This is a genomic window from Salinisphaera sp. T31B1 (assembly GCF_040361275.1).
Taxonomy (GTDB): domain Bacteria; phylum Pseudomonadota; class Gammaproteobacteria; order Nevskiales; family Salinisphaeraceae; genus Salinisphaera.
Window position 1 is genome coordinate 690,713 of the sequence record NZ_APNH01000002.1, and the last position, 55,243, is coordinate 745,955.

Here is a 55,243-nt window from a genome sequence, read left to right on the forward strand (position 1 = left end):
ACAAAGCGATTGTCGGCATCCGGAACGACCGCGATATAACGTGCGTGATCATGATCGACGACCTGTACGCTTGACGGATACCCCGCCCGGCGGTCGGCGCCGTCGGTCAGTGCAGCCAGCCAGCGTGCGCCGCGCGAGCTCGCCGCGTTGTCCGCGTTTTGCGGGCGTGTGGCGCGGGTCGCTGGCGGCTGGTCATACACGCTTCGAACCTCGGCCGGCGATAAGGCTCGAGACGGGTCGATGGCGCTCAGCCGAGCAAGCTGGGTATCCACGGCCCGCATGCGCGCCGGCGTGGCCGGCGGCGCGGTCACGGCCTCGGCGATCGCAGCCGCCAGGTTTTCGCAATCGTCGTCGCACAACCGTTCGACCAGGCCGGTGGCATGGCGCTGATCGCCCCCGGTCAGTCCCCAGATGAGCGGACGATCGCGCGAGTCGAATTCGTCGATGCCGGCTTCCTGTTCGATCACCTGCGGGCCATTGAGACCCAGTCGCGCCTCGCGGGTGACGATCAGTTCCGAGCACAACCCGGCCGCGATCGACATCCCGCCGAAACAGCCGACCGGCCCGGTGATGACGCCCACCACCGGCACGAACTCGCGCAATGCCACGATGGCGGCATGAATCTCGGCGATAGCCGCCAGCCCGCAGTTGGCTTCCTGCAGCCGTACGCCACCGGTCTCCAGCAGCAAGACGGGCACCACCGGCTGACCGTCGCGAGCGTCGGCCAGCGCGGCTTCGAGCGCGCCGGCGATCTTGGCCCCACCCACTTCGCCCATGGAGCCGCCCTGGAAGGCCGGTTCGATCGCGGCGCACACGACGTCCACGCCGGCGATGGTTCCGCGGGCGATGACCACGCCGTCATCGGCCTGGGTGACGATGTCCTGCATCGCCAGCCAGGGCGAGCGCAGCCGCTCGAAGGGATCGAGCAGCTCGCGCATCGTTCCGCTATCGAGGACACGCGTCACGCGTGCACGGGCGCTCATCTCGACGAAGCTCTGTCTTTCCAGCAGCCCGGCACTGTTCATGACCGCTGTCCTCGGGCCGATTCCATGGCCTGGGCGATCCGCAGCCTGACCACGGCCGGCGTGGCGCCGAAGTCGTTGATCTCCAGGGCCACGGCCGGTTGAGTTTCGTCAGCAAAGATGCGACCCAGCACGGCGGTCCAGATATCGTTAACGCCGTCGACCGATGTCTGTACCACCACCGTCGACCGGCCCGCCCGGCCCGGCTCGAGCAGCACCTCAAGATCGCCGGAACCGACCACGCCGGCCAGCGCGCGCTGTCGCGCCGGTGCCCCGGCGGGATAATCAAGCGTAAGCGTTTGCATCTACAACCTCCTGTATCGCCGGGCGCCACCGCACACCGTGGCCGAACTGATCGCGGGCCGCCGTCTCCAGCGCATCGATGAATAATGTCGCAGCGAGCAGATCCGCACTGCCGCCCGGGGAACTGTGTGCTGCAATGAGCTCGGCTTCGAGACGTGCCAGCGTGCGTGCGCCGGCACGGGTACCGACACCGCCCGCTTCGAGAATGTCGCAGGCTCTGGACTGGACTCGCGCAAGTCCTGCCCGACCCGAGCGGCTCAACACGCAGGTATCGTCGACGATCGCCATCAATGCGATCAGGCTGTTCAGCCGTGCGACCCGTTCGCTCGCGCCGGCCGCTCGTGCGGCCCGCAGCACCGGCAAACCCGCGTGACTGATCTGCCAGAAACCGGCGGCGGCCTCGGCCCGTGCGCCGGCCACACCGTAACGCCGTATCGCTCGCTGACCGTTGGAGTCGCGATCGTCGGCCAGAGCCGGGTCGTCGATGGCGGCCATGACTGCCACCCAGTCCAGCAGGGCTGGCGCCTGCCAGCGGCCGGGCTCGGCGGCGGCCGCTGCCACCAGCAGGCCCAACGCCCAGATCGCCCCGCGATGGGTGTTGACGCCGGCGGTGGCGATCATCATCCGTGCTTCACTTTCGCGGCCGAGCACGCCGAGTTCGGCGCGCAGCCGCCCCAGATCACGCTCGCGAGTCGCTGCCACGGCGCAATCATGAAAGCCGACGGTCAACGCTTGGCCCGAGGCGACCATCAACGCGTGATTCATGTCGTGATGCGCGCCGCTGTCGCGGGTGTCCACCAGCCCGGGCTTGGGCGTGAGGTCGACCTCGGCCCGCAGTGCCTGCGTGGCAGTGCGTGCGAGCATCTGCGCCAGCGTCTCCGCGTGCAGTCCAGGCCCGGTTGCTCTGTCGGAGGGCATCATCACCAGCTCTTGAACCGCGGCGGCGGCTCGTAGAGCCCGCCCGACCAGTCGACGAGATCGGCGATGCTGGAGGCGGCCAGCTGTGCGCGTGTCGCCTCCGTGCGGGTCACGCCCAGATCCTCGGGCAGACATACCTTGCCCTGTTCGCGCAGCCTTGCAGTAGTGGCCGTATCGGCCGACAGGCCGAGCGGGGTGACACCGGCGACGGCCGCGATCATCGCGCGTCGTTCGTCGATCGAATCAGCCCGATAGAGATAGGCCAGACCCTCTTCGGTGAGCAGATGCGTGGTGTCGTCGCCGTAGACCATGACCGGCGCCAGCGCCAGCCCGGCTTTTTCGGCCACGGTCACCGCATCCAGACGGTCGACGAACGTCGGCTTGAGCCCCGCCTGGAACGTTTCGACCATCTGCACCACCAGCTTGCGGCCGCGCGCCAGCGGATCGCCGGCCGGAGCCAGATCGGCCCAGGCCGGAGTGGCATGCCGGCGGCCGCGTGCGTCCGAGCCGAGATTGGGCGCGCCGCCGAAGCCGGACACGCGCGACGTGGTCACCGTCGAGGAATTGCCGTCGGGATCGATCTGTAGCGTCGAGCCGATGAACATGTCGGCCGCGTACTGGCCGGCGAGCTGACAGAACGCCCGGTTGGAGCGCAGCGACCCGTCGTGGCCGGTAAAGAACACGTCGGGCCGTGCGGCGACATACTTTTCCATGCCCAGCTCGGTGCCGAAACAATGGACTGACTCCACCCAGCCGGATTCGATGGCCGGAATCAGGGTCGGATGCGGATTGAGCACCCAGTTGCGCGCGATCTTCCCGCGCAACCCCAGGGCTTCGCCATAGGTCGGCAGCAGCAGTTCGATGGCTGCGGTATTGAAGCCGATGCCATGGTTGAGCGAGGTCACGCCGTGCTCGGCGTAGATGCCCTTAAGCGCCATCATCGCCATGAAGATCTGTACCGGCGTGATATGACGCGGGTCGCGGGTGAACAACGGCTCGATGAAGAACGGCTTGTCCGCTTCGACCACGACATCCACCCACGAGGCCGGAATATCCACCCGGTCCAGGTCCGCGGGGTCGTCCACGATCTCGTTGACCTGGGCGATCACGATACCGTTGGAAAACGCGGTAGCTTCGGCCAGCGCCGGCGTGTCTTCGGTCGACGGCCCGGTATACAGGTTACCGGCCCGATCGGCCTTGAACGCCGCGGTCAGCAGCACGCGCGGAATCAGATCCACGAACAGGCGCGAATAGAGCTCGATATAGGTATGAATGGCACCGACCTCGATGGTGCCGTCCATCATCAGTTGGCCGATTCGATGGCTCTGCGTACCGGAAAACGCGAAATCCAGCTTGCGGGCGATGCCTTTCTCGAACACTGCCAGATGTTCCGGACGCCCGACGCTGGGCTGGATCATGTGCAGGTCATGGATACGCGCCGGATCCAGATCCGCGAGCGCGCCGGACAGGAAATCCGCCTGTTTCTGGTTATTGCCCTCGGCAATCACCCGGTCGTGCGAGCGGATCAGCGCATACAACGCTTCGCCGATATGCTCTCGGGCCAGCAGCTTGCCATCCAGTCGGTGGGCGATCGCGGCCATGCGTTCGGACTTGTCCTCGGACCGGGTGTTCCAGTTGCGTTCGGTCATGCTCTATCCTGGCTCGCACGCGGGAACAGCACGGTAAGATGCGCCCACGCGGGGTTCAATAAACCTGCGTCATGTGTAGTTAACGTCACGCTAATCGCCGCGGGAGCCGCCCGCCTCATCGTGACCCTTGCCGGGCCCGGACCATGAGCAGCGACGAAATCACCCTGCGCAAGCTCGAGATCTTTCTGGTATTCATGCGTGAGCGGAATCTCGCGCGCGCGGCCGAAGCGCTGTCGCTGTCGAATGTTTCGGTCCACAAGGCCATTCATTCGCTCGAATCCGCGGTGGGCTGTCCGTTGTTCGCCCATCGCAGCCGCTCGCTGGTGCCGCTGGCCTCGGCGTTCGTGCTCGAACGCGACGCGCGCGAGATCATCGACCGAATTCAGGCCAGCGTCGACGCCGCCCGGCAGGCGGCCGGCATCTCGCCGAGCATCTTCCGTATCGGCTCGCTGTATTCGCTCACCGTCGCGCTGGTCCCCGACATCATCAACTGTCTGAAGACGGCAGTGCCCGACTGCGATATCGAGCTCGTGCTGGGCTCCAACGCCGACCTTGAAACCAAACTGCACGCCGGCGATATCGACGCCGCCCTGTTCTGCGTGCACGAACTGCGTGCCAGCCGGCATCGTGTGGTGTTGCCGTTGTTCGACGACGAGATCCAGCTCGCCTGTGCACACGGCAGCCCGCGCCTGGGCCCGGCGTCGGCCGACGCCGATCTGCGTCACTACAACGGGCGACCGTTCGTGGTGCTCTCCCAGGATTTCTCGACCGGACGGGATGCCTATCGAATGTTCCAGGAAGCCGATATCACGCCGCGTGTGGCCTTGCGCGCCAACGACATCTTCACGCTGACCAGCTTGGTCAAGGGTGGCGTCGGACATGCGTTGCTGCCGGGCCGAATCGACAATATCTACCCGGGCCAGCTGGATTTCTTCCGCGTCGTATCCGCCCAGCGCGTGATTCAGACGATCGGCCTGTGTTACCTGAAATCGCGCGCCAGCGACGAGCGGGTCGTCGCCCTGGCCCGGGCGGCGACCGAAGTCACCGCCTGATCCGACGGCGCGCGCCTCAGCCACCGAGAAGCGCCCGCACGATGAGATAGAACAGAGACGGGCCGAGCAGACAGCCCAGACCGGTATAGAAGGTGGCCGTCATCGCGCCATAAGGCACAAGACGCGGATCGGTCGCCGCCAGGCCGCCGGCCACACCGCTGGTGGTCCCCATCATGCCGCCGAAGACCAGGGCCGCCGACGGATTGTTCAGCGAGATCGTACGCGCGATCGCGGGCGTGATGATCATCACCGAAATCGATTTCACCAGGCCGATGGCGATCGACAGCGCGATCAGATCCGAGCCGGCACCGATGGCGCTGCCCGTGACCGGGCCGACGATATACGTGGCCGCGCCCGCGCCGATGGTGGTCACCGCGACCGGGTCGGTATAGCCGAACAGGTACGCGACCACCCCGCCCAGCACGAACGGTACGCCAAGCCCTGCAAACAGGGCCACGACACCGTTCAAACCCGCTTTCCTGAGCTCGCCTACATCGACACCGAACGCGGTGGCCACAATGGCGAAATCGCGCAGCATCGACCCGCCCATCAACCCCAGACCGGAAAACAACGCAATATCGGCCAGGCCGTCTTCGCCGCCGGTGGTGAGACCGCCGATATACGACAACACCAGCCCGGCTGCGATCGCGATCGCCGAACCGTGGATACGACCGGCGGTGAGATGGGTCGAGACCAGGTTGCAGATCAGCATCAGCAGGCCGACGGCGGCGAACGCGGTGATCAGGCCGTTGCTGGTGAACACGTCAAGCAGTCGCTCACTCATCATGCGACTCCTTGTTCTGCGCCGATTCCAGCTCGTCGAGCGGGACCGCGTACTTGCCGGCGCCCAGGCGGGCGATGACCGGCACGAGTGCGAAGCTCACCGCCACTACAAGCAATCCGCCGACCACGGCGACCGGCCCGCCGGTGACCGCGCCGACCACATTCTGGCTGGCGGCCATCGCAACCACGATCGGAATATACAGCGAGCTCCAGAACTCCACGCCGCGGCGCGAGGACAGATCCAGACGCCCGTTCTGCTGCAGGCGATAGACCACGAACACCAGCAGCAGCATGGCCAGACCCACGCCGCCGACATTCGAATCGACGCCGATCGCGGCCCCGATCAGCTCGCCGATGACGTTACCGGCAAGCATGCATGCGGCCAGTAGTGCCACACCATAGATAATCATTGCAGAACTCCTCCGTCGATCGATTTTTCTGTTGGCCGGCAGTCTTGGGCGTGCCCGCACCCCCGATCAACGAAGCTCAAGTTAAGTTCGTTAGGCGCGCCGGCGCCGGGTAGTGCGCAACGTTGTTCAGCGCGGGGCCGCAGACGCAGGGCCCGTGGGGCTTCGCGCGCGGACGAAGCGGCAAAGCATCCATACGAGTATCGGCTGTCATCCCAACGCTGTCTCATACCAAAGTCGGATGATCCGGCGGCCTCCCGGCCGGCTCTTTGCCGGCCGGCCGCCCTCTCGTTCGAGGCAAACCTGGCACGCGATGTCCGCTCCACCCGCCGACGCACCCGGTCCTTCGCGACGAGCGCAGTGTTCGCCCAAAGCGGTGACTCGCCAGGCCCGGGAAGCGTCGTATCGCTTGGCGCATCGCGCCTGTATGCAGCGGACAGACGATCGCACCGCGATCTGTGAGGCTGCTTTGGGGCGACGTGCCGACGCACGCGGTACACGCGTCTGACGTCCTCTGGCGCACGCGCTCTACAGCCTGCCACCCCGGTGCCGGCAGCGGGGGATTACAAGAACGGCCGTTTGAAACTAGACCAACGTCTAGTCGTCTCGACTATTATTGTCCGACAATATGATCGTTCGGACGGCTAATGACGTTGAGCCGCCACCCCGGAGACCTGATATGCCGACCGATCAGAGCCCCGCCACCGAAAGGCGCGAGATCATTGCTGTGCGTTATGGCACGCGTGACACCCTGCGTAGTGAGATCTATTACAACTTCGAGGCCTTCGGCGAACCTGACGCCCCGGCCGTGATGGACTACTACTTCTGGGTGGTGCGCGACGCCCGGCAAACCTGGGTCATCGACACCGGCTTCAGTGCCGCGGCCGGCGCAGCGCGTGATCGCACCATGTTGGTCACTCCGGCCGATGCCCTGCGGCGACTGCAGATCGACCCGGCCACCGTCGGCCAGCTGGTCATCACCCACGCGCATTACGATCACACCGGCAATATCGATCTGTTTTCCAACGCCGAGATCGTGATGTCGCAGACCGAGTACGACTTCATCGCCGGGCCGTTCGCCGATCGCGGACCGCTGGCCGTGGCCATGGACGCCGACGACAATCGTCGGTTGCTGGCGCTCGCCGACGCAGGCCGAGTTAAACGCGTCGGCACAACGCACAGTCTCGCCCCGGGTCTGCAGCTACTGGAGATGCCCGGCCATACACCCGGCCAGCTGTCGCTGGTCGTAGCGCAGCCTGAAGGCCCGGTCGTGCTTTCCTCGGATGCCGTGCACTACTACGAGGAACTCGAATGCGACCGGCCATTCGCGGTGATGTCAGGTCTGCTTGACATGTATCGCAGCTTCGCCGCAATTCGCGAACTGCTCACCGCCCCGGGCGCGGTGCTGGTTCCGGGCCATGACCCCGAGGTGATGACGCGCTTTGCGCCGGTGGATCCGAGCGACCCGGGCTTCGCCGTATGTATTGCCTGATTCCGAGCAGGCCGGCGACGCACATGCGAATGCCCTCTGAGCGAAGCAGGGACGCCACCATCGCTGAAAGCGGTTGGTACATCGTGCAGGCCGCCGCTCGACGTTCGACTATCGACCGGCAAGCCGCGTCGGAGGCCAGCAAAAGCCAGCTCAGATTGATCGCCGTCCCAGGGATGGCGCACGTCGATGCATGAGGCTCGGTCATCGCGCCCTTCCACAAGACAGCGGCGCCAATGCGTGCTAGCAGGGGCAGCCCGCTGCTCGACCGCGCGCGGTTCAACCAACCCGGCCGCCACCGGCGAGACGACGATCGCCGGCCACACTGGGATCCGCATATCCTTCAGCGGCTCCAGGCACCCGAATATCGCGACCGGATCAACAACCATATGGTCGCGGCCATCGGCGATGTCTTCGGCGGCACCCAACTGTTCGATACCGATTCAACCACAACCCAGGAGAACGCATGAAGATCATTCACGGACGCGACGCCGAGGCCGCCTCTGAGAACCGTACGGCCACCTTCACCGGCACCGTGTGGGGCGACCCGGTCATGCCGAGCACCGATGGAGTCGCCATCAACAACGTATTCTTCGCCCCGGGCGCGCGCACGCACTGGCATACCCACGAACACGGCCAGATTCTGCAAGTCACCGCGGGCCGCGGACTGATCTGCACCGACGGCGGCACACCTGAAGAGATCCGCAGCGGGGACATCGTCTGGATACCGGCCAACGAACGCCATTGGCACGGCGCCACGCCAGGCAGCTATATGCTCCACACAGCGACATCGCTGGGTGAAACACGTTGGGAGCAGGCAGTCACCGACGGGCAGTACCAGCCATAATACGCGCCGGTCACGACCCATCCGCCGAAGGCGCTCTGGTTTTCTTCAGGCGCACGGCACTTGAGCGGCGCGCTCGCCACAGAACCGCCGCGACGAGAATAGACGCATCTATTTATAGTGAACGCCGATGTGACAGCCCTCGGTGCGTACGGGCCGTGCACTCGCCGCCAATCGAAAGCCGCTTCATCCCGTCGCGGCAGACAAAGCACTCATGGAGATCCAGGTAAGCCCCGTCACGCGCGCTGGCGCGTGACGGGGCCATTCCAACGCTCAGCCGCGCTCGCTGCCCAGTTGATCGAGATACCGGATAAAGGCGGTATGGTCGCTGCGTTCGGGCAGCGCCGATTCGGCTTCGCGCCACTCGCGGGCACATTCATCGAGCAGCGGCGCTTGCATGTCGATCGACTTCGCGAGATCGCGGGCGATGCCGATGTCCTTGGTCATCAGCGCAAGTGAAAAGCCGCTCGTGAAGGACTCCGGCAGCACGTACTGCGGAAACTTGTTCTCTGTGCTGTTGTTGCGGCCCGTCGACGCGTTGAGAATCTCGACCACGGTGGCCGGCTCGATACCGAACCGGGTTCCGATACGCAACGCTTCGCTGGCGGCCATCAGCCCGGCTGCCGAGACGAAGTTGTTGAGCGCCTTCATTGTATGCCCCGCGCCCAGCGGCCCGGCCCGCAGCAGCTTGTCGCCCATGGCGCGCAACACCGGCTCGACGGCGTCGACGGGCTCGTCGTCACCACCAATCAGTATCGCCAGCGTGCCGTTTTCGGCTTTTTTCACACCGCCAGATACCGGCGCGTCGACCAGGCGCAACTCGTAATCGCCGAGTGCCTCGGCCAGCTTGCGGGTCTCGACCGGATCGGACGAGCTCATGTCGATGATCGTGCCGCCGGCGGCCATGCCGGCAGCCAATCCCGGCGCGTCGCTCTCGCCCAGCACCACCCGGCCCACGATCCGGCTGTTGGGCAACATCAGGATGACGATTGTCGCCGCCCGACCGACTTCGCCGGGATGGCTCGCAGACTCGGCCCCCAACTCGTCGGCGAGTGCGCTGGCTGCCGACGCGTCGACGTCGTGCAAGACCAGCGGATACCCGGCGCCTGACAGCGCGCGCGCCATGGGTCGACCCATCTGGCCGAGGCCAATGAACCCGATCGTCGGCTTGGCGTCACTCATCGTCAGTCCCGGCGTCGACTTCGTCGAAGACCTGCTGGGCCAGCTTGAAGCTTTCCATCGCCGCCGGCACGCCGCAATAGATCGCGGTCTGCAGCAGGATCTCGCGGATCTCGTCCCGAGTGACCCCGTTATTGAGCGCGCCGCGCAGGTGCAGACGGGTTTCGTGCGGACGGTTGAGTGCGGTCAGCATGGCGATGTTGAGCATGCTGCGTGTCTTGCGCGGCAAGCCATCTCGACCCCATATGTTCCCCCAGCAGTATTCGGTCACCAGCTCCTGCATTGACTCGGTGAACTCGGTGGCGTTCGCCAACGCGGGATCGACATACTCCGCGCCGAGTACCTCGCGTCGAATGCCCAGGCCCTTATCGAAAAGTTCGCTGCTCATGATGACTCCTTTGGTTGATCTCTTAAGCCGTTGAGGACGGCGGATTCTGCTGCTCGAGCAGTGACAGCACGTTGGCTGCCGCATTCTCAATATGCGTTCGTGTGGCGCGGCAGGCCGCCTCGCCGTCGCGTTGCGAGATGGCCTTCGCCATCTCACGCAGTTCGGCTACGGTGTTCGCCGGCCGGCCGGACCGCCCCATCGACAGCGCACGTAAAAGACTGACCCGGTTGTTCAGGACGTCCAGAATTCCGCGCAATATCGTGTTCTCGTCGATATCCAGCAGGATGTGATAGAAGCGCTGCTTGATATCCAGCAGGTCGGCGCCCGAGAGTTTGTCCACCGAACAGGCCGAAAGCTCGTCGATGACGATCTGTAGCTCGGCAACGTCCTCGTCACTGGCCGAAGCCACGAAATGTTCGACGGCCTGTGCTTCGAGCACGCGACGCACCTCATAGATCTGGCGCGCGTCCTCGACGGCAACGGATGCCACTACCGCGCCACGGTGGGGCACGAGTTCCACCAGACCCTCGGCCTCGAGACGCCTCAATGCCTCGCGCAGCGAAGTACGACTGACGTCCATCGCACTACAGAGCTGTTGCTCGACCAGGCGCTGGCCCGGTTTGAGCCGGCCCGATACGATTTCGTCGCGGAGCACGTCCTGAACCTGGTGGCGTAACGACGCCGACTGACGCTTTATCTTCACGGCGATATTCCCCTCACGGCGTGGATGGGCCGATCGTCGGTCGATCGGGCAAGATCAGCTGTCGATTATCACAGAAGGCTCGGACGCCACGACGGCACGAGACAACACGCGTCGATGGAGCGCTGTTTAAGCAGCAATTATCCAGAAGACAGCTATCGTCTCATTGTCCGACAATATTTTCTACGACGTGTGTCCGGGCTGCAACTAGACGAAAGTCAAATCGGTGATCCGCGCTCGCGGCCTGTACCCCGAACAAGCCGGGTCGGCGCTCGGCTCGGACAACACCGAAGCGTCTGCTACGGATCGATACCCGGTCGTCAGGCATCGCAAGACAGACTCAGAGCCGCGATCAACCGGCCGAAGCGGCGTTCGGGCGCCCAGGGTTGTACGCTGTCGTAGCCAGGCAGCGACCAAGCCGTCTGCGCGTCGCCTGCTGCTGGCCGCTCGACCCGCTCGAGTCGAGTATCGGTCGACGCCGACGAGCCATGTGAGACGCGTAACCAGAGCAACGGGCTTCTCTTCAATGCCCTAGCCGATTTTCGCCAGCCTGCGAGCATTCGGATGCGGCGGCTCGAGCAGGCGCCGGCATCAACCGCAGCTGCGACGATCCCATATTTCTGCTGGCGTGCCCGAGACACAAAAAAGCCCGGCAGCGGAACGCTTGCCGGGCTTGATCATGGGTCGCACGGAACCCCGTTCTGGTGGAGCCGGGCGGAATCGAACCGCCGACCTTCGCATTGCGAACGCGACGCTCTCCCAACTGAGCTACGGCCCCAGATTCTTTGCTGCGCTCTTGCCGAGCGAGCGGCGTATCATATCAGGCTTATGTCGTTTGCCAACCCCCTCGACCGCCCCGCCGACGTGTCGTCGATAGCGCCGCCGCTGCACCTGCTCATCTTTGCAAAGGCGCCCCGCTACGGCTATTGCAAGACCCGCCTGGCGCGAAGGCTGGGCCATTGCCGAGCGACGCGAATCTATCGCGCATTGCTCGAACATGCCGTACTACACGCGCGACGGGCCCACCATGGTCCAGTGATTGTCGTGTGTGCGCCGGACACGCGTCACCCGTTCTTTCAACGCATGGCTCGGCGTCACGACGTTCGGCTCGTGCGCCAGCCGCGTGGCGATCTCGGGCGGCGGATGCACCGCGCTCTGGCGACGGCGACCACCGACGGCGCCCCGGCGATCCTCATGGGCAGCGATCAGCCTGTGCTCGAAGACGGCTGGCTGGCCGATGCACGCCGCAGCCTCGACGTCGAAGACGCTTGGTTGGCGCCTTGTACCGACGGCGGGTACTGGGCGATCGGTCTGCGGCGAGCCGCGGCCGGCGTTTTTCGCGGGCCACGCTGGAGCAGCGCCCGGGTGGCCCGCCATACGCGAACCCGGCTGCGCGCGCTCGCGGGCCCGTGGCATGAGTGGCATCCTCGCCGCGATATCGACGACGCACGTGACTGGCTGAGGCTCAGCGCACCCCGCCGGTCGGCGCTGTCCCGGCAGGCGACCATGCCGGGGATTCGCTTCGTACGGGCCTAGCCCGCGTTGTCTGCCGCGCCCGTATCGGCGCGCGCCTGACGGACGCTGCGCAGATACCGGTCCAACCAGCCGTTCAGATCCGCCCACATACGCCTGACTTCGGCAGCATCCGGCGCTTGACGGGCATCGTCGAGTTCGACCGTGATTACCGGAATACCCCGCATGTGCGAAGCAAAGTTGCCGAGCGAACCCGGATACACACCGAGCCGATGGAGGTCCAGGCGCCCAAGTTTCTGCGGCGGTGGAAAATTACCGTCGTAATCGAGCACGCCGTACGGCGCGTGAAGCGAGATGATCACGTTCGGCTGAAATGACTCGATCTCCTCGGCCAGCCAGCGGTTCTCCGGTTCGCTGCCTGCGCTTGCACCCGGGAACCGACGTTTTTCAAACCCCACCCGGCGCCAGTAGTCGCGTGACTCCCGTGCCCATCCATCGGTCGGCAGATTGCGGTTGAGATCGACGCCATTGGCGTTTACTCGGGTCGCCGGCTGATGCAAGGCGCCGTCCGGGTTGAGCGTGGGTACGACATGCCACTCGTAGGGCGTGCCGTTGTCGGCCATCAGCGCCATCCATTCGAATACGGTGGCGATCGAGCTGGGTTCGTCACCGTGGGTGGCGCTGATCAGCAGTACCCTGCCCTGCGGCACGCCACTGCTGGCCGGCATGTCCCGCACGACCATGGGCCGTCCGTCGACCGAACGATGACCGGTGTCACGAAACGCGCCATTCATGCAATCGTCCGATTCGACGCCCGCTACCTGTTCGGCCAGCTGACGACACCAGTGGGCCACGCGATCGCTCGGCGGCTGTGAGCTGGCCACGGCGGGCATGGAAACCAGGCCCAGGCCACCGGCCATTTGCATATCGGCCAGCGCCGGGGTCGCAGCCAAGGCGGTCATGTCGGCCTGTTCGTCGGGCGACGTTCTATTGTCCTGCCCGCCGGCGGCATCGGAAGAACCCGGAGAAGCTTCACCGGCCGCAGCGTTTGGCTGTTCGGCCGCTACGACGGTGTCCGGCGACGACGTGACGACGTCATCGGAGGTCGCCGGTCGTATGGAGTCGGCGCCGGTTGCAGCGGTTTGCGGGGCGGACTCGGCCTGAGGCGGCAGCGGCGCGCGTTGGCTATTCGACCAATGTGCGGTGAACAATACGGCCACGAGTGCGACCAGTACCATGCTACCGAGCCACGCGGCGACCAGAAGCCCGCGTCGAGGCCGGGCCTCGGCCAGAACCTGTGCCTTGAACGATCGATCAGTCATATCACTCAGCCATGCCGGCTCTGCGCGGTCGCGGTGTCCTCGGCCAATGCATCGGTAAGAAAATCGTAGGCATCGTCCACGGACTCGGCGATATAGAAAAGCTCGGCGTCATGGTCGCTGATCAGGCCGAGCTCGACGAATACGTCGAAGTTGATCAGCCGGCTCCAGAAGTCCTTACCGTAGAGCACCACCGGAATACGCGGCTGCTTGCCGGTCTGGATCAGGGTGAGCATTTCGAAGAGCTCGTCCATCGTCCCGAAACCGCCGGGGAAGATGATCAACGCCTCGGCGATATTCATGAACCAGAACTTGCGCATGAAGAAGTAGTGGAACTCGAAGTTCAGCGCGTCACTGATATAGGGGTTGCTGCCCTGTTCGTGCGGCAGTTCGATGTTGTAGCCCATCGACAGCTCGCGGTTGACATCGGCGGCGCCCCGGTTGGCCGCTTCCATGATGCCGGGGCCACCGCCGGTACAGATGTAGTAGTGCTCATCGTCGGCATGCGTGTCCATGGTCCATTGGGTCATGCGAGCGGCCAGCGAGCGCGCCTCGGCATAGAAGTCGACGGTATCGGAGACCGGGTCGTCGCCGTGCGGGCGCAGCCGCGCCGAGCCCCAGAAGATCAAGGCCCGGTGCACGTTGAGCCGGGCCAGCCGGGTGCGTGGTTCGATGTATTCCGACAGCAGGCGCAACGGCCGTGCGTCTTCGCCGAGCATGAACTCGGCGTTGTTGTAAGCCTTGGTCATTGAATCCTCTTGCTGGCCGAGCGTCCCGGCGATGTCGGGCGGCTGATTCCGACGCAGCAAGCCCCCAATCCCCGGTGCTCGGCGCGAAATCGTGTATTCCCGCGAGTATATCAGCGCATGTTTTTCTTAACGGCCCGGAGCGGCCTGTGTTTATCTTTCAAACGACTGTTGAATTGTCCCGAGCTGACACCTATAACTGATCACATCACGGATCGGTGGTTACCGGTCTGCATCATCGAACCGAAACAGGGGATCTATCCATGCGAATGGACAAACTCACCAGCAAACTTCAACAGGCGCTCGCCGACAGCCAGAGTCTGGCCGTCGGCCGAGACCATAACGAAATACAGCCACAGCATCTGCTGCTCGCCCTGCTCGATGCCGAAGGCGGCACCGTGCGCCCGCTGCTCGACGGGGCCGGCCTGAACGTACGCGAGATCCGTAACCAGGTGCTCAAGAGCCTGGACGAGCTGCCGACCGTCGGCCAGGCCACCGGCGAGGTCAACCCCAGCCAGGCATTGGTGCGGGTGTTGAACCTTTCGGACAAGCTCGCCCAGAAACGCGGCGATGCGTTCGTGTCCAGCGAACTGATCGTGCTGGCGATGCTTGAAGACAAGTCCGATGCGGGCAAGATCCTCAAGAACGCCGGCGCGACCCGGGACATGCTGCTCGAGCAGATCGATGCCATGCGTGGCGGCCAGAGCGTGCAGGACGCCAACGCCGAGGAGCAGCGCGGCGCGCTCGACAAGTACACCACCGACCTCACCGAGCGCGCCGAACAGGGCAAGCTCGACCCGGTGATCGGCCGTGACGAGGAGATTCGCCGCGTGATCCAGGTACTTTCGCGCCGGACCAAGAACAACCCGACCCTGGTCGGCGAACCCGGCGTGGGCAAGACCGCGATCGTGGAGGGCCTGGCCCAGCGCATCGTCAACGGCGAGGTGCCGGAATCGCTGCGCGACAAGCGCGTGCTGGTACTCGATCTGGCGGCCATGATCGCCGGGGCGAAGTACCGCGGCGAGTTCGAGGATCGCCTCAAGGGCGTGCTGGCCGACCTGGCCAAACAGGAAGGCCGGATCATCCTGTTCATCGACGAGATCCATACCCTGGTCGGCGCCGGCAAGGCCGAAGGCGCGATGGACGCCGGCAACATGCTCAAGCCGGCCCTGGCTAGAGGCGAGCTGCATTGCATCGGCGCGACCACGCTCAACGAGTATCGCGAGAACATCGAAAAGGATGCCGCGCTCGAGCGTCGCTTCCAGAAGGTGATGGTCGACGAACCGGACCTGGAGGACACCATCGCCATCCTGCGAGGCCTGAAGGAACGCTACGAGGTGCACCATGGTGTGGACATCACCGACGGCGCGATCATCGCGGCCGCCAAGTTGTCCCAGCGCTATATCACCGATCGCAAGCTGCCGGACAAGGCCATCGACCTGATCGATGAGGCCGCCTCGAAGATCCGGATCGAGATCGATTCCAAGCCGGAGGAGCTCGACCGCCTGGATCGCCGGCTGATCCAGCTCAAGATCGAAAAACAGGCCCTGTCCAAGGAGACCGACGAGGGCTCGAAGACGCGCTTGTCCCGCCTGGATGAGGAGATCGGCCAGCTCGAACGGGAGTACTCGGACCTGGAAGAGATCTGGAAGTCGGAGAAGGCCAGCGTGGCCGGTGCCGCCACCAAGCGCGAGGAACTCGACCAGGCCAAGCGTGATCTGGAAGCGGCCAAGCGGGCCGGCGACTACGAGCGTATGGCCCAGCTGCAGTACGGCCGGATTCCCGAGCTGGAACGCGAGCTGACCGAAGCCCAGGCGGCCGAGGCCAAACCCGAAGCCCATCAGCTGCTGCGCAACAACGTCACCGACGAGGAAGTCGCCGAGATCGTGTCGCGCTGGACCGGCATTCCGGTGTCGCGCATGCTCGAAGCCGAGCGCGACAAGCTGCTGCGCATGGAGGACTCGTTGCATGAACGCGTGATCGGCCAGAACGAGGCCGTCACCGCGGTCTCGGATGCCATTCGCCGCTCGCGCTCCGGTCTATCCGACCCGAATCGCCCGATCGGTTCGTTCTTGTTCCTGGGTCCGACCGGCGTGGGCAAGACCGAGCTGTGCAAGGCGATCGCGACGTTCCTGTTCGATACCGAAGCCGCGATGGTGCGCATCGACATGTCCGAGTTCATGGAAAAACACTCCGTGGCGCGGCTGATCGGTGCCCCGCCCGGCTATGTCGGCTACGAACAGGGCGGCTATCTGACCGAAGCCGTGCGCCGCAAGCCCTACTCCGTGATTCTGCTGGACGAGGTCGAAAAGGCGCACAGCGATGTGTTCAACATCCTGCTGCAGGTACTCGACGACGGCCGGCTGACCGACGGCCACGGCCGCACGGTGGATTTCCGCAACACCGTGATCGTGATGACGTCCAATCTCGGCAGCCAGCTCATACAGGAGCTCGCCGGCGAGGAGAACTACGAAACGATGAAGGAATCGGTCATGGAAGTGGTGGCCAGCCAGTTCCGGCCCGAGTTCATCAACCGGATCGACGAATCGGTGGTCTTCCACCCGCTCGCGCAGGCCCAGATTCGCCAGATTGCGCGTATCCAGATGCGGGAACTGGAAACACGGCTGGCCGAGCGCGAACTGACCCTGAATATCAGCGATGCCGCGATCGACAAGCTCGCCGAAGCCGGCTTCGACCCGGTCTACGGCGCACGGCCGCTCAAACGCTCGATCCAGACGCTGGTGGAAAATCCGCTCGCCAAACGTATTCTGGCCGGTGAATTCGTGGCCGGCGATACGGTCAACGTCGATCTCGGCGAGGATACCGCCCTGCACTTCGATAAGGCCGCGTGACCTTCGACGCCGCCGGCCATGACAAAGCCCGCCTCGGCGGGCTTTGTTGTTTCCTGGCCCGGCGACGATCGAGATTTTGGCGTGGCAACGGCCATGGTTACAGCCGCTGCTGTTGTTCGCCCAGGCGACGTCGACGGCGACGACCGGAGCCTGCGAGACCCCGATCCCGCGCTGGCAAGCCACGGCCGGGTCGCAACTGCCCGGCCTTGTGCACGGCTACAGCGACGCCAGTGTCTGACGCATTCGCTTGCGCATGGCCGTGTCCGGTAGCTTGCCGTAGCCGGCGTGCATGTTATCGGCCAGATGCTCGGGGTCGCTGGTTGCAGGAATTACGGCGGTGACTGCCTCTTCGGCGAGCACGTACTTGAGTGCGAACTGGCCCCAGGAAAAGCAATCGAATTCCTTGGCATAGTCGGGCAGGTCATGACCCTTGACCTGGCTGAAGAAGCGGCCGTCGTTGTAGGCGCGGTTGACGAGTACCGCGATGCCACGGTCGGCCGCCAGCGGCAGCAGGCGTTTTTCGGCGTCCGGCGTCATGATCGAATAGTTGAACTGTACGAAGTCCAGATCCTTGGTCGACATCTGGTGCTCGAGCTCTTCGAACGCGCTGGTCAGATAGTGCGTGATGCCGATGTACCGGACGTGGCCGTCCGTCTTCATCTGTTTCATCGTCTGCCATTGCGTCTCCAGATCGATGAAGTTATGAATCTGCATGAGATCGATCGGCGAGCCCAGCGCGCGCTCGGATTCGGCCATCTGATCGATCCCGGCCTGGCGGCCGTCGATATGGACCTTGGTCGCCATGAACAGCCGATCGCGCAGCCCGGTCTCGCGCGCGATGTTGCCGATATTGGTCTCGGCGTTGCCGTACGTCGGTGAGGTGTCGACCAGCGTGCCGCCCATGGCGACGAAGTGTTCCATCACCGTTCGCAGATCGGCGAGCGTGTCCTGGCTGCGCGTGGAGAAAGATCCGGAGGAGCCCATGCCGATGACCGGTACCGATTCGCCGCTCGAGGGAATCGCGCGTTGACGCATGGATTGTCTTGCCGCTTCGGGGTCGATCTCGGCGGCGCCGAGCGGCCACGGCAGCGCGGCCAGGCCCAGTCCGGCTGCGCCGTATTGCAGTACCCGGCGGCGACTGGCGTCATGATTCGAACGATCGCTATCTGTACTCATGATCGGTGGCTCTCCGGTTCGTGGGGATGACAAGAGTGGACGGTGTCGATAACGGTTTCGCGGCGCCGGCGCGCACGGCCCAGCGCGATACCCACGCCGGCCCATGCCAGTGCCAGCGGCATGGCGGCGAAGGCAAGCGCCGACAGACCCAGGCCCAGTGCGGCCAGCCCGCTGTACAGCCAGCCGCTGGCCGCGTCGCCGCCGCGATAGACCACGGTATCGATGAAATTCTTGGCCTTGTACTTGTCTTCGGGCGAGACGACGCCAAAGAGCATCTCGCGCGCCGGCTTGGTGATCGCATAGTTGCCGGCCCGGCGCACGACCTGAAACACGACCAGCACACCCAGCGTTGGCATCAGGCCCAGCATGCCGAAGCCGGCCGCCACAGCCAGCGGAATCAGCGCCAGCGCCAGCGGCAGGCCGAACCAGGCCACCAGCCGTGCGGTGGCGAAAAACTGCAGGGCAAGCGTGATGATATTGGTCGCCAGATCCATGCCGGCAAAGATCTGGGTACGGCGCGCGCTGTCCGCGAACGCCTGCTCGACGATGTGTGCCTGCTCGAAATACAGAAACGTCGACAGCGACGAATAGGCGATGATGAATACACAGATGCCCAGAAGATAGGGTGATCTGGCGACATGCAGCGCACCCGCCCAGACGCTTTCGCCCCGGCTGCGTGCCGACGGAGCGGCTCGGCTGGCTCGGGACGAACCCATGACCGCCAGCGCACTGCCGGTCGCAGCGATCAGGAACAGCGCCGACACCGGCAGCAGGTTGACCGGACCCAGACGATCGGCGAGCAGCGCGGTTAGGCCCGGCCCGGCAATCGCGCCCAGGCTGCCTCCGGCGGCAATCAAGCCGAACAGGCGCAGCGCCTGACGCGCATCGAAGACATCGTTCATCACGCTCCAGAACAGCGAGATGACGAACAGATTGAACACGCTGACCCAGACGAAGAATGCCCGCGCGGTCCAGACCGGCGCCCATTCGCTACGCATGAGCACAAAGAAGCCGAACAGATTGACGATGAAAAACCCGTAGCTGACGACCACCAGTCCGCGCCGCGAGTACCGTCGTACCGCCCAGCCAAATAACGGCACCACCGCCAGCATGAGCAGGAACGTTGCCGAGAACACCCACGCTAGCGCGTCGACGCCGCCCTGGATGCCCATCTCGTCGCGTACCGGCCGTAGAACATAGTAGCCAGCGAGCAGACAGAAGAAATACGAGAACGACCACGCGACCGGCCCGAACTCACCCGGTTCGAGCGCCAGAGCGCGCCGGACACGCCCAGGTTCAGCCACGTGGCCCGTCCAACCCGGTAACCTTGATTCTCAAGCACATGCCCACAGCATCCCTGATGTCACCTCATTGGTTAATACAGGATCTTTCATGCATTACGTGAAGGCCAACGGTGCCGAGATCCCCGCGCTCGGGTTCGGTACGTTCGAACTTGAATCGGCAGATGCCCAGGCCATGGTCAAGCATGCACTGGAGGTCGGGTACCGGCATATCGATACCGCGCAGATGTACAAGAACGAGGAAGCCGTGGGTCGCGGCATCGCCGCGTCGGGCTTGGCCCGAGCAGACATCTTTCTGACCACCAAGATCTGGACCGACCGCTTCAGCGACGGCGACCTCCAGGCCTCGGTCGAACAAAGCCTCGAGCGGCTGGGCACCGATTATGTCGATCTGATTCTGCTGCATTGGCCCAACCCGGATATTTCACTCAAGGAAACTCTGGACGCGCTCAACGAAGTGCAGGAACGGGGCCTGGCCCGCAATATCGGCATCAGCAACTTCACCCGAGCGCTCATCGACCAGGCGGTCGAGACGTCGGGCAACCCGCTGGTGACCAACCAGGTCGAATACCACCCGTATCTGAACCAGGCGCCGGTGATCGATGCCCTGTCGACCCATGGCATGGCGCTGACCGCCTATTGTCCGCTGGCGCGCGGCGAGGTCTTCAAGGATCCAACGCTTGAGCGTATCGGCAAGGCGCACGGCAAGAATCCCGGCCAGGTGGCGCTGCGCTGGCTGATTCAACAGGACAACGTCGTCGCCGTGCCGCGCTCGGCCAATCCGGATCACGTCGCATCGAACTTCGACATATTCGACTTCAATCTCACCGAAGAACAGATGCGCGAAATCGCGGCCCTGCATTCGGACGACGGCCGTATGATCAACCCGTCCTTCGCCCCCGATTGGGACAATGCCGCCTGATCGACAGCGGATGGCCGGCCAGACCACGCCCGACCCGGTTCGCTGCACCCGGCGTCGGGTGCGGTCTTTCTGTATCGACCGACGGCAAATTTCTCTGTCGGAAAGCCGGCGTGCCTGATCCTATTTATAGGATTAGATATATTTCGTATGCAATTGATATGAATAACTATTAATGGTTGGCGCCGATACGGCTTCGCGCCATTGCGACGGCGGCCATATCGGTGGTGCTGTTCTGTGCTACTGCTTCGGCGAAGAGCTGTGTCAGCGTGGTTTCTATCGCGGCGATACGTCTTGCCACGCGAGCGGCGTCGTAGCCGTTCGGGTCGAGTTCGTCGCTTACGTTGATCAGACCGCCCGCATTGATGACGAAGTCCGGCGCATAGACGATGCCCCGCTCGTTCAATCGTATGCCGTCCCGTTCCGTGGCGAGCTGGTTGTTTGCCGCGCCGGCCACCACGCGACAGCGCAATGCGGCGATGGTGCGCTGATCGAGAATCGCGCCAATGCCACAGGGTGAAATCACGTCCACCGCCTGGGTCAGGATCACATCGTTATCGACGACGCGCGCGCCAGCCTGTTCTGCGCGTGCGGCCGCATCGGCTCGAATATCCGACGCCAGAACCTCGGCACCACCCGCTAGGAGCCGTTCGATCACAGCCAGTCCAACGTGGCCACACCCCTGCACGGCCACCTTGAGTCCTCTCACGTCGTCGCCCATTCGTGCGGCCTGCAAGGCCGCGCGCATTCCTACGATCACGCCGTCCGCAGTATGCGGCGACGGGTCACCGGAGCCGCCATCGGCCAGCGAACGGCCCACCGCGTGAGGCGTGACCTCGTTGAGCCAGGCGATATCGGACTCGGTCATACCCATATCTTCGGTGGCCACATAGCGCCCGCCCAGACTATCCACGGCCCGGCCCAGCGCATGCATGCCCGCCCGCCGATCCGAGGGAAATGGACCGAGTACGACCGCCTTGGCTCCGCCGCAATTCAGACCGGCACAGGCCGCCTTGTAGCTCATCGCTTCGGACAGCCGCAGCACATCCGTCAAAGCAGCTGCTTCGTCGTCATAGTCACGAATGCGAACGCCACCGACGCCCGGGCCGAGCGCGTTCGAATGGACGGCGATAATGGCGCGCAAACCGGTCGCGCGATCGTAAAAATGACTAACCTGCGGGTGGCCCTGTTCGGCCATACGTGAAATCACCGTCACGGCATCGTGCTCCAATGTTGGGGACCGGCTTCGAGTGTGGCCGTTGGTCCGGGGGGTGTCGATGGCGAGACCGTTCCTGCGACAATGGGAGCCGGCGTAGTTGCGTCGGCGAGGACGGCCGGCAATACTGAGAAGATCAAAAAAAACAACGATGCGGGCCAGCCGGCGCCAGTACGCATCGTCAGGACGCGTTCGACGGTCGGGCCATTGGTCTCAGGACGCGCGCTGGGGGAACCATACGCCGCGTCGGGGCGTTTCATCGGGACAAGACTTATGCGGATAAGGGTGCTGTTTGCAGCCGTCGCCATCGCCGTCGCGGGCCATGCGTTCGCCCAGACACAGCCCGACGCCACGGCCGGTGTGGAGGTCGAGCTCAACAAGCTCGAAGCGGTCAATGGCGCCTGCCGGGCCTACCTGGTCACCCAGAACCTGACCGACGATCGGTTCGATGCTTTCCAGCTGGACGTCGTGATGTTCGACAACGACGGTATCGTTGCGCGCCGACTGGCGGTCCAGATCGGGCCGATGGCGCCTCAGAAGACCAGCCTCAAGGTCTTTGACATACCGAATCTCGCCTGCGGCGATATCGGCCAGCTGTTGCTCAACGACGTGCTCGAATGCCGGGACAGCAACGGGTCACGCGACGACTGTCTCTCGTTGGTCTCGGTATCCCAGCGCGGCAACACGCCGTTCATCAAATAAATCGGCATGATCATTCGCGATCCCACGATTGACGGCCGTTCGAGCCGCCGACCGACGCCACCCCGGAGCAATCCCTCGTGAACGCCTTCATCGACCAACTTGCAGGAATCGGCGATGCGCTGAGCAACATCGTGTTTCTCGGCGGCCCGGTGGTGCTGCTGCTGATCGTCATGTCGATCGTCGCGGCAGCGATCGTGATCGCCAAGGCAGTCCAGTTCCGACGAGTGCGGATCAATGACCGACGCACCGCGCGCAGCGCCCTGTCGATCTACCGTACCGGCAACGCCGGCGCTGCCATGACCATGGCACGCCGGTCGCCCAACCCGGCATCGCGTGTTCTTGCACGCGCGATCCAGCTCCGCGCACGCCACGACATACCCGAACCGGTGATGCGAGAAGAAATCTTGCAGTATGGCGGCGATATGCTCGAATCGCTGCGCAGCCATCTGCGTCCATTGGAGGTCATCGCCTCGCTCGCACCTCTGCTCGGCCTGTTCGGCACCGTCTTGGGCATGATCGAGGCGTTTCGGGATCTGGAAGCGGCCGGCAGCCAGGTCAACCCGGCACTGCTGTCCGGCGGCATCTGGCAGGCATTGCTGACCACCGCGATAGGTCTGGCCGTGGCCATGCCTACGATCGTGGCACTGAACTGGCTGGAACGCGCGATCGATCGCGCCGCCCACGAGATGGACAGCGTGGTCACTCGCGTATTCACGGCCGATCTTTCGCGCCAACCCGGTCAGACGCTGTCGGACGAAGACGATGAGCACGGCCACAGCACCCCGTTCATTTAGCCACGGCCCGGTCCGCCGGCGCCCCTTGGTCAGCCTTACGCCGCTGATCGATGTGGTGTTCATCCTGCTGCTGTTCTTCATGCTCGCCTCGAACTTCAGCGATGAGCACGCGATCGTGCTGGACGCGCCCACACAGGGCCAGGCGCGGCCGTCCATTCAGGGCGCTCTGCTGGTCGATGTTCGTCTCGACGGCGTGCGCTTCGCCGGCCAGTATGTCGGCCTTGAAGAACTGTCTCAGCGCGTCAAGATCGCACTCGCCGACGATGCCGGACAGCGCGTGCTCGTGCGCCCGGCGGCACGTGTGAGTCTGCAGGACACAGTCCGCATACTCGATGCGCTATCGGCCGCAGGCGTGGTCAATCTGTCGCTGATGGACAGCCAGGCGCGCAGCTGAGCCATGCGCTTCTCTCGCCGACATCGGGCCCGCGCAACCGGAGACGAGTCCGTTCTGCCGCTGACCAACGTGGTGTTCCTTCTGCTGATCTTCTTCATGCTCGCCGGGCGAATCACCGGGCCGCAGCCGTTCGAGATCAATCCGCCTCGCTCGGCCAGCGACGCCGCCGCCGACGCCGGCAGCATCGAGGTGCAGATCGCAGCTGGCGGTGCTCTGGCACTGGACGGCCGTCCGATCACGCTCGACGCGCTGGCCGAGGCCGTACGCCGCGAAATCGACACGCGCCCGGATGCACCGCTACGCCTCAAAGCCGACGGCACAGGCGAAGCCACACGCGTCGTGGCGGTGATGCAGGCGCTGCGCAAGGCCGGCGCGGATAAACTGCGCCTGATCACCGTCGCCGCTGCCAACCCATGAACATCACGCGCGGCCAATGGCTGCTGGCCTTCGGGGTCGCGGCCGTCGTCCATTTGGCCTTGCTTGCCCTGTTCCTCGTCGGCGACCGCCCGCCCGAATCATCGGCGGATGCGCCGTCCGGCGTGATGGTCTCACTGGATACGCTCGAGCCCGGTCTGCCCGCAGACAGCGCAATCGATAGCGCCCCCGTTGAAGCCGCCACGCCGGCTGAGATCGTACCCAGCGCGCCTACGCCCACCCCCAGCGAAAGCCCGATGAGTGCGGCCGAGTTACCAACACAGGTGCCCGAAGCGGCCACCGATATCGGCCCCGAGCCATCGGCCCAGCCGCCCACCGATGTGGCCGACCGTTCCGCAACCGAGGCCGAGCCCCGCGACAGCCCACCGGCAACCGGCGCCACGGCAACCCCGCGCGTCGCCGCCGCGGTCACGATTCGCCCGCAGGAGATCAGTGAAACGATCCGGCCGGCCGAACAGGTCACCGCGCGTACCGCCGACCCGAACGAATTCGGCGCCCCTGAGACCGCAAGCCAGGCACAGAACGGCGCTTACGGCGATAGCGAACAATCGACAGATGACTATATCGTCCAGCTTCGGGCCTGGTTATCGCGCCACAAGCAATATCCGATGGCCGCACGCAACCAGCAGATCGAAGGCACGGTGCGCGTCTATCTGGTGATCGACGCCAACGGCAATATTCTCAACCAGCGCATCGTGGAAAGCTCCGGCTCGCAAATGCTGGATAACGCCGCCCGACAGATGCTCGAACGCTCGGAGCCGTTGCCACGCATGCCGGCAACCATGCGTCGAAACCGGCTCGAACTGGTCGTTCCCGTGGTGTTCTCTCTGCGCTGATCCGCGCGACGGATCACCAGATCACGAGTTCGACACGGCGGTTCTTCGCCTGGCCGACATCGCTGTCGTTACTCGCTCGTGGCACGGTATAGCCGACGCCCCACGGTTTGAGCCGATCACGATCGATGCCGTGGCGGCTGACCAACGCATCGACGACTGCCGCCGCACGACGGCTCGACAGGTCGATGTTGTAGTCGAAGCTGCCGCGACTGTCGGTATGACCGACCACCAGCAGCCGCATTCGGGGCCGGTTGGCCAAAAGCTGGGCGATCTCATCGAGCGTTGGCTTGGACTCGGGCTTGATCTCCGCGCTGTCGGTATTGAAGAAGATGCCGTATAGAGCGACCCGACCTTCGTTGTCCAGATCGCGCGCCATCTGCTCCGCGTTGACTGAAATCGCCGAAATCTCGCGCGGTTTGACCCGAAGCGTATCCAATTGTGCCACCACGCCGCTCGGACTCGGCGCGATCTGCAGGCCGACGTATGTATCACCGGCCTGATCGATCCGCCGGGCCGACAGATAATGCTGTTCGGCCGTGGCGTTGCCAAACAGATCGGCGTGCGCTCGATAGCCAGGCGAGGCTCGCAAGAAAGTCGGACCGCACTCGGCGCCGGCGCAACGATAGAGCACATCGAAGCCGCCGGTGCCCAGCCGCTTGTCGTAGGCATCGACGACCGTCTCCAGACTGACCTGGGGATCGAAACGATACGTATGCCGGATCAGCGACCCCTCGACGGTTCGCGTTGCCGAGATGTTGCCGTTGATGCCACCGCGCTGGGCGATACGGTCGGTAATCAGCGGATAGGTCGTAAAATCCTCGGCCGCGCGATCGATGGGACGCGCACCATCGGGCGGCGCGACGGCCGCCCCACCGGTGGGCGCGCTCGCCGACGAATCCTGTGCATGCACCCCGCTCGCGGCCATGACCGCAAGACACAGCACGAACAGCCAGGCCAACCGACGACGAAGGGTGATCATGACGGAATACTAGCAGCCGCAGGCCGTGGCGAGCCAAGCCGATGCCGCGCCCGGATACCATGTTCCGGGCGCGTCCGCCGGTCAGCGTACCCGTTCGATCACGGTGGCAATGCCTTGGCCCATGCCGATGCACATCGTGGCCAGGCCCAGGGTGGCGTCCTTATCCTGCAACACATGCGCCAGCGCGCCGGTGATGCGCGCACCCGATGTTCCCAGGGGGTGACCCAGCGCGATCGCGCCGCCGCGTACGTTGATATGGTCCTGCCGATCCTCGATGCCGAGTTCCTTGAGTACCGCCAGACTCTGGGCGGCGAAGGCTTCGTTGAGCTCGATATACTCGATCTCGGCGAGCGATACCCCGGCGCGCTCAAGCGCTTTCTGGGTCGCCGGCACCGGGCCACGGCCCATCACCGACGGATCGCAACCGGCCACGGCCATGCCGCGGATTCGGGCCATGGGTTCGAGGCCCAGCCCGCGGGCCTTGTCTGCGGACATGACCAGCAACGCCGCCGCGCCGTCGGAAATCGCCGACGAGTTGCCGGCCGTCACGGTTCCGCCGCGAGGGTTGAACGCCGGTCGCAGCGAGCCCAGCCCTTCCATGCTGGCATCGCCTCGAACCACTTCGTCAGCCGTGCACATCACGGCATGCCCATGGGCATCGAAGCCGCGCACCGGAACGATCTCGTCGGCAAACTCGCCTTCGACGTTGGCACGGTGGGCTCGTTGATGCGACCTCAGTGCGAATTCGTCCTGGCTTTCACGATCGATCTTGTGAATATTGGCCAGCATCTCGGCGGTCAGGCCCATCATCGCAGCCGGTTTGGCCACATGCTTGGATAGCGCCGGGGCGATGTCGACGTTGTAATCCATGGGTACATGACCCATGTGCTCCACGCCACCGCAGATGAAGACCTCGTCGATACCCGCAGCGATCTGACCGACCGCCGTATGAATCGACTGCATGGACGATCCGCACAGGCGATTCACCGTCTGGCCTGCGACCGAATGCGGCAGTCCGGCCAGCAGCGCGGCGTTACGACCGATGTTCAGGCCCTGCTCCTTGGTCTGCTGGACACAACCCCAGATAACGTCCTCGACGATCGCGGGGTCGATCCCGTTGCGATCGATCAACGCATTCATGAGTGCCGCCGAGAGTTCCTCGGCGCGCGTGTCTCGAAACATGCCGCCCTTGGAGCGGCCCATCGCGGTACGAACCGCATCAACGATGACAATGTCTTGCATGACTTAACTCCAGTAATGGGTTCAGATGGCGTCGCCGCGGTATCCGCGCTTACGACATCTGGAAATAGGTTTCGCCGTTGGCCGCCATCTTGCGCATACGCTCGGTCGGCTCATAGAGCTTGCCCAGATGCCCATAGCGATCGGCCTTCTCGCAGACCGCTTTCAGCCCGAGCGAGTCCGCGTACTTGAGCGCGCCACCGCGAAACGGCGGGAAACCCAGCCCCATGATCAGACCCATGTCGACCTCGTTGGGAGTCTCGGCAATCCCTTCCTCGAGCGCGCGGGCCGCTTCGATAATCATGGGAATCATCATGCGATCGACGATCTGCTCGGCGTCGAACTCCTGAGCGCCGTCGCGCTGGACCGTCTTGATGAGCTCGTAGGCCTGCGGATCTTCGGATTTCTTCGGACGGCCCTTCTTGTCCTTTTCATACTTGTAGTAACCCGAGCCCGTCTTCTGGCCCAGGCGATTGTTCTCCACCATCACGTCCAGCGAAGATTTCTCGTCCTGGTCCATCCGATCCGGATAGCCTTCGGCCAGCACTTCCTCGACATGCTGAGAGGTGTCCATACCGACCACATCAGACAGATACGCCGGGCCCATGGGCCAACCGAACTTCTCCATCACCTTGTCGATCTGGGCAAAATCCGCGCCGTCGGCGATGAGCTGCTGAAAGCCGAAGAAATACGGAAACAGGATTCGATTGACCAGAAAGCCGGGACAGTCGTTGACCACGATCGGCGTCTTGCCCAGCTTGTGGGCAAAATCGACGATGGTGGCAACAGCCTCTTCCGAGGAGGCCTTGCCCTTGATCACCTCAACCAGCGGCATCTTGTGTACCGGATTGAAGAAATGCATACCCAGAAAGTTCTCGGGGCGCTGCAGAGCCTCAGCCAGCGAGTCTATGGAGATACTCGAGGTATTTGATGCAAGTATCGACTTTTCTGAGACTTTTTCTTCTGTCTCAGCCAAAACCGATTTCTTGATCTTGGGGTTCTCGACTACGGCCTCGATCACCGCGTCGACACCCTCGAACTCGGCGTAGGACAGGGTCGGCCGGATGCGAGACATCCCCTGGGCCATGGCGGCCGTATCCAGCTTGCCGCGCTCGACGCCTTTGGAGAAGTGCTTGGCCGCCTCTTCCAATCCCTGGTCGATCGCCTCTTCCTTGATGTCCTTCATCAGTGTCGGCACGCCCTTGTAGGCGGCCTGGTAGGCAATGCCGCCTCCCATGATACCCGCGCCCAGAACGGCAGCCTGGTTGATGTCGTGGGCGATCTTGCCGTATTTCTTGCCCTTTTTCTTGATCAGCTGATCATTGAGGAACAGCTGGATGAGCGCTGCGGCCTCGGTGGACTTGGCCAGCTTGATGAAGCCCTCTGTCTCGATGGCGATGGCTTCGTCGCGCGACTTGTCCGCCGCCTGGGCCATGCGATCGATGGCCTCGATGGGTGCAGGGTAATTGCCCTTGGTCGCACCCAGTACGTAGCCCTTCGAGGTCTGAAACACCATGGCCGCTTCGGTACGGTTGAGCTTCAGCGGCGCCTTTTTCTCGGCCTTGCGCGCGGCCCAGTCGAATTCGCCTTCGATCGCACGGTCGAGCAGATCGCGTGCGGCTACCTCGAGTTCGTCGTCGGCGACCACCGCATCCACCATGCCGGCCTTGAACGCCTTGTCCGCCGACCGAGGCTTGCCGTCGGCAATCCATTCGATGGCGTTATCGGCACCGATCAGGCGCGGCGCGCGCACGGTGCCACCGAAACCGGGGTAGATACCCAGCTGGGTTTCCGGGAAACCGATTTTTGCCGACTGCGTCATGACCCGGAAATCGGTGGCCAGACACATTTCCAAGCCTCCGCCGAGGGCCAAGCCGTTGATCGCGGTGACGCTGGGGAAATCGAGATCCTCGATGGTGGAGAACATCGCATTGGCATCGGCCATCCAGGCCTTCATCTGCTCGTCCGACGACTTGAAGCGCTCGCCGAATTCCATGATATCGGCGCCCACGATGAACGCGGGCTTGGCCGATTTCACCAGTAACCCCTTGACGTCGTCGGCGTGCGACAGCGCCTTGGCAGCCTGGTTGAGATCGTCGATGGTGGCCTGGTCGAACTTGTTGACCGAACCTTCCTTGGCATCGAACGTCAGCACGGCGATGCCGTCGGCGACGTCGACCGTCAGTGTGGAACCCTCATACAACATGGATGGTGCTCTCCGATCGGTGAAACGGGCCAACCGCCAAAGCGGTCGCAGGGTAAGTGAAAACGGACGATACGGTAGCGTACAGTCCGGCGCGCGACAATCGCCGTCCTGCACGCCGGCAAACGTTCGCAACAGGCCGTGTGGCGTACATCGTCGGCTTTTGACAGCCCTGACAGGCCATGGTTATCTAGACCCATCGCAAGCCAACGGGTCCCGGACATGGCGAAATCGGACAACCGTATCAGCAGACTGCGCAAGGATATCGATCAGCTGCGCAAAAACTACACCGGCGCGCTCACTTCGGCCAATCGCGTGGTCTACGAAGGCATCGAGCAACTCGCCGAGCACGAGCTGGAAGCGATCCGGACCCACTACGAACAGGCGCTGAACAATCTGAAGACGCTCAGAAAAGGCGGCGCACCGAAGGATCTGGCCGCCCAGCAACTGATGCTGTTACAGGAGACCATCGATCGAATCCTGGCCAATGCACGAGAGAGCCTGGCGATTCTCGACAATACGCGACGGCAGATAAACAGCGAGATTCGAACCAACCTCAAGGGTAGCGACAAACGCAGGCGCAGCGCCGCACAACAGGCCCGCAGAGCTGGATTGACCGCTACCAAGCGCACCGCCGAGCAGGCAAGCGATATCGCCGGCGCGGCAGCTGAGCACGTCGAGCAGGCTGCGGCGAGACCGCGCCAAAGCGCCGAGTCTGCGGCTGCCAGCGCCCGCGACGCAGCTGAAACGGACGCGGCAACGGCCGGCACGCCAAGTCGCAGCGCCAAGAGCAGCACGGCAAAAAAGCGCACATCGACGAAGACCGCGGGCACCGCGCGGGGCAAAACGGCTGACAGCACAAAGCCACGCAAGACGGCTCGGCGATCTGCCCAGTCATCGAACACGGCGGGCAATGCCAAGACCAAGAAAGCCGCAGCGAGCGCCAAAGAAAGCCAGAACTCGCAGAAGCCAGTCAAAAAAGCCGCGACGCGCACGACGCCCAAATCGCGCAGCGAATCGACGAAGAGCACCGCGTCCTCATCGTCCACCACCAAGACGACGGCCAAGCGCAAGACCGGCACCTCCGGCAAGCGCGCGACCGCGTCGGGTTCCGGCAGGAAAACCGGCGCCACTGCTGCTGCCAAACGCAAGCGCACGGGCTCGGGCAAGCGCTCGACCACCGAAACCGCCGGCGGCGGCGGCACGTCCGGCAACCAAACCGACAGCTGAACGCAGCATTTGCTGTATCTTGAGGCCGCCCCGAGAGGCGGCCTTTCAGTTTGATGCACCCGCCGCGCGGGACATCGTTGCCATTCATCGATTGTTTCGATCGCATGCTAGATCTTGCCGATAGCACACAGCTGCTGCGTTTGCTGGCCGAACCCACGCGGCTGCGGCTGCTGCTGTTGCTCATCGACGAGCCGATGACCGTGGCCGAGCTGACCAGCGTCACCCAGCTCACCCAGAGCCGCGTATCCAGCCATCTGGCCCGGCTGCGCGAGGCCGGCATGGTCCAGGACCGGGCCGTCGCCAACGCCAACTTCTACTCGGTCGACGTACGCCGCTGGCAGCACGATCTGCGCCCTCTATGGGGCGCGTTGGTCGATCAGCTCGACGACACACAGGTCCACCGCGATCGGGAACACGCCGCCGAGATCGTACGCCGGCGGGCAAGCCGCAGCAGCTGGGTCGAATCGGTCGCCGGGCGCATGGAGCGCCAGTACTCGCCGGGCCGTACCTGGGAGGCGATGAGCCGTTCGCTGATCGAATTGCTGGACCTGGGCCAGGTGCTCGATATCGCCTCCGGCGACGGTGTGCTGGCCGAACTGCTGTGCCGGCGCGCGGCATCGGTGACGTGTCTGGATCGCAGCGCAGCAGTGATCGAGGCCGCGCGCGCCCGCCTGGCCTGCCAGGGCAATGTCTCCTTCCGGATCGGCGACATGCATGCGTTGCCGTTTGCGGACGCCGGCTTCGATCAGGTGTTTCTGCTACACGCGCTCAGTTATAGTCCCACCCCGCAGATCGCGCTCGCCGAAGCCGCTCGCGTACTCAAGCCCGGCGGACGGCTCACGCTGGCAACCATCGCCCGCCATGAACACGAGGCCACCGTCGCGGCCTACGATCACGTCAACCTGGGCTTCGAGGTCGCACAGCTGCATGAATGGCTCGAGAAGGCGGGCCTGGATGTCCGCGATTGCGATGAACGGGCACGAGAACCGCAGCCGCCCTATTTCCATCTGATCACCGCCAGCGCAGGCAAACCATGATCGAAACGCCAGTGCCCCGTTCCATGCGCCTCGGTGCGTTCGCTACCAACCGATGCATATCCGCCGACCGCGCCGACGCGTGCCCACGAGCGCCGATCCGATGACCGCGACTGGCGATGAGACGACGCAGAGCCGACGCAAGTCGCGTGTGATCGCTGGCCTGATCTGGGTCGCGCTGCTGGTAACCGCGCTGATCTGGATCTACGTGCAGGGTTGGTCGATCCGGGAGATCATGCGCCTGGTCTACGACTACGTGGTCAATAATCCGATCGCGCCGGTGGTCTATATCGTCATCTACGGCCTGCGTTCGTTCACGTTCTTCCCGGCCATGTGGCTGACCATCGCTGCAGGCAGCCTGTTCGGCTTCATCCCCGGGCTGATCTATGCGCTGATCGGCGAGAACCTGTCGGCCAACACCGCCTATGCGCTTGCCCGGTTCTTCCGCCGGGACGGCGAGGCCGACGAAGCCAAGAACCCGCGGATCGCGGCTTTTCGACGACTGCTGGTCGAACAGGCTTTCCCGACCACCGTAGTACTGCGCGCTTCGTTTCTGCCGTTCGATCTGGTCAACTATGCCTGTGGCCTGCTGCGCGTACCGTGGATCCCTTATTTTCTCGCCAGCATCATCGGCATGCTCCCGCCGATGATCACCTTCGTCAGCTTCGGGGCGACGGTCAATCTGCCGGATCTGCTCTCGCAGGAGACCTTCTCTCCCGAGCAGCTCATCGACGCAAAACAGCTGATGATCTCCGCCGGGCTGCTCGTGGTCAGCGGCATCATCGCCTGGTTTGCACACCGCCGCCGCAAGAAGCTGGCCGACACCGCTGCACAGCGCACAAATTGACGCGCCCCCGGGGGCTTTGTAGCCTTTAACCATTCGTTGATATCGAGGGGTTGCGTGCGTTATCTGCTCGGGCTGATCGTCGGCTTGGCCACGCTGTGGCTACTGCTGTCAGGACATTACTCGCCGATGGTGTTGAGCTTGGGCGCAGGCTCGTGCCTGTTCACGGCGTTCGTCTGCCACCGCATGGGCCTGATCGACGCGGAAACCGTGCCGCTGCATCTGATCGCACGCCTGCCCGGCTACCTTTTCTGGTTGGCGGTCGAGATCGCCAAATCGAACTGGGATGTCGCCAAACGGGTTATTCTGCCCGGCCGGCATATCTCGCCGACCATGGTCACACTCCGCGCGCGCCAGCGCAGCGAACTCGGCCAGACCATCTTCGCCAATTCGATCACCCTCACCCCCGGCACGGTCACCGTCGGTCTTCGCCGCGGTGTGGTCGAAGTTCACGCTCTGACCGAAGACAACGCGCGTAACATGGAAGGTGGCGAAATGGATCAGCGAGTCCGCGCACTGGAAGGCCGGTCGGCTTCGACCCGCGCCGGGCGCTAGCGCCATGTTCTTCGCTGCGATCATCGGCGTGGCCGTGACCATGCTGCTACTGCTGGCACGCGCACTGCTCGGCCCCTCCGCCTACGATCGTATTCTCGCGATCAATCTGTTCGGAACCAAGACGGTGTTGTTCGTGTCCGTGCTCGGTTTTCTCAACGGACGTCCTGAATTTCTCGATCTGGGCCTGATCTATGCCCTGATCAATTTCATCGGCACCATCGCCGTGCTCAAATTCATGCAGTACGGCGATCTCGGCTGGGACGAAGCCAGCAAGGACGAACCCGATGTGTGACTACTCGCGCGATCACCGGGGTTCGGTATGCCGCTGATCATCGACACGGCCAGCTGGGTGCTGCTGCTTAGCGGCGCGGTTTTCAGCGTCATCGGCGGCATCGGCATACTCCGCATGCCCGATTTCTATACCCGCATGCACGCGGCCTCGATCACCGATACCGCGGGCATGACGCTCATGCTGGGCGGGCTGATGCTGCAGGCCGGCTTCACGTTGGTTACCGCAAAGCTGGTGTTCATCCTGGTCTTTCTGATGATCACGAGTCCGACGGCCACGCACGCGCTCGCGCGCGCGGCATTGCATGACGGCGTCGCACCCGAACTCGATCACGACAAGCGCGACCCGGACCTGACATGACCACGGATATCGTGCTCAACGTACTGCTGCTGGCGATGCTCGCGATTACCGGGCTGGCGATCGCGCGGCTGCGCAATCTGTTTCCCGTGGCCATGCTGACCGGCCTGTACAGCCTGCTCTCGGCAAGCCTGTTCACGCTGCTGGACGCCGTCGATGTCGCCCTCACCGAGGCCGCTGTCGGCGCGGGCGTGACCACCGTGCTGTTCATCGCCACATTCGGCCTGACCCGTGCACGCGAAAAGACCGTACCGACCTCGCGCACGATCATCGGCCTGGTGGTGACGACACTGACCGGTGCGGCGCTGTTCTATGCCAGCCTCGACATGCCGCACTTCGGCGCCGCCGATACACCGGTGCAGACGCACCCGCTGCGCGAGCGTTATCTGGAGACCGTCAAGACCGAAATCGACGTACCCAACACCGTCACCGCGGTGCTGGGCAGCTACCGCGGCTACGATACGCTTGGCGAAGTGACCGTGATCCTCACCGCCGGCATCGGCGTGCTGATGCTGCTGGGCGTCAGCCGGCGCCGCAACGACGACCGACGGGACAAGTCCTGATGCGCGAACACACCATCCTGCGCGTCATCACCAAGATCATCATCGCGCCGATCCTGATCTTCGCGCTTTATGTACAGTTCCACGGCGACTACAGCCCCGGCGGCGGCTTCCAGGCGGGCGTGGTATTCGCGGCAGCGATCATCCTGTATGCCTTGATCTTCGGCCTGGCTGACGCTCGGCGCGCGATCCCGCCCGGCCTGCTGCGTGTGACCGGTGCCCTCGGCGTGCTGATATACGCCGGCACCGGCGTAATCGCCATGCTCAAGGGCGGCAATTTCCTCGACTACGACTATCTGGCGCACGACGCCATTCACGGGCAGCACTATGGCCTGCTACTGGTGGAGTTCGGCGTCGGCGTGACCGTCGCTTCGGTGATTACCTCGATCTTCTATGTCTTCGCCGGGCGCGGACGTCGGGGAGACGGGGCATGAGTCTGGCGGCGCTGTCGGAGAGCTTTTTCGGCCTGTTCAACTACTGGGTCGTCATCGTGTTGATGATGATCGGGTTCTATACCGTCATCTCGCACGACAATCTGGTCAAGAAGTTGATCGGTCTGAACCTGTTTCAGACATCGGTGTTCATCTTCTATATCAGCATGGGCAAGATCACGGGCTCGACAGCGCCGATTCTCACCGATGGGGATCCGCTGTATGCGCATCCCCTGCCCCATGTGCTGATCCTCACGGCGATCGTGGTCGGCGTGTCGACCACCGCGCTGGGCCTGGCGCTGGTGGTGCGCATCCACGAAGCCTACGGCAGCATCGAGGAGGACGACGTACTCGCCGCCGATCTCGAGACCCAGGACGAAGAGGCCGAAACCGAAGAGCAGCGCAGCGAGCAGGCCGAGGCCCGTCAGCAGGCCGAACAGCGTGACGACTACGACGACGGCCGTGAACAGGACGAGGATCACGACATCGACGACCCAGAACGCACCGCATCCCGCACCGCGGACGACGACGGGAGCCGCCACCGGTGATCACCGAGTTTTTCGCCCAGATGCCGGCACTGGTGATCGTACTGCCGTTGCTGGCCGCGCCGGTGTGCGTATTGCTGCACAGGCCGCTGCTCGCCTGGCTGGTCTATCTGCTCACCGCATGGGCCTGCCTGGCGTTGGCGTTCCTGCTCTATGTGCAGGTCAAGATCGGCGGGCCGATCAGCTACGCGATGGGGGGCTGGCCGCCGCCGTTCGGCATCGAACTGCGTCTGGATGCCTTCAACACGGTCGTCCTGCTGCTTGTAACCGGGATTGCCGCGGTCAGCGCGGTGTATGCCCGTGCCAGTGTGGCCGCCGAGATATCCCGGGAGCGGGCGTATCTGTTTTATGCGGCGCTGCTGCTGTGCTTCTGCGGGCTCATGGGCATCACGGTCACCGGCGATGCCTTCAATCTGTTCGTCTTTCTCGAAATCTCGTCGCTATCGTCCTACGGGCTCATCGCGATGGGGGCCAAACGTCGCGCGCTGGTCTCAGCGTTCCAGTATCTGATCATGGGCACCATCGGCGGCACCTTCCTGCTCATCGGGATCGGCTTTCTGTACATGATGACAGGCAGCCTGAACATGGCCGATATCGCCCAGCGGCTGCCCGCGGTGGCCGATACGCGTACCGTGGAGGCGGGCCTGGCGTTCATCGTGGTCGGCGCGAGCCTGAAGCTCGCGCTGTTCCCCCTGCATGTCTGGCTACCCAACGCCTATACCTATGCGCCGTCGAGCGTCAGCGTGTTCATCGCGGCTACCGCAACCAAGGTGGCGGTCTATGCGCTGATGCGGTTTGTGTTCACCGTCTTCGGCGTCGCCTATGCGTTCGGCCAGGTCCCACTGGGCCAGATTCTGCTGCTGCTGTCCGTGGTGGCCATGTTGTCCGGCTCGATGGCGGCGATCTTCCAGACCAATCTCAAGCGCCTGCTGGCCTGGTCGAGCATCGCCCAGATCGGCTATATCGTTATGGGTTTCGCCCTGGCCACGTCGGCGGGGGTGACCGCATCGATCGTGCATATCGTCAACCACGGCATCATCAAGGGCGCATTGTTCATGGCCGCCGGCGCTTTGTTCTGGCGCATGCGCACGATCTCGATCAACGATATCGCCGGCCTGGGCCGCTGCATGCCGGCGACCAGCGCTGCGTTCGTTGCCGCCGGCCTGAGCCTGATCGGCGTGCCCATGACCGCCGGATTCATCAGCAAATGGTTGCTGCTGCAGGCCGTGCTCGATCAAGGCCATTACTGGCTGGCCGCCGCTATTCTGGTCAGCTCGCTCATGGCGCTGATCTATATCGGCCGAGTGATCGAATCTCTCTATTTCCGTGAGGCGCCCGAACGTGAGCCGCCCCCACGCGAAGCACCGCTATCGATGATCGCAACGACCTGGTTGCTGGTGGGCGTGAATATCGTGATCGGCCTGCATTCGACACCGCTGGTCGATGCCGCTCGACGCGGCGCGGACGCCTTGCTGGGAGGTGGCGGATGAGTCCCGTATGGCTTGCCGTGCTGGTGGCATTTCCTGCCGTGATGAGCCTGGCGGTCGCGGCACTGGGGCGCTGGCCCAACGCGCGCGAGAGCGTGAGCGTGGCGACCGCCATCGCACTGTTCGTGGGCGTGGCGAGCTTCATCGGGCCGGTCACCGCCGGTATGCGCCCGAGCCTGACGTTGTTCGAAGTCCTGCCGGGACTGGGCCTGACCTTCACGCTGGAGCCGATCGGGCTGCTGTTCGCGCTGGTTGCCTCCGGGCTGTGGTCTTTGACCACCGTCTATGCGGCCGGCTACATGCGCGGCAACGACGAGCACGCACAGACCCGGTTTTTCGTGTGTTTTGCGCTGGCCATCGCGGCTGCGATCGGCATTGCCTTTGCCGGCAATCTGGTCACGTTGTTCATCTTCTACGAGATGCTCACGCTGTCGACCTATCCGTTGGTCACCCACCACGGCGATGTCGAATCCCGAAACAGCGGGCGGGTCTATCTAGGCATTCTGCTGACCACCTCCATCGGTTTCTTTCTGCCGGCGATCGCGGTCACCTACGTGCTGACCGGCAGCGTGAGCTTCACCGACGGCGGGCTGATGAGCGGCGCCGGCCTGGGCGTGGTCGGCGCGGCCGCACTCTATGCGCTGTTTCTCTACGGGACCGGCAAGGCGGCGCTGATGCCCTTCCATCGGTGGCTGCCGGCGGCCATGGTCGCCCCTACGCCGGTCTCGGCGCTGCTGCACGCAGTGGCGGTGGTCAAGGCGGGCGTGTTCATCGTTCTCAAGCTGACGGTCTACATCTTCGGTGTCGATTTCCTGGCTGAGACCGGCGCCTCGCGACCGATGATGTGGGTGGCCGCGATCACCGTGCTGGGCGCGTCGCTGATCGCCATGACGCGCGACAATCTCAAGGCGCGTCTGGCTTACTCCACCGTCAGCCAGTTGTCGTATATCGTGCTCGGCGCGACCATGGCCTCGAGCCTGGGGATCTTGGGCGGGTCGATGCATATCGCCATGCACGCCTTCGCCAAGATCACCCTGTTCTTCTGTGCCGGTGCCATCTATACCGCGACGCATCGCAAGAACGTGAGCGATCTGGACGGTCTCGGCTATGCCATGCCGATCACGTTCTCGGCGTTCTTCATCGCTTCGCTGTCGTTGATCGGTATTCCGCCGATGGGCGGCATCTGGAGCAAGTGGTATCTCATGGAAGGCGCGGCCGACGCGGGCCATACGATCCTGATCTGTGTACTGGCGATCAGCTCGCTGCTCAACATCGTGTATCTGCTTGAAATACCCACCCGCGCTTTTTTCCATAATCCGCGTCCGGATACGCCGCGCAGCTGGGCCGAAGCGCCCTGGGCGTGCGTCATTCCCCTATCGATCACGGCTGCCGGCTGTATCGTGTGGTTCATCTATCCATTGCCGTTTCTGGAACTGCTCGCCCCCTGGGCGCCGCGCTAGCGAGGTCGCAGGTCATGCTCATCGAACGCAATCCGCGCCAGTACCGTCGTCCCAGCCCGCGGCGTCTGTTCTGGGCGCGCATGCTTTATGTCGGGTGTGCGATCACCTTGGTGCCCAGCCTGTTCATGCATCCGCACGCCGAATTCTCGTTTGCCGAACTGCCGGCCTTTCATGCCCTGTTGGCTTTCGTGACCGGCTGTCTGCTGGTACTGATCTGCCAGGTCATGCGACGCCTGCTGATCCGACCCGAGGATTATTACAGCGAGCACGAAGACAAATGACCGACTGCCACCGACATTCCGGCCCGATACGCATCGTCCCGGCCGCCCGGTCGGAGCGCTGACATGCCGGCCTGGTTGAACAACCCCGCGGTGCTGCTGATGCTCGCCGGCTGCGTGCTGCCGGTGCTGCCCTACCGTGCGCGTATGGTCGTATTGCTGGGCGCGCCGGTGGCCGGGCTGGTCTGGCTCTGGAACATCCCGATGGATACCCAGACCCATATGGCACTGCTGGACTACAGCCTCGTGCCCCTGCGCATGGATGGACTGGCCTTCACCTTCGGCGTGATCTTCCATATCGCAGCCTTCATTTCCGGGCTGTATATGGTGCATACACGCAGCCGCCTCGAGCCGGCTGCAGCCCTGTTGTATGCCGGGTCGGCCATCGGCGCGGTGCTGGCCGGCGATCTAATCACCCTGTTCCTGTTCTGGGAGGTCACGGCCATCGCCTCGGCGCTGTTGCTGGTAATCCGCGGCCTGCGTGATGCGATGATCGTCGCGCGCCGTTATCTGCTGGTGCAGGTTGGCTCAGGTCTGTTGCTCATGGCCGGCGCGGCGATTCATATCGAGGCGACCGGCGATGTTGCGTTCAACCATATCGGCCTGGATTCGCCCGGCGGCTGGCTGATCTTCTTCGCGTTCGGGGTCAAGGCCGCGTTTCCGCTGCTGCATAACTGGCTGCAGGATGCCTATCCGGCCGCCAGTGCCACGGGCACGGTGGTGCTGTCGGCGTTCACGACCAAGATGGCGATCTATGCGCTGGCTCGCGGGTATGCGGGCACCGAGCTGCTGATTCCGATCGGCGCCACCATGACGCTGTTCCCCATCCTCTATGCGATGCTGGAAAACGACCTGCGGCGCGTGTTGTCGTACAGCCTGAACGTGCAGCTCGGCTTCATGGTGGTGGGCGTGGGCATCGGCACCCAGCTGGCCATCAACGGCGCGGCAGCGCACGCGGTCACCCATATCCTCTACAAGGCCCTGCTGTTCATGGCCATCGGTGCGGTGCTGCGTCAGACCGGCCACGTGCGCGCGACGGAACTGGGCGGACTGGCACGTCAGATGCCGTGGACGACCGCATTCTGCGTAATTGGCGCGGCGTCGATCAGCGCGTTCCCGTTCATGGCCGGCTTCGTGAGCAAGTCGCTGATCCTGTCTGCCGTAGCCCACGAACACTGGCCCTGGACCTGGATCGTACTGACCGCCGCATCGGCGGGCGCCCTGCTGTATGTGGGTATCAAGATTCCCTACTTCGCGTTCTTCGCACCGAACGACCAGATCCGCTGCAAAGAACCCCCGCGCAACATGCAGATCGCAATGGGGCTGACCGCCGCGGCCTGCCTGCTTCTGGGCTTCTTTCCGACGCTGCTGTACTCGATATTGCCTTATCCGGTGGACTACCAGCCGTATACCTTCAGCCATATCGTCACCCAGATGCAGCTGCTGGCATTCTCTGCCCTGGCGTTCTGGCTGGCCTGGCGCGCTGGACTTTATCCACGCCCCAAGCGCGCCGTGCACCTGGATTCGGACTGGACATATCGCTGGGTACTACCCCGCGTCGGCCGGGTGGCCGAGCGCCTGTATCGTGCGGTGATCGGCAAGCTGGGCGGAGGTTTCGGCCAGCTGACCGCGCTCGGCATGGCCCGCTTGCGCCTGCGCTACGACGGCACTGGCGTCATGTCGCGCACCTGGGGCACCGGCTGGATGGTGCTCTGGGTCGCGATCCTGCTGGTGGTGTACCTATTGGCCTATTACTGAGTCGCGAGGCTGGTCGCCGCTACCGCTGGCTTCGAGCGTCTGCCACAGACAACGGTCACCACTGGCCTTGGCGAGCAGGTCGAGATAGCGCATGTGGGCTGCCTGCTCTTCGTCGCTGGCACGAACGACCCGAGGGCGCCGATCGGCACTCGACAGGTGATCGGCCAGACCGGCCGTGGCCAGCGCGTTGCCCTGATCCTCGTCGTCGGCGGCAAGTCCGATATCGATCTGGCCACCGGTCATCGACAGATACACGTCGGCGAGCAGCTGGGCGTCGAGCAACGCACCGTGCAACTCGCGGTTCGAGTTGTCGATATCGAAACGACGGCACAGCGCGTCGAGGCTGTTTCGCTGGCCCGGGTATAGCTGCCGCGCCTCTACAAGCGTGTCGATGACCGGCTGAACGCTTTCCAGCGTCGGGCGATCCGGCTGGATGCGGCGAAACTCGTGATTGAGAAACGCCAGATCGAACGGTGCGTTATGGATGATCAGTTCGGCATCGGCCAGATAGGCCGCCAGGGTATCGGCGATCTCGGCGAATCGCGGCTTGTCGTCGAGAAACTCCAGGGTAATGCCATGCACCTCGATCGCGCCTTGATCGATCTCCCGGTCCGGATGGATGTACAGATGCAGATCGTTGCCGGTCAACCGCCGATTGGCCAGCTCCACGCACCCGACCTCGATGATCCGGTGGCCCTGTTCGGGCTCAAGCCCGGTGGTTTCGGTATCGAGCACGATCTGGCGCATGGTCGCTCCTTGTATTGGCTGCTATCAACGTCTCTGCGACCGCACCCGGCCGTCGTTCGTTGGTTCATGATGGGCGCGGCCCCGCCACCGGCGCCCTCAAAGCGCCTCGGAGGGGCTGTACGTTATCGCTTCAGCGCATTTCGTCGATGCCGCGGTTCGCCAGGGCATCGGCGGCTTCGTTGCCGGGATCGCCACTGTGTCCCTTGACCCAGCGCCAGTCGATTTCATGACGCTGGCACGCATCATCCAATGCGCGCCAGAGTTCCGCGTTCTTCACCGGTTTTTTGGCGGCGGTCTTCCAACCGTTCTTCTTCCAGTTATGAAGCCACTGGGTGATGCCCTGACGGACATAATTGGAATCGGTATGCAGTTCCACCACGCACGCGCGCCGCAAGGCATTGAGCGCCTCGATGGCCGCGGTCAACTCCATACGATTGTTGGTGGTCCCGTTCTCACCGCCACAGAGTTCGCGCGTCTTGCCGTTGTATTGCAGCAGTGCGCCCCAGCCGCCCGGACCTGGGTTGCCGCGGCACGCGCCGTCGGTATGGATCACCACGCGGGCTTTGTCGTCATCTTTCATCGGCGGCATGTTACGCCACGGTGGCTGCTGCGTGCCAAGGCCGCGGCCGGCAGACGACGGCGTTTGCGCAATGAGCCGGCGACCGGCGTTCTGGGCGAGACCTGCCGGCGCGCGGTCATCAGATAGGCTTGCGAACACCAGGCGATCGACTGCATCCAGCGATGTTCGCGCCCAACACGAAAGCCTCGGCCGAACACCGGAAACCCCAGACCGTAGCGCCAAAGCTGTTCCGGACAGAATTCCAGCAGGCGCATCCAATCGCTCAGACGGCCAGCACTGGGGGGCGCCGAACACGGCTGAAAACGCGTTGACCGGCGCGAGGGTAGGCCCTGCCGAAGCGCCCACAGCGACAGCGGATTGAATACCAGCGCCACAAGCTGGCCGCGCTCGCTGAGCACGCGCGCGCAATCGCGCAGCAACGCATGCGGGTCGGCGACCTGCTCCAGCCCGTGGGTGATGACCACCGCATCGACGCTGCCGCTGGCCAGCGGCAACCGGCGCCCGTCGAAGACGATATCCGCGTCCGGGTCCGCGCCCAGACCCACTCGCCACTGGCACAGAGTGCCCGCACGATCCAGCGCTGCGCGGTCGATTCCCCAGCTACCGACCTGAATACAACGGTAGCCGGTCAGCGACGGGAGCAGCGAACACAGCAGCTGTCGTTCATATTGAACGAACAGCCGTCCACGCGGGCTGGCCAGCCATTCGCTCGAATCCGTGTATGTGGCAGACAACAGTCGAAACAATTGATTTTGTCTCAGGTGGTTGGCAACATCTCGCAATGCTCGACATCAAAGCGCTTCCGGCTCTCTCCGACAATTATATCTGGGTGATCGAAAACGGCGACCACGGTGAGGTGGCCGTGGTCGATCCGGGCGAAGCCGAGCCCGTCCAGCAATATCTTGCCGAGAGCGGCCGTCGTATCGGTGCCTATCTGATCACGCATCACCACGGCGACCATGTCGGGGGCCTGCCCACCCTGCTCGCCGAGCACCCAGCGCCGGTGTACGGACCGCGCACGGAAGCCGACAGAATCGGCCATATCGATCACCCTGTAGCCGGCGGCGAGCGTTTCCGACTCGACTTTCTAGACGCCGATTTCGACGTAATCGATGTGCCCGGGCACACGTCAGGACATATCGCCCTGGTGACCCCCGGCGCGCTACTCGCCGGCGATGCACTGTTCCGCGGCGGCTGTGGCCGTGTGTTCGAAGGCTCCCATGCCCAGATGCAGGATTCGCTCGCGAAGCTGCGTAACCTGCCAGCGTCCACACGCGTCTACGGTGGTCACGAGTACACGCAGAAGAATCTCGCATTCGCCGCCGCCGTCGAACCCGACAACGCCGATATCAAATCGGTGATCAAAGAGGTCGACGCGCTGCGTGCCGACGGCCGACCCTCGCTGCCGGGCACGCTCGACGAAGAACGACGCATCAACCCCTTCCTGCGCTGGGACATCCCCGCGGTAGCCGCAGCGGCTGAAGCACACGCGGGTCACAGCCTCGACGGCCCGGCCGCAATCTTCGGCGCCCTGCGTGATTGGAAAGATGCGTCCTGACGGCGTGCGCAGCCGCGCTGCGCTCGTCGTTACATTCGGCCTGATCCTCTCCGGCTGTGCCAGTCGCCAGCCCGTGCCTGAGGCCGGTCCGATCGAAACCCACGGACCGGCCACGCCCACGACCGAGGCCACGCCGGCGCTGACCCGCGGCGCCGATGACGATGCCGACGAGGCGGTGGTGACCAATTACACGCCGCACCAATGGCCCGATCCGGAACGCGATCTCTGGTCGGAAGTGCGAACCGGCTTCCAGCTGCCGCCCAACACGCAACGACGCGCGGTGCGTGAATGGACCCAGTTCTACGCCACTCACCAGAACCATCTGAACGCGTCGCTGGCACGGGCACGCCCGTTTCTGTGGCATGTCGTCCAGGAAGTCGAAAACCGCGACATGCCCACCGAGATCGCATTACTGCCGATCGTGGAAAGCGGGTACAACGCCTCGGCACGGTCTTATGTCGGAGCCAGCGGTCTGTGGCAATTCATGCCGGGCACGGCCGACCACATGGGCCTGCCGCGCGACTGGTGGTACGACGGCCGCAACGATGTCATCGCCTCGACGCATGCGGCGCTGGATTATCTGACTCGCCTGCGGGCCCGCTACGACGGCGACTGGCTGCTTGCCCTGGCCGCTTATAACGCTGGACCCGGTCGTGTCGATGCGGCGCTCGAACGAGCGCGGGCCGAAGGCCTGGACGACAGCTACTGGAACCTCGAGCTGCCGCTGGAGACCACCGAGTACGTACCCAAGTTGCTTGCGGTACGCCGCATCATGATGACCCCGGCCCGGTTCGGGCTGGACTGGCCGACGCTCGAGAATGAGCCTCGAACACGCACGGTCAAGCTGCCGGCGCAGACGGAACTGGCGGTTGCCGCGCGCATGCTGGACATGCCCGAAGACGATCTGCGTCGGCTCAATCCGGGCATGCGACGATGGGCCAGCGCGCCCGACGGACAGATGTCGCTGCTCGTGCCGGTCTCTCGTGCGGCGGCGTTTCGTCGGCAACTGGCCGCGGCGGACCCGAGCCGGCTCGTATCCCGCAGCACGCATACCGTTCGCCGTGGCGACGTGCTGAGCCGGATCGCGCGGCGCTACGGCGTCAGTGTGGCGTCACTGCGCCAAGCCAACCACATAGCGGGCGATCGTATCCGTGTCGGCCAGACCCTTCAGATTCCCCGATCGGGAACGCCCGGGGAAGCCCCGCCGTCGGCCGAGCCGACCCAGACCTATGTGGTTCAGTCCGGCGATACCCTCTGGGACATCGCCAACCGGTACAATATCGATGTCGCTGCGTTGCGTGCACGCAACCAGCGATCGGCGGCGAGCCTTCGGCCCGGCCAGACGCTGATCATCCCCGGCTCCGCCACACCGCCGGAGCCAAGCAGCTATGTCGTTCGACGCGGCGATTCGTTATGGTCCATCGCCCACGACAACGACGTGGCGATCGCCGATCTTCGGCGATGGAATCGGCTCGACAGCGACGGTGCCCTGCAGCCTGGCCGATCGCTTGCCATCGACGGACCGGCCCCGCTGCCCGATTTCTATGAAGTAGAATCCGGCGACTCGCTCTGGTCGATCGCGCATCGATTCTCCATGCAGGTCGCTACTCTCCGCAGCTTGAACGATATGTCGGCAGGCAGCACTATTCGTCCAGGACAACGCCTGCGCCTGCAGCCGGCCGTATCCAGCTAGACCGCGCGCGCTTTCGCGCGGCTTTACCACCAGATATCTCAGGAGCACACATGGGTTTTCTCGAGGGCAAGAAAGCGCTCATCACCGGCCTTGCCAGCGAGCGGTCGATCGCTTACGGCATCGCCCAGGCCATGCGCGCACAGGGTGCCGAAATCGCCCTGACTTATCAGGGTGACAAACTGAAGGATCGCGTGGAGAAGATGGCGACCACGCTCGATGCCACGATCATCCTGCCTTTGGACGTCGCCGAAGATGAGCAGATCGACCAACTGTTCGAGCAGCTCGGTCAGCAATGGGCGCAGCTCGACATCCTGGTTCACGCTATCGGGTTCGCGCCGCGCGAAGCACTGGCCGGAGGCTACCTCGATAGCCTGTCACGGAATGCGGCCAGCGTATCCCACGATATCAGCGCCTACAGTTTCGCCGCGCTCGCCAAGGCCTCGCGCGGTCTTCTGGCCGACAATGCGTCGCTGATCACGCTCAGCTACCTGGGCGCAGAAAAGGTCATGCCCGGTTACAACATCATGGGCCCGGCCAAGGCGAGTCTGGAATCGAGCATGCGCTTCATTGCCGCGGACCTCGGGCCACGCGGCATTCGGGTCAATGCGATCTCCGCAGGTCCGATCAAGACGCTGGCGGCCGCCGGTATCCGCGGTTTTCGCGACATGCTGTCTCACGCCAAAAGTGGCGCCCCGCTACGCCGCAACGTGACCCAGGAGGAAGTCGGCAACGCGGCGGCGTTCCTGGGCTCGGATCTGGCATCCGGTATTACCGGCGAAGTCCTGTATGTCGATGCCGGCTACCACATCATGGGCGCCACGCCGGCCGACGAGGCCTGATCGCCGGAATACCGGCCCCCGTCGCGGGGGCACCCCAGAAAAAGCGGGCCGTTGGCCCGCTTTTTCGTGCGCGCTTGTCGAGCGCCTAGACGCCCCGACTCAGTTCACGCGGGACTCGTTGATCTCCACATCGGCCTGCGAACGAAGATATTCGCTTAACGCGGCATACTCCTGCTCGGCAATATAGTTGCGCTGCTGTTCGGCAAACCGCGAGCGCGGGGCCTGATCGCTGCCCTTTTCGTCGATACGCACAGCGTCGACGGCGACAAGCGCTACCGTGCCCTGACTGGTCGCGGTAATGTCGTAGACCGGGTGATCCTTGCCCGGTTTGTTGAGCGAGAACGCCGCCTCGAGGATACGCGGATCGACATCGCTGCCGGCGGAGCGCTTAACAAAGCCCGGGCTCGACAGCTTGGGGGCACCGTCCGCTGCTGCCACGTCCTGCATGCTCGTACCACTTTTGAGCGTTTCGAGCGCGGCCTTGGCCGCCTCGCGTGCGCGGTCACTGGCCTTGCGGTCGACGAGTAGCTCGCGGACTTGGTCCCGTACCGCATCGAGCGGACGCGTGGCCGCCTTTTCCTGATCGCTCACCCGCAGCACGACCTGCCGGTCCGCACCCAGCTGGATCGGCGTGCTATTGAGCTTGTCCTTGAGAACCGCGTCCGAGAACGCCGCCTTGCGCACCGCATCGTACTGCCCGAGACCAGGGCCGCCATCTGCCATGATCCAGTCGCTGCCCTGGATCTGCAGGCCGAGTTCGTCGGAAAGCGTGTCCAGGTCATTGGGGGCCTCGTAGGCCAACGATTCAAGGCGGTCGGATTTTTCCTGATACGCCTGATTGCCGGCCTGCGCAGAGGCGATCGCATCCAGCTGTGCCTGCACCTCGGGATCGTCGAATGCCGGCGTCTGGGCCGGAGTGACCTTATCAACCCGAACCAAATACCAGGCGTCGTCGGCGCGTATGGGCGACGACACCTGCCCGGTATCGAGCTGGAACAGCGCCTGGCCGACGCTGGCCGGCAGGTCGGTGCGCGCAACCGCGTCGAGCGGCTGGAAGCGAGCCTCATCCACCGATGAGGCGAGGTTCTCGAAATCCGTGTCGCCGGTTGCCTTGGACGCCAGCTGCTGGACCGCCTCTCGTGCGGCCGAGCCGTTGCCCTCGATCGGAATCCGGATCTCGGCGCCGCTGCGCTTTTCCGGCTCGCCGAGCTGGTCCTTGTTCTGTTCGTAGAGCGCTCTGAGCGCCTGCTCGTCCGGCGCCTTGCCGGATCCAGCCGTATTGCGGTCGAGCACGACGTAGGACAGCTTCACACGGGCCGGGCGCTGGAACTGGTCCTTGTGCTCGTCGTAATAGGTCTGGATCTCACTGTCACTGACTTCAACGGCGTTGCGGTATTGGGCCGGGTCGAAGCTCAAATAACGAATCTCGCGCGACTGATTGGCCAGCCGATAGGCCTGATCCACTTCTGCAGGCGAGGCGAACGCGCTGCCCACGATCTCGGTGCGCAGCTGCCGGCTCTTCAGGTCGTCGCGCACGCTGGCTTCGTACTGTGCCGGCGCAATTCCGGCACTGGCCAGCAAACCACGATAGCGCTCGGCGGAGAATTGTCCGTTCTCCTGAAACTGCGGATCGTTACGCAGCGCGGCCAGTACCGCGCCGTCGGGCACGCGATAGCCCGTACGCTGCGCATACTGATTCATGACGGCGTTGTTGATCAGCCCCTCAAGCGTCGTCCGACGAAGCTGGGCCGGCGGCACGATACTCGGGTCGAAGTTGTCACCCATGAGCTGCCTCAAGCGCTGATAGCGCTGATCGTAGGCACGCTGCAATTGGTTACGCGTTATGTCGGTGCCGCCCACGCTGGCGACCACCGGATCGGCCGACGGGGTGAAGTAGGAACCGATGCCCCATACGCCGAACACCAACGCGATCACCGCGACGACGACATAAGCCAAGGGTCCGCTCGCGTTGTCGCGAATCTTCTGCAGCATCATCTATACGCTCCCGCGCTGATCGTTGTCCCGGGCCCCGGCTAGGCGAGGCCCCGTGCTAAAAAACGGTGCTCGATTACGACCATTGTGCCCGATGGCGGGCGCCGTGACAGCCCTGCCCAGCGAGTGCCGGCCCATCCGGGCGGCGTTGAATCAAGGCAAAAAAAAGGGCGCTCCGAAGAGCGCCCTTTGGAAAGCCTGGGGGCCGTAGAACGACCCTTGCAGACTTGGCGGAGCGGACGGGACTCGAACCCGCGACCTCCGGCGTGACAGGCCGGCATTCTAACCAGCTGAACTACCGCTCCTTAACTTGTGGTGGGTGCTGACGGATTCGAACCGCCGACATTCGCCTTGTAAGGGCGACGCTCTACCAACTGAGCTAAGCACCCTCTCTGCTGTGTCGGCGTTTCGCCGTTTACCCAGCGAAGGCGCGCTAGTTTACAGCGTCTTTCAACGCTTTACCAGCCTTAAATCCAGGAGTTTTTCCGGCGGGGATGGTAATCGACTGACCGGTCTTGGGATTACGGCCCTGACGAGCGGCACGCTCACGCACCGAGAACACACCGAAGCCTACCAGGGAGACCTTGTCGCCCTTCTTCAGAGCGTCGGTGACGGAATCGATCATGGCGTCCACGGCACGCGACGCATCCGCCTTGGACAGATCGGCATCAGCGGCAACCGCATCGACGAGTTCGGTTTTATTCATAGTCAAAATCCCCTGGGGATGAAACAAGTGTTCGTTCTTGTCCTGGCAGAACCGGGACGGTGGCACATCGCTCGCGGCACGAGCGCATGGCCGACCTTGCGCGTTCGCGACCCACCAATCAAGTGGCCGGTCGCGAATATAAGCGGCTTTTATACCAAGCGCCTCTTTCGAACGTCAACAAAGGGTTAACCGCCCTATTGGCTATTCGGCACCCGAGACGATCAATGCGCCCGGATTCCCGCCGGATCATTCTTGCCGGCGCCATCGGCCCCGGCCGCGTCTTCGGGTAGCGGCTGAGGCTTGCGGGTGAGCGCGATGTCCAGCACTTCATCGATCTTGCGCACCGGACGAATATCAAGACGATTCTTGATGTTCGCCGGTATCTCCGCGAGATCCTTGGTGTTTTCATGCGGTATGACGACGATCTTGATGCCGCCACGATGCGCTGCCAAGAGCTTCTCCTTGAGCCCACCTATGGGTAGGACATCGCCTCGCAGAGTGATCTCGCCGGTCATGGCCACGTCGGCTCGTACGGGAATCTGCGTGAGCGCCGACACCAGCGATGTGCACATGCCCACACCCGCACTGGGCCCGTCCTTGGGCGTAGCGCCTTCGGGTACGTGGACGTGCAGATCCCATTTCTGCATGAAGTCGCGCTCGATACCGAGGGTCGCCGCGCGCGAACGAATGACGGTCAGCGCAGCTTGAATAGACTCCTGCATGACGTCACCGAGCGAACCGGTGTTCAACGGCTTACCCTTGCCGGGGACCACGGCCGCCTCGATCGACAGCAATTCGCCGCCGACCTCGGTCCAGGCCAGTCCGGTCACCTGACCGACGCTGTCGTTCTCTTCGGCGCGTCCGTAACGGAATTTCGGCACGCCCAGATACTTGTCCAGATTGCGCTTGGAGACCTGTACCGTGTCGCGATCGGCTTCACTGATCAGCTCCTTGACCACCTTGCGGCAGATCTTGCTGATATCGCGCTCGAGGTTACGTACGCCCGCTTCGCGGGTGTAACGACGGATCACATCCGTTAGTGCGTTGTCGGAGATCGACAGTTCTGCGGTCTCCAGACCATTTTCCTTCATGGCCTTGGGCACCAGATAACGCTCGGCGATATTGACCTTTTCGTCTTCGGTATAGCCAGAAAGCCGGATCACTTCCATTCGATCGAGCAGCGGCGCCGGAATGTTGAGTGTGTTCGCGGTACAGACGAACATGACCTGAGACAGATCGTAGTCGACCTCCAGATAATGGTCGCCGAAACTGTTGTTCTGCTCCGGGTCCAGCACCTCGAGTAGCGCCGATGCCGGATCGCCGCGAAAGTCATTGGCCATCTTGTCGACTTCGTCGAGCAAGAACAGCGGATTACGCACACCCACCTTGGCCATGTTCTGGATGATCTTGCCCGGCAGCGAACCAATATAGGTCCGCCGATGACCACGGATCTCGGCTTCGTCTCGAACGCCGCCGAGGCTCATGCGGACGAACTCTCGGTTGGTTGCACGCGCGATCGAGCGGCCGAGCGAGGTCTTGCCGACGCCGGGCGGACCGACCAGACAGAGAATAGGGCCCTTGATCTTCTTCACGCGGCTCTGGACCGCGAGATTCTCGATGATGCGCTCTTTGACGCGTTCCAGGCCGTAGTGATCGCTGTCGAGCGTCTCCTGGGCGGTCTTGAGATCGATCTTGGTCTTGCTCCGCTTCTTCCACGGCACATCGACCAGCCAGTCGAGATAATTTCGAACCACGGTCGCCTCGGCCGACATCGGCGACATGCTCTTGAGCTTATTGAACTCGGTGGTCGCCTTCTTCTTGACCTCCTTGGGCATGCCGGCCTTCTCGATCTTCTTCTCGAGATCTTCCAGGTCGTTGGGCGCGTCCTCGATATCGCCCAGCTCCTTCTGGATGGCCTTCATCTGCTCGTTAAGATAGTACTCGCGCTGGCTCTTCTCCATCTGCTGCTTGACGCGCCCGCGAATCTTCTTCTCGATCTGCAGCACCTCGATCTCGGCGTCCGTCTTGGCGACCACGTGCTCGAGCCGATCCTGCGCGTTGGCGATCTCCAGAACATCCTGACGCTCGTCGAGCTTGAGATTCAGATGCGCCGCGATGGTGTCGGCCAGGCGCCCGGCCGCGTCCATGCTGGACAGCGACGGCAACAATTCGGCCGGAACCTTCTTGTTGAGCTTGACGTAGGATTCGAACGTCGAGATCGCCGAGCGCATCAGGGCATCGGTTTCGGCGTTATCCTCCTCGCCATCGTCGACCACGTCATAGCGCGCCACGAGGCTTCCATCGGCCTCGTGAAGATCCGACAAACGAGCGCGATCCGCACCCTCCACCAGTACCTTCACGGTTCCGTCGGGCAGCTTGAGCAGCTGCAATATGGAGGCCAGAGTGCCAACCTCGTAGATATCGTCGGCGCCGGGATCGTCGATATCGGCCGCCTTCTGAGCGACCAGAAGAATCTTCTTGTCCTCGGCCATCGCCGCTTCAAGAGCAGTGATGGATTTTTCGCGACCGACAAATAGCGGGATCGCCATGTGGGGAAAGACCACGACATCCCGCAGCGGCAACACTGGTACCAGAGCGCTGTCAGTCATTGAAACCCTCGCGTAAAAAGCGGCCGGCATTGCGCCGGCCACTGTGAATTTCACATGAATTTGCGGGCGTCGGCGCGCTTTTCAATCACGCCGGATACCCATGACGCGGCGCGGGCCTTGCCCACGCCCCGCCCTCATCCATTCATGCCCCGGCGCGCGTAGCGTCGGCGTTTTCGTAGACGATATACGGCTGGGCATCACCCTTGACCACCGCTTCGTCGACCACGACCTTGGAAACGTTTTCCATGGCCGGCAGCTCGTACATGACGTCGAGCAGGATGGATTCGAGTATCGTGCGCAGCCCGCGTGCGCCGGTCTTGCGCTCCATCGCCCGATGCGCGATCGCCTTGAGCGCGTCCTCACGGATCTCGAGTTCGCAGTCCTCCATTTCGAAGAGCTTGGCATACTGCTTGGTGAGCGCGTTCTTGGGCTCACGCAGGATCGAGATCAACGCCGTTTCGTCGAGCTCCTCGAGCGTGGCGACCACGGGTAGACGACCCACGAACTCGGGGATTAGGCCGTATTTGACCAGGTCTTCGGGTTCCACACTGGCCAGCAGTTCGCCCAGGGCACGCTGTTCGTTCGCGCCCTTGACCTCGGCCGAGAAGCCGATCCCCGAGCGGCCCGAACGGCTGGCGATGGTCTTGTCCAGACCTGCAAACGCCCCGCCGACGATGAACAGGATGCCGCCGGTATCGACCTGCAGGAATTCCTGCTGGGGGTGCTTGCGCCCACCCTGCGGCGGCACGCTTGCCGTCGTGCCCTCGATGAGCTTGAGCAGCGCCTGCTGTACGCCTTCACCGGAAACGTCCCGCGTAATCGAGGGATTTTCCGATTTGCGCGAGATCTTGTCGATCTCGTCGATATAGACAATGCCGCGCTGAGCCTTGTCGACATCGTAGTCGCACTTCTGCAGCAGCTTCTGAATGATGTTCTCGACGTCCTCGCCGACATAACCCGCCTCGGTGAGCGTGGTCGCATCAGCGATGGCGAAGGGCACGTCCAGAAGACGCGCCAGCGTCTCGGCGAGCAGCGTCTTGCCGCAACCGGTGGGGCCGATCATCAGAATGTTGGATTTCTGCAGCTCGACCTCGCCTTCGGCCGTCTCTGCATTAAGACGCTTGTAGTGGTTATAAACCGCTACCGCGAGGATCTTCTTGGCCGACTCCTGTCCGATGACATAGTCGTCCAGCACGCGTTTGATTTCCTGCGGGCTGGGCAGCCCTTTCTTGGCCGGCTTGCTCGCGAGTTCCTCTCGCATGATGTCGTTGCACAGATCGACGCATTCGTCGCAAATGAATACCGACGGACCGGCGATGAGCTTGCGCACTTCGTGTTCGCTCTTGCCACAGAACGAGCAGTACAGGGTGCGGCCGGACTTGTCGCCGCCGCCACCGTTGCCGTTGGAGTCTTCCGCCATTGTTTTGGGACCTCTTGAGTCGCGGTCTGCCGATATGTCCTGTATGGCATATCGGTCAAACCCTTGTCACGGGTTTTTCAAAAACCCGATGTCACGGGGGGCATATCGGGCGTCGATCCGGCATCTCACGGGCCGGCGTTGAACCGGGCTACCGTTCGATCTAGCCCTTCGAGTATAGAGTCAAACCGCCCATTACGGGACCGAGGCGAAAACGGGCGTACGTGATGCGCACACCCGCTCGGCCGCCGGCCCGATCAGTCTTTTTCGCCGCTCTTGCCGGCCAACGCTGCGCGCGATGCGAGTACGTCGTCGATGACGCCGTATTCGACAGCCGACGGCGCGCTCATGAAGAAATCGCGCTCCGTGTCGCGCTGAATCTTCTCGAGCGGCTGGCCGGTGTGGTGGGCCAGCACCTCGTTGAGACGTTCGCGCGCATGCAGAATCTCGCGAGCATGGATCTCGATATCGGTCGCCTGGCCCTGGAAGCCACCCAGCGGTTGATGGATCATCACGCGCGAGTTCGGCAGCGCATAGCGCTTGCCGGCAGCCCCGCCGGCAAGCAGCACGGCGCCCATGCTGGCGGCCTGCCCGAGGCACATGGTGGCCACATCGGGCTTGATGAACTGCATCGTGTCGTAAATCGACATGCCGGCAGTGATCACGCCGCCCGGCGAATTGATGTACAGCTGGATATCCTTGTCCGGATTGTCCGACTCCAGGAAGAGCAGCTGCGCGACAATCAGATTGGCCATATGGTCGTCGACCGGGCCCACCGCGAAGATGATCCGCTCCTTGAGCAGCCGCGAATAGATATCGAACGAGCGCTCGCCGCGGGCGGTCTGCTCGATGACCATCGGAATGAGACCCAGATTCTGGGCCGGCATGTTGTCGTTGCGTTCTGCCATAAGCTTTGAAAGTCCTTGTCCGCCACGGGGCGAGTGGCCGGGCGAGACGCCCGGCCTGCCGTATCAGCCCTGCTGGCGGTTAGCGTTTAGAAGCTCGTCGAGTTCGGTTTCCTTCTCGGTGACGGTCGCGTTCTCGAGCAGTGTATCGACCACCTGCTCTTCCATGACCATCGCCTGCAGCCCCTGCATCAGCTGCGGGTTCTGCTGATAGTACTGCTTGACCTGTTCGGCCTGATCGCCGTACCCGGAGGCGATTTCCTCCATCTTCGCATCGACCCGTTCGGAGTCGAGCTCGAGCTCCTTGTCGGCGATCACTTCGGCGATCAGCAGGCCCAGCGCGACGCGCCGTTCGGCCTGCTCGCGCAGTGCTTCGTCGGGCATGAGTTGTTTGAGCTGCTCTTCGTTGCCCTGCATGTGCTCGGGCATGCGCTGCATGGCCTCCTTGCGCATGCGATCGATCTCCTGAGCCACCATGCCCGACGGTACGTCGATCGGATTGGCCGCATGCAGCGATTCCATCACATCGGTCTTCACCTTGGTGTCGACCGCGTGCTTGGCCTCCTGCTCGAGCGATTCGCGCACGCGTGCCTTGAGGTCGTCGATCCCACCGTCCTCGATACCCATCTGCTGAAGAAAGGCCTGATCGATTTCTGCCGGCTTGGGCTCGCTCACGGTCTTCACCGTGACATCGAACGTTGCGGTCTTGCCTGCCAGATCCTTCGCACCGTAGTCGTCGGGGAAACTGACATCCACATCGAACTGCTCATCGGCCTTGCGGCCTACCAGCGCGCGCTCCAGGTCGGGCAGGAACTGCTGTTCGCCGAGATTGACCTCGATATCGTTGCCGGTGCCGCCTTCGAAGGCTTCGCCATCAATACGGCCGACGTAGTCGACCACGACCTGGTCGCCATCACGGCTTTCGCGATCGACCGCCTCGAAGGTCTTGTTCTGGTCACGGATACGCTCGATGGTCTTGTCGACGTCGGCATCGGTCACTTCAACGACCGGTTTTTCGACCTTGATGTCGTCAAGCCCGGTGAGCTCGATGTCCGGATAGACATCGAAGCTCGCGGTGAATTCGAGCGGCTCGCCATCCTTGAATTCGCCGAGTTCGATCTGCGGCTGACCGGCCGGATTGAGCTCGGCCTTCTCGATGGCTTCCGGGTACACGCTCTGAATCAATTCGCCGGCGGCTTCCTGACGCGCCTGCGCACCGTAACGTTGGTAGAGCACCTTCATCGGTGCCTTGCCCGGACGGAATCCCGGAATCTTGGCATGCTGGCCGACACGCTTGACCTTCGCGTCCACGGCCTGGCTCACCCGTTCAGCGGGAATCTGAACCTTGAGCTTGCGCGCCAGCCCGCCGGGATTTTCTACGGAAACGTCCATTAACTACCTCTATACGATCTTGAATAGGTTGCGTGTTGGCCTCGCGACGCACGTCGAGGCACGCGCCATGGCCGAAGGTTGACCCTCGAGTATATCAAGCCTGGCCACCCCGGGCCGACGACGCCTTGTGAGGATACGGTTATCGGCGCGCGGGCGGGGCCATGAACTCGGGGCCGACCGGATCGTCGACATGACGATCCACGATCGCCGCGATCTGCTCGCGAGCCGAGTCGTCGAGCTTCCAGCCCCATACATCGTCCACCGCGTCGAGTTGTTCGGGCTTGCGAGCACCCCACAGTGCGACCGAGCCCGGATACTGATCGAGCACCCAGCGTATCGCGAGCTCGAGCACATGCGTGCCGTAGTGCTCCTGTGCAAACGCTTCGAGCGCCTGGACCGCCGCGAGATACTGACCGAACCGCGGCTGTGAGAATTTGGGATCGTTGTTGCGCAGATCGTCACCCGGGAACTGCCGATCGGCGTGCATACGCCCCGACAAAAGCCCGCGACACAGCGCGCCATAGGCCAGCAGGCGCGTTTGGTGCTCAACGACCCACGGAAAGACATCGTGGTCGATCTGGCGTTCGAACAGGTTGTACGGGTTCTGAGCGACATCGATGGCCGCGACCTCCGCGAAGTCCGACATCTGTTCGGGCGTG

56 protein-coding genes and 3 tRNA genes (2 of these 59 cut by a window edge) are annotated in these 55,243 nt (G+C 63.6%); 29 read left to right on the plus strand and 30 right to left on the minus strand.

Features of this window, described 5'->3' with window-relative positions; all coding sequences use genetic code 11:
- The 4 genes in view from mdcD to mdcA are tightly spaced (each overlapping or abutting the next) and all read right to left on the minus strand, a layout consistent with a single transcriptional unit that may run on beyond the window.
- On the minus strand, positions 1-1,025 hold the 5' portion of the coding sequence (gene mdcD, locus T31B1_RS09995) for a biotin-independent malonate decarboxylase subunit beta (protein WP_353249336.1). Its footprint begins 649 nt before the window's first position; the window shows 1,025 of its 1,674 coding nt (coding positions 1-1,025); it begins with the start codon at positions 1,023-1,025; its stop codon lies beyond the left edge, outside the window.
- Positions 1,022-1,327, minus strand: coding sequence for a malonate decarboxylase subunit delta (locus tag T31B1_RS10000; protein ID WP_353249337.1), 306 nt, complete (start codon positions 1,325-1,327; stop codon positions 1,022-1,024). The genes mdcD and T31B1_RS10000 overlap by 4 nt, the downstream gene beginning before the upstream one ends.
- A complete protein-coding gene (locus T31B1_RS10005; protein WP_353249338.1) occupies positions 1,308-2,246 on the minus strand; it encodes a triphosphoribosyl-dephospho-CoA synthase in 939 nt (312 codons plus the stop codon). Before T31B1_RS10005 ends, T31B1_RS10000 begins: the two co-directional genes overlap by 20 nt.
- Entirely contained in the window at positions 2,246-3,892 is a 1,647-nt protein-coding gene (gene mdcA / locus T31B1_RS10010; protein WP_353249339.1) for a malonate decarboxylase subunit alpha, read from the minus strand. Before mdcA ends, T31B1_RS10005 begins: the two co-directional genes overlap by 1 nt.
- A 143-nt stretch (positions 3,893-4,035) precedes the next feature.
- Here mdcA and T31B1_RS10015 point away from each other — a divergent pair, with 143 nt between their 5' ends.
- Positions 4,036-4,944: a LysR family transcriptional regulator gene (locus T31B1_RS10015; RefSeq protein WP_353249340.1), complete on the plus strand. Its 909-nt coding sequence runs from the start codon at positions 4,036-4,038 to the stop codon at positions 4,942-4,944.
- Between the two features lie 16 nt (positions 4,945-4,960).
- On the opposite strand, the gene madM is transcribed toward T31B1_RS10015, so the two are convergent.
- Positions 4,961-5,728, minus strand: a complete 768-nt coding sequence (madM, locus tag T31B1_RS10020) for a malonate transporter subunit MadM (RefSeq protein ID WP_353249341.1) — start codon at positions 5,726-5,728, stop codon at positions 4,961-4,963.
- Positions 5,721-6,137, minus strand: coding sequence for a malonate transporter subunit MadL (madL, locus tag T31B1_RS10025; RefSeq protein WP_353249342.1), 417 nt, complete (start codon positions 6,135-6,137; stop codon positions 5,721-5,723). Before madL ends, madM begins: the two co-directional genes overlap by 8 nt.
- A 676-nt stretch (positions 6,138-6,813) precedes the next feature.
- Between madL and T31B1_RS10030 the strand changes: the two genes are divergently transcribed.
- The 3 genes from T31B1_RS10030 to T31B1_RS10040 all read left to right on the plus strand — a co-directional run bounded on the left by T31B1_RS10030 (position 6,814) and on the right by T31B1_RS10040 (position 8,470).
- Positions 6,814-7,626, plus strand: coding sequence for an N-acyl homoserine lactonase family protein (locus tag T31B1_RS10030; protein WP_353249343.1), 813 nt, complete (start codon positions 6,814-6,816; stop codon positions 7,624-7,626).
- A gap of 233 nt (positions 7,627-7,859) precedes the next feature.
- Entirely contained in the window at positions 7,860-8,093 is a 234-nt protein-coding gene (locus T31B1_RS10035; RefSeq protein ID WP_353249344.1) for a hypothetical protein, read from the plus strand.
- Positions 8,090-8,470, plus strand: a complete 381-nt coding sequence (locus tag T31B1_RS10040; protein ID WP_353249345.1) for a cupin domain-containing protein — start codon at positions 8,090-8,092, stop codon at positions 8,468-8,470. The genes T31B1_RS10035 and T31B1_RS10040 overlap by 4 nt, the downstream gene beginning before the upstream one ends.
- A gap of 270 nt (positions 8,471-8,740) precedes the next feature.
- Here T31B1_RS10040 and T31B1_RS10045 read toward each other — a convergent pair whose 3' ends face one another.
- The 4 genes from T31B1_RS10045 to T31B1_RS10060 form a co-directional block, all read right to left on the minus strand.
- Positions 8,741-9,727, minus strand: a complete 987-nt coding sequence (locus T31B1_RS10045; protein ID WP_353249611.1) for an NAD(P)-dependent oxidoreductase — start codon at positions 9,725-9,727, stop codon at positions 8,741-8,743.
- Entirely contained in the window at positions 9,642-10,034 is a 393-nt protein-coding gene (gene pcaC / locus T31B1_RS10050) for a 4-carboxymuconolactone decarboxylase (RefSeq protein WP_353249346.1), read from the minus strand. The genes T31B1_RS10045 and pcaC overlap by 86 nt, the downstream gene beginning before the upstream one ends.
- Before the next feature lie 22 nt (positions 10,035-10,056).
- Positions 10,057-10,737 carry a GntR family transcriptional regulator gene (locus T31B1_RS10055; RefSeq protein ID WP_353249347.1) on the minus strand — a complete coding sequence of 227 codons (681 nt, stop codon included), beginning with the start codon at positions 10,735-10,737 and terminating at the stop codon, positions 10,057-10,059.
- Positions 10,738-11,436: 699 nt separating this feature from the next.
- Positions 11,437-11,512 (minus strand) — tRNA-Ala (locus tag T31B1_RS10060).
- A gap of 50 nt (positions 11,513-11,562) precedes the next feature.
- Here T31B1_RS10060 and T31B1_RS10065 point away from each other — a divergent pair.
- Positions 11,563-12,270: a TIGR04282 family arsenosugar biosynthesis glycosyltransferase gene (locus T31B1_RS10065; RefSeq protein ID WP_353249348.1), complete on the plus strand. Its 708-nt coding sequence runs from the start codon at positions 11,563-11,565 to the stop codon at positions 12,268-12,270.
- Here T31B1_RS10065 and T31B1_RS10070 read toward each other — a convergent pair.
- Both T31B1_RS10070 and T31B1_RS10075 read right to left on the minus strand, forming a co-directional pair.
- Positions 12,267-13,529, minus strand: a complete 1,263-nt coding sequence (locus tag T31B1_RS10070; protein ID WP_353249349.1) for a M14 family zinc carboxypeptidase — start codon at positions 13,527-13,529, stop codon at positions 12,267-12,269. The genes T31B1_RS10065 and T31B1_RS10070 overlap by 4 nt on opposite strands.
- Before the next feature lie 5 nt (positions 13,530-13,534).
- Positions 13,535-14,275, minus strand: a complete 741-nt coding sequence (locus T31B1_RS10075; RefSeq protein WP_353249350.1) for an LOG family protein — start codon at positions 14,273-14,275, stop codon at positions 13,535-13,537.
- A gap of 266 nt (positions 14,276-14,541) precedes the next feature.
- Here T31B1_RS10075 and clpB point away from each other — a divergent pair, with 266 nt between their 5' ends.
- Entirely contained in the window at positions 14,542-17,124 is a 2,583-nt protein-coding gene (gene clpB / locus T31B1_RS10080; RefSeq protein WP_353249612.1) for an ATP-dependent chaperone ClpB, read from the plus strand.
- Between the two features lie 216 nt (positions 17,125-17,340).
- Here clpB and T31B1_RS10085 read toward each other — a convergent pair whose 3' ends face one another.
- Together T31B1_RS10085 and T31B1_RS10090 are read right to left on the minus strand one after the other, a co-directional pair.
- Entirely contained in the window at positions 17,341-18,300 is a 960-nt protein-coding gene (locus T31B1_RS10085; protein ID WP_353249351.1) for an aldo/keto reductase, read from the minus strand.
- Positions 18,297-19,604 (minus strand): NTP/NDP exchange transporter, encoded by a 1,308-nt coding sequence (locus tag T31B1_RS10090; RefSeq protein ID WP_353249352.1) that lies wholly within the window; start codon positions 19,602-19,604, stop codon positions 18,297-18,299. Before T31B1_RS10090 ends, T31B1_RS10085 begins: the two co-directional genes overlap by 4 nt.
- An 88-nt stretch (positions 19,605-19,692) precedes the next feature.
- On the opposite strand from T31B1_RS10090, the gene T31B1_RS10095 reads away from it, so the two are divergent.
- Entirely contained in the window at positions 19,693-20,523 is an 831-nt protein-coding gene (locus T31B1_RS10095; RefSeq protein ID WP_353249353.1) for an aldo/keto reductase, read from the plus strand.
- 169 nt (positions 20,524-20,692) lie between these two features.
- Here T31B1_RS10095 and T31B1_RS10100 read toward each other — a convergent pair whose 3' ends face one another.
- The gene (locus T31B1_RS10100) at positions 20,693-21,736 is read right to left on the minus strand and encodes a Glu/Leu/Phe/Val dehydrogenase family protein (RefSeq protein ID WP_353249354.1); all 1,044 of its coding nucleotides are present in this window, start codon (positions 21,734-21,736) and stop codon (positions 20,693-20,695) included.
- A gap of 273 nt (positions 21,737-22,009) precedes the next feature.
- Between T31B1_RS10100 and T31B1_RS10105 the strand changes: the two genes are divergently transcribed.
- The 5 genes from T31B1_RS10105 to T31B1_RS10125 all read left to right on the plus strand — a co-directional run bounded on the left by T31B1_RS10105 (position 22,010) and on the right by T31B1_RS10125 (position 24,897).
- Positions 22,010-22,438, plus strand: coding sequence for a Tat pathway signal sequence domain protein (locus tag T31B1_RS10105; RefSeq protein ID WP_353249355.1), 429 nt, complete (start codon positions 22,010-22,012; stop codon positions 22,436-22,438).
- Positions 22,439-22,515: 77 nt separating this feature from the next.
- A complete protein-coding gene (locus tag T31B1_RS10110) occupies positions 22,516-23,232 on the plus strand; it encodes a MotA/TolQ/ExbB proton channel family protein (protein WP_353249356.1) in 717 nt (238 codons plus the stop codon).
- Positions 23,201-23,626, plus strand: coding sequence for an ExbD/TolR family protein (locus T31B1_RS10115; protein WP_353249357.1), 426 nt, complete (start codon positions 23,201-23,203; stop codon positions 23,624-23,626). The genes T31B1_RS10110 and T31B1_RS10115 overlap by 32 nt, the downstream gene beginning before the upstream one ends.
- A 3-nt stretch (positions 23,627-23,629) precedes the next feature.
- Complete coding sequence (locus tag T31B1_RS10120; RefSeq protein WP_353249358.1) at positions 23,630-24,043, plus strand: ExbD/TolR family protein; 414 nt, start codon at positions 23,630-23,632, stop codon at positions 24,041-24,043.
- Positions 24,040-24,897, plus strand: a complete 858-nt coding sequence (locus T31B1_RS10125; protein ID WP_353249359.1) for a TonB family protein — start codon at positions 24,040-24,042, stop codon at positions 24,895-24,897. The genes T31B1_RS10120 and T31B1_RS10125 overlap by 4 nt, the downstream gene beginning before the upstream one ends.
- 13 nt (positions 24,898-24,910) lie before the next feature.
- On the opposite strand, the gene T31B1_RS10130 is transcribed toward T31B1_RS10125, so the two are convergent.
- The 3 genes from T31B1_RS10130 to fadB all read right to left on the minus strand — a co-directional run bounded on the left by T31B1_RS10130 (position 24,911) and on the right by fadB (position 29,321).
- A complete protein-coding gene (locus tag T31B1_RS10130; protein WP_353249360.1) occupies positions 24,911-25,876 on the minus strand; it encodes an OmpA family protein in 966 nt (321 codons plus the stop codon).
- 81 nt (positions 25,877-25,957) lie between these two features.
- A complete protein-coding gene (gene fadA, locus T31B1_RS10135) occupies positions 25,958-27,118 on the minus strand; it encodes an acetyl-CoA C-acyltransferase FadA (protein WP_353249361.1) in 1,161 nt (386 codons plus the stop codon).
- A 49-nt stretch (positions 27,119-27,167) separates the two neighbouring features.
- Positions 27,168-29,321 (minus strand): fatty acid oxidation complex subunit alpha FadB, encoded by a 2,154-nt coding sequence (gene fadB, locus T31B1_RS10140; RefSeq protein WP_353249362.1) that lies wholly within the window; start codon positions 29,319-29,321, stop codon positions 27,168-27,170.
- 219 nt (positions 29,322-29,540) lie between these two features.
- On the opposite strand from fadB, the gene T31B1_RS10145 reads away from it, so the two are divergent.
- The 13 genes from T31B1_RS10145 to T31B1_RS10205 all read left to right on the plus strand — a co-directional run bounded on the left by T31B1_RS10145 (position 29,541) and on the right by T31B1_RS10205 (position 40,146).
- Positions 29,541-30,548, plus strand: coding sequence for a phasin family protein (locus T31B1_RS10145; protein WP_353249363.1), 1,008 nt, complete (start codon positions 29,541-29,543; stop codon positions 30,546-30,548).
- A 104-nt stretch (positions 30,549-30,652) separates the two neighbouring features.
- Positions 30,653-31,585, plus strand: a complete 933-nt coding sequence (locus T31B1_RS10150; protein WP_353249364.1) for an ArsR/SmtB family transcription factor — start codon at positions 30,653-30,655, stop codon at positions 31,583-31,585.
- 100 nt (positions 31,586-31,685) lie between these two features.
- On the plus strand, positions 31,686-32,429 hold the full coding sequence (locus tag T31B1_RS10155) for a TVP38/TMEM64 family protein (RefSeq protein ID WP_353249365.1): 744 nt from the start codon (positions 31,686-31,688) through the stop codon (positions 32,427-32,429).
- Between the two features lie 54 nt (positions 32,430-32,483).
- The gene (locus T31B1_RS10160) at positions 32,484-32,981 is read left to right on the plus strand and encodes a Na+/H+ antiporter subunit E (protein WP_353249366.1); all 498 of its coding nucleotides are present in this window, start codon (positions 32,484-32,486) and stop codon (positions 32,979-32,981) included.
- Positions 32,982-32,985: 4 nt separating this feature from the next.
- A complete protein-coding gene (locus tag T31B1_RS10165; RefSeq protein WP_353249367.1) occupies positions 32,986-33,273 on the plus strand; it encodes an MrpF/PhaF family protein in 288 nt (95 codons plus the stop codon).
- A 27-nt stretch (positions 33,274-33,300) separates the two neighbouring features.
- A complete protein-coding gene (mnhG, locus tag T31B1_RS10170) occupies positions 33,301-33,630 on the plus strand; it encodes a monovalent cation/H(+) antiporter subunit G (protein WP_353249368.1) in 330 nt (109 codons plus the stop codon).
- A complete protein-coding gene (locus T31B1_RS10175; protein ID WP_353249369.1) occupies positions 33,627-34,190 on the plus strand; it encodes a DUF4040 domain-containing protein in 564 nt (187 codons plus the stop codon). Before mnhG ends, T31B1_RS10175 begins: the two co-directional genes overlap by 4 nt.
- Entirely contained in the window at positions 34,190-34,621 is a 432-nt protein-coding gene (locus T31B1_RS10180; protein ID WP_353249370.1) for a Na(+)/H(+) antiporter subunit B, read from the plus strand. The genes T31B1_RS10175 and T31B1_RS10180 overlap by 1 nt, the downstream gene beginning before the upstream one ends.
- Positions 34,618-35,166 (plus strand): cation:proton antiporter subunit C, encoded by a 549-nt coding sequence (locus tag T31B1_RS20070; RefSeq protein WP_502950954.1) that lies wholly within the window; start codon positions 34,618-34,620, stop codon positions 35,164-35,166. Before T31B1_RS10180 ends, T31B1_RS20070 begins: the two co-directional genes overlap by 4 nt.
- Positions 35,163-36,653 (plus strand): monovalent cation/H+ antiporter subunit D family protein, encoded by a 1,491-nt coding sequence (locus T31B1_RS10190; RefSeq protein ID WP_353249371.1) that lies wholly within the window; start codon positions 35,163-35,165, stop codon positions 36,651-36,653. The genes T31B1_RS20070 and T31B1_RS10190 overlap by 4 nt, the downstream gene beginning before the upstream one ends.
- Positions 36,650-38,110 (plus strand): monovalent cation/H+ antiporter subunit D family protein, encoded by a 1,461-nt coding sequence (locus T31B1_RS10195; RefSeq protein ID WP_353249372.1) that lies wholly within the window; start codon positions 36,650-36,652, stop codon positions 38,108-38,110. The genes T31B1_RS10190 and T31B1_RS10195 overlap by 4 nt, the downstream gene beginning before the upstream one ends.
- Positions 38,111-38,124: 14 nt before the next feature.
- Positions 38,125-38,391, plus strand: a complete 267-nt coding sequence (locus T31B1_RS10200) for a hypothetical protein (protein ID WP_353249373.1) — start codon at positions 38,125-38,127, stop codon at positions 38,389-38,391.
- 63 nt (positions 38,392-38,454) lie between these two features.
- Complete coding sequence (locus T31B1_RS10205) at positions 38,455-40,146, plus strand: Na(+)/H(+) antiporter subunit D (protein WP_353249374.1); 1,692 nt, start codon at positions 38,455-38,457, stop codon at positions 40,144-40,146.
- Here the strand turns inward: T31B1_RS10205 and dnaQ are convergent.
- The 3 genes from dnaQ to T31B1_RS10220 all read right to left on the minus strand — a co-directional run bounded on the left by dnaQ (position 40,129) and on the right by T31B1_RS10220 (position 42,018).
- Positions 40,129-40,893 carry a DNA polymerase III subunit epsilon gene (gene dnaQ / locus T31B1_RS10210; protein ID WP_353249375.1) on the minus strand — a complete coding sequence of 255 codons (765 nt, stop codon included), beginning with the start codon at positions 40,891-40,893 and terminating at the stop codon, positions 40,129-40,131. The two genes, T31B1_RS10205 and dnaQ, sit on opposite strands and share 18 nt — an antisense overlap.
- A 130-nt stretch (positions 40,894-41,023) precedes the next feature.
- Complete coding sequence (gene rnhA, locus T31B1_RS10215) at positions 41,024-41,473, minus strand: ribonuclease HI (RefSeq protein ID WP_353249376.1); 450 nt, start codon at positions 41,471-41,473, stop codon at positions 41,024-41,026.
- Positions 41,470-42,018, minus strand: coding sequence for a class I SAM-dependent methyltransferase (locus tag T31B1_RS10220; RefSeq protein ID WP_353249613.1), 549 nt, complete (start codon positions 42,016-42,018; stop codon positions 41,470-41,472). Before T31B1_RS10220 ends, rnhA begins: the two co-directional genes overlap by 4 nt.
- 148 nt (positions 42,019-42,166) lie before the next feature.
- Here T31B1_RS10220 and T31B1_RS10225 point away from each other — a divergent pair, with 148 nt between their 5' ends.
- The 4 genes from T31B1_RS10225 to T31B1_RS10240 are packed head-to-tail and all read left to right on the plus strand — an operon-like array spanning position 42,167 to position 45,563.
- Positions 42,167-42,223 carry a hypothetical protein gene (locus T31B1_RS10225; protein ID WP_353249614.1) on the plus strand — a complete coding sequence of 19 codons (57 nt, stop codon included), beginning with the start codon at positions 42,167-42,169 and terminating at the stop codon, positions 42,221-42,223.
- Positions 42,224-42,254: 31 nt separating this feature from the next.
- Positions 42,255-43,031, plus strand: a complete 777-nt coding sequence (gene gloB, locus T31B1_RS10230; RefSeq protein ID WP_353249377.1) for a hydroxyacylglutathione hydrolase — start codon at positions 42,255-42,257, stop codon at positions 43,029-43,031.
- Positions 43,021-44,724 carry a LysM peptidoglycan-binding domain-containing protein gene (locus T31B1_RS10235; protein WP_353249378.1) on the plus strand — a complete coding sequence of 568 codons (1,704 nt, stop codon included), beginning with the start codon at positions 43,021-43,023 and terminating at the stop codon, positions 44,722-44,724. Before gloB ends, T31B1_RS10235 begins: the two co-directional genes overlap by 11 nt.
- Positions 44,725-44,774: 50 nt before the next feature.
- The gene (locus T31B1_RS10240; RefSeq protein WP_353249379.1) at positions 44,775-45,563 is read left to right on the plus strand and encodes an enoyl-ACP reductase FabI; all 789 of its coding nucleotides are present in this window, start codon (positions 44,775-44,777) and stop codon (positions 45,561-45,563) included.
- Between the two features lie 99 nt (positions 45,564-45,662).
- Here T31B1_RS10240 and T31B1_RS10245 read toward each other — a convergent pair whose 3' ends face one another.
- The 9 genes from T31B1_RS10245 to T31B1_RS10285 form a co-directional block, all read right to left on the minus strand.
- Positions 45,663-47,558 carry a SurA N-terminal domain-containing protein gene (locus tag T31B1_RS10245; protein ID WP_353249380.1) on the minus strand — a complete coding sequence of 632 codons (1,896 nt, stop codon included), beginning with the start codon at positions 47,556-47,558 and terminating at the stop codon, positions 45,663-45,665.
- 225 nt (positions 47,559-47,783) lie between these two features.
- A tRNA-Asp gene (locus T31B1_RS10250) sits at positions 47,784-47,860 on the minus strand.
- Between the two features lie 8 nt (positions 47,861-47,868).
- Positions 47,869-47,944 (minus strand) — tRNA-Val (locus T31B1_RS10255).
- A 44-nt stretch (positions 47,945-47,988) separates the two neighbouring features.
- Positions 47,989-48,261 carry a non-specific DNA-binding protein Hbs gene (hbs, locus tag T31B1_RS10260; protein ID WP_353249381.1) on the minus strand — a complete coding sequence of 91 codons (273 nt, stop codon included), beginning with the start codon at positions 48,259-48,261 and terminating at the stop codon, positions 47,989-47,991.
- A 221-nt stretch (positions 48,262-48,482) separates the two neighbouring features.
- Positions 48,483-50,870: an endopeptidase La gene (gene lon, locus T31B1_RS10265; protein ID WP_353249382.1), complete on the minus strand. Its 2,388-nt coding sequence runs from the start codon at positions 50,868-50,870 to the stop codon at positions 48,483-48,485.
- A gap of 142 nt (positions 50,871-51,012) precedes the next feature.
- A complete protein-coding gene (gene clpX, locus T31B1_RS10270) occupies positions 51,013-52,290 on the minus strand; it encodes an ATP-dependent Clp protease ATP-binding subunit ClpX (RefSeq protein WP_353249383.1) in 1,278 nt (425 codons plus the stop codon).
- 254 nt (positions 52,291-52,544) lie between these two features.
- Positions 52,545-53,195 (minus strand): ATP-dependent Clp endopeptidase proteolytic subunit ClpP, encoded by a 651-nt coding sequence (gene clpP, locus T31B1_RS10275; protein WP_353249384.1) that lies wholly within the window; start codon positions 53,193-53,195, stop codon positions 52,545-52,547.
- A 63-nt stretch (positions 53,196-53,258) separates the two neighbouring features.
- Positions 53,259-54,584, minus strand: a complete 1,326-nt coding sequence (tig, locus tag T31B1_RS10280) for a trigger factor (protein WP_353249385.1) — start codon at positions 54,582-54,584, stop codon at positions 53,259-53,261.
- Positions 54,585-54,723: 139 nt separating this feature from the next.
- Positions 54,724-55,243, minus strand: the 3' portion of a protein-coding gene (locus tag T31B1_RS10285; protein ID WP_353249386.1) for an aldo/keto reductase. Its footprint extends 494 nt past the window's final position; 520 of the gene's 1,014 nt are visible here — the last part of the coding sequence; its start codon lies beyond the right edge, outside the window; its stop codon occupies positions 54,724-54,726.

What these genes read in the sequence shown, in the direction of transcription:
- T31B1_RS10000 (WP_353249337.1), bottom strand. Translation starts at nt 1,327, where the DNA reads ATGCAAACGCTTACGCTTGATTATCCCGCCGGGGCACCGGCGCGACAG.
- T31B1_RS10005 (WP_353249338.1), bottom strand. Translation starts at nt 2,246, where the DNA reads ATGATGCCCTCCGACAGAGCAACCGGGCCTGGACTGCACGCGGAGACG.
- mdcA (WP_353249339.1), bottom strand. Translation starts at nt 3,892, where the DNA reads ATGACCGAACGCAACTGGAACACCCGGTCCGAGGACAAGTCCGAACGC.
- T31B1_RS10015 (WP_353249340.1), top strand. Translation starts at nt 4,036, where the DNA reads ATGAGCAGCGACGAAATCACCCTGCGCAAGCTCGAGATCTTTCTGGTA.
- madM (WP_353249341.1), bottom strand. Translation starts at nt 5,728, where the DNA reads ATGAGTGAGCGACTGCTTGACGTGTTCACCAGCAACGGCCTGATCACC.
- madL (WP_353249342.1), bottom strand. Translation starts at nt 6,137, where the DNA reads ATGATTATCTATGGTGTGGCACTACTGGCCGCATGCATGCTTGCCGGT.
- T31B1_RS10030 (WP_353249343.1), top strand. Translation starts at nt 6,814, where the DNA reads ATGCCGACCGATCAGAGCCCCGCCACCGAAAGGCGCGAGATCATTGCT.
- T31B1_RS10035 (WP_353249344.1), top strand. Translation starts at nt 7,860, where the DNA reads ATGCGTGCTAGCAGGGGCAGCCCGCTGCTCGACCGCGCGCGGTTCAAC.
- T31B1_RS10040 (WP_353249345.1), top strand. Translation starts at nt 8,090, where the DNA reads ATGAAGATCATTCACGGACGCGACGCCGAGGCCGCCTCTGAGAACCGT.
- pcaC (WP_353249346.1), bottom strand. Translation starts at nt 10,034, where the DNA reads ATGAGCAGCGAACTTTTCGATAAGGGCCTGGGCATTCGACGCGAGGTA.
- T31B1_RS10065 (WP_353249348.1), top strand. Translation starts at nt 11,563, where the DNA reads ATGTCGTTTGCCAACCCCCTCGACCGCCCCGCCGACGTGTCGTCGATA.
- T31B1_RS10070 (WP_353249349.1), bottom strand. Translation starts at nt 13,529, where the DNA reads ATGACTGATCGATCGTTCAAGGCACAGGTTCTGGCCGAGGCCCGGCCT.
- T31B1_RS10075 (WP_353249350.1), bottom strand. Translation starts at nt 14,275, where the DNA reads ATGACCAAGGCTTACAACAACGCCGAGTTCATGCTCGGCGAAGACGCA.
- clpB (WP_353249612.1), top strand. Translation starts at nt 14,542, where the DNA reads ATGGACAAACTCACCAGCAAACTTCAACAGGCGCTCGCCGACAGCCAG.
- T31B1_RS10085 (WP_353249351.1), bottom strand. Translation starts at nt 18,300, where the DNA reads ATGAGTACAGATAGCGATCGTTCGAATCATGACGCCAGTCGCCGCCGG.
- T31B1_RS10095 (WP_353249353.1), top strand. Translation starts at nt 19,693, where the DNA reads ATGCATTACGTGAAGGCCAACGGTGCCGAGATCCCCGCGCTCGGGTTC.
- T31B1_RS10105 (WP_353249355.1), top strand. Translation starts at nt 22,010, where the DNA reads ATGCGGATAAGGGTGCTGTTTGCAGCCGTCGCCATCGCCGTCGCGGGC.
- T31B1_RS10115 (WP_353249357.1), top strand. Translation starts at nt 23,201, where the DNA reads ATGAGCACGGCCACAGCACCCCGTTCATTTAGCCACGGCCCGGTCCGC.
- T31B1_RS10120 (WP_353249358.1), top strand. Translation starts at nt 23,630, where the DNA reads ATGCGCTTCTCTCGCCGACATCGGGCCCGCGCAACCGGAGACGAGTCC.
- T31B1_RS10125 (WP_353249359.1), top strand. Translation starts at nt 24,040, where the DNA reads ATGAACATCACGCGCGGCCAATGGCTGCTGGCCTTCGGGGTCGCGGCC.
- T31B1_RS10130 (WP_353249360.1), bottom strand. Translation starts at nt 25,876, where the DNA reads ATGATCACCCTTCGTCGTCGGTTGGCCTGGCTGTTCGTGCTGTGTCTT.
- fadA (WP_353249361.1), bottom strand. Translation starts at nt 27,118, where the DNA reads ATGCAAGACATTGTCATCGTTGATGCGGTTCGTACCGCGATGGGCCGC.
- fadB (WP_353249362.1), bottom strand. Translation starts at nt 29,321, where the DNA reads ATGTTGTATGAGGGTTCCACACTGACGGTCGACGTCGCCGACGGCATC.
- T31B1_RS10145 (WP_353249363.1), top strand. Translation starts at nt 29,541, where the DNA reads ATGGCGAAATCGGACAACCGTATCAGCAGACTGCGCAAGGATATCGAT.
- T31B1_RS10150 (WP_353249364.1), top strand. Translation starts at nt 30,653, where the DNA reads ATGCTAGATCTTGCCGATAGCACACAGCTGCTGCGTTTGCTGGCCGAA.
- T31B1_RS10155 (WP_353249365.1), top strand. Translation starts at nt 31,686, where the DNA reads ATGACCGCGACTGGCGATGAGACGACGCAGAGCCGACGCAAGTCGCGT.
- T31B1_RS10165 (WP_353249367.1), top strand. Translation starts at nt 32,986, where the DNA reads ATGTTCTTCGCTGCGATCATCGGCGTGGCCGTGACCATGCTGCTACTG.
- mnhG (WP_353249368.1), top strand. Translation starts at nt 33,301, where the DNA reads ATGCCGCTGATCATCGACACGGCCAGCTGGGTGCTGCTGCTTAGCGGC.
- T31B1_RS10175 (WP_353249369.1), top strand. Translation starts at nt 33,627, where the DNA reads ATGACCACGGATATCGTGCTCAACGTACTGCTGCTGGCGATGCTCGCG.
- T31B1_RS10180 (WP_353249370.1), top strand. Translation starts at nt 34,190, where the DNA reads ATGCGCGAACACACCATCCTGCGCGTCATCACCAAGATCATCATCGCG.
- T31B1_RS20070 (WP_502950954.1), top strand. Translation starts at nt 34,618, where the DNA reads ATGAGTCTGGCGGCGCTGTCGGAGAGCTTTTTCGGCCTGTTCAACTAC.
- T31B1_RS10195 (WP_353249372.1), top strand. Translation starts at nt 36,650, where the DNA reads ATGAGTCCCGTATGGCTTGCCGTGCTGGTGGCATTTCCTGCCGTGATG.
- T31B1_RS10200 (WP_353249373.1), top strand. Translation starts at nt 38,125, where the DNA reads ATGCTCATCGAACGCAATCCGCGCCAGTACCGTCGTCCCAGCCCGCGG.
- T31B1_RS10205 (WP_353249374.1), top strand. Translation starts at nt 38,455, where the DNA reads ATGCCGGCCTGGTTGAACAACCCCGCGGTGCTGCTGATGCTCGCCGGC.
- dnaQ (WP_353249375.1), bottom strand. Translation starts at nt 40,893, where the DNA reads ATGCGCCAGATCGTGCTCGATACCGAAACCACCGGGCTTGAGCCCGAA.
- rnhA (WP_353249376.1), bottom strand. Translation starts at nt 41,473, where the DNA reads ATGAAAGATGACGACAAAGCCCGCGTGGTGATCCATACCGACGGCGCG.
- gloB (WP_353249377.1), top strand. Translation starts at nt 42,255, where the DNA reads ATGCTCGACATCAAAGCGCTTCCGGCTCTCTCCGACAATTATATCTGG.
- T31B1_RS10235 (WP_353249378.1), top strand. Translation starts at nt 43,021, where the DNA reads ATGCGTCCTGACGGCGTGCGCAGCCGCGCTGCGCTCGTCGTTACATTC.
- T31B1_RS10240 (WP_353249379.1), top strand. Translation starts at nt 44,775, where the DNA reads ATGGGTTTTCTCGAGGGCAAGAAAGCGCTCATCACCGGCCTTGCCAGC.
- T31B1_RS10245 (WP_353249380.1), bottom strand. Translation starts at nt 47,558, where the DNA reads ATGATGCTGCAGAAGATTCGCGACAACGCGAGCGGACCCTTGGCTTAT.
- hbs (WP_353249381.1), bottom strand. Translation starts at nt 48,261, where the DNA reads ATGAATAAAACCGAACTCGTCGATGCGGTTGCCGCTGATGCCGATCTG.
- lon (WP_353249382.1), bottom strand. Translation starts at nt 50,870, where the DNA reads ATGACTGACAGCGCTCTGGTACCAGTGTTGCCGCTGCGGGATGTCGTG.
- clpX (WP_353249383.1), bottom strand. Translation starts at nt 52,290, where the DNA reads ATGGCGGAAGACTCCAACGGCAACGGTGGCGGCGGCGACAAGTCCGGC.
- clpP (WP_353249384.1), bottom strand. Translation starts at nt 53,195, where the DNA reads ATGGCAGAACGCAACGACAACATGCCGGCCCAGAATCTGGGTCTCATT.
- tig (WP_353249385.1), bottom strand. Translation starts at nt 54,584, where the DNA reads ATGGACGTTTCCGTAGAAAATCCCGGCGGGCTGGCGCGCAAGCTCAAG.